At 71.7% G+C, this 55,519-nt stretch carries 55 protein-coding genes (1 of these 55 cut by a window edge); 11 read left to right on the forward strand and 44 right to left on the reverse strand.

Annotated elements, in window-relative coordinates:
* The 8 genes from ACZ46W_RS32625 to ACZ46W_RS32660 form a co-directional block, all read right to left on the reverse strand.
* On the reverse strand, positions 1-341 hold the beginning of the coding sequence (locus ACZ46W_RS32625; RefSeq protein WP_468345506.1) for a phosphopantetheine-binding protein. The gene continues 391 nt to the left of window position 1, outside the view; the window shows 341 of its 732 coding nt (coding positions 1-341); the start codon lies at positions 339-341; its stop codon lies off the left edge, out of view.
* A 44-nt stretch (positions 342-385) separates the two neighbouring features.
* Complete coding sequence (locus ACZ46W_RS32630) at positions 386-1,036, reverse strand: ScbR family autoregulator-binding transcription factor (RefSeq protein ID WP_468345508.1); 651 nt, start codon at positions 1,034-1,036, stop codon at positions 386-388.
* A 14-nt stretch (positions 1,037-1,050) separates the two neighbouring features.
* Complete coding sequence (locus tag ACZ46W_RS32635; protein ID WP_468345510.1) at positions 1,051-1,884, reverse strand: AfsR/SARP family transcriptional regulator; 834 nt, start codon at positions 1,882-1,884, stop codon at positions 1,051-1,053.
* Between the two features lie 234 nt (positions 1,885-2,118).
* The gene (locus ACZ46W_RS32640) at positions 2,119-2,793 is read right to left on the reverse strand and encodes a ScbR family autoregulator-binding transcription factor (RefSeq protein ID WP_468345512.1); all 675 of its coding nucleotides are present in this window, start codon (positions 2,791-2,793) and stop codon (positions 2,119-2,121) included.
* Positions 2,794-2,874: 81 nt separating this feature from the next.
* Positions 2,875-4,458 (reverse strand): acyl-CoA carboxylase subunit beta, encoded by a 1,584-nt coding sequence (locus ACZ46W_RS32645; RefSeq protein WP_468345613.1) that lies wholly within the window; start codon positions 4,456-4,458, stop codon positions 2,875-2,877.
* A 136-nt stretch (positions 4,459-4,594) separates the two neighbouring features.
* Positions 4,595-4,789, reverse strand: a complete 195-nt coding sequence (locus ACZ46W_RS32650) for an acyl-CoA carboxylase subunit epsilon (protein WP_468345514.1) — start codon at positions 4,787-4,789, stop codon at positions 4,595-4,597.
* 206 nt (positions 4,790-4,995) lie between these two features.
* Positions 4,996-6,228 (reverse strand): cytochrome P450 family protein, encoded by a 1,233-nt coding sequence (locus tag ACZ46W_RS32655; protein WP_468345516.1) that lies wholly within the window; start codon positions 6,226-6,228, stop codon positions 4,996-4,998.
* Between the two features lie 113 nt (positions 6,229-6,341).
* The gene (locus ACZ46W_RS32660) at positions 6,342-7,034 is read right to left on the reverse strand and encodes a ScbR family autoregulator-binding transcription factor (protein ID WP_468345518.1); all 693 of its coding nucleotides are present in this window, start codon (positions 7,032-7,034) and stop codon (positions 6,342-6,344) included.
* Positions 7,035-7,509: 475 nt separating this feature from the next.
* On the opposite strand from ACZ46W_RS32660, the gene ACZ46W_RS32665 reads away from it, so the two are divergent.
* Positions 7,510-9,387, forward strand: coding sequence for an acyl-CoA dehydrogenase (locus ACZ46W_RS32665; protein WP_468345520.1), 1,878 nt, complete (start codon positions 7,510-7,512; stop codon positions 9,385-9,387).
* 61 nt (positions 9,388-9,448) lie between these two features.
* Here the strand turns inward: ACZ46W_RS32665 and ACZ46W_RS32670 are convergent, their stop codons facing one another.
* The 5 genes from ACZ46W_RS32670 to fabG form a co-directional block, all read right to left on the reverse strand.
* The gene (locus ACZ46W_RS32670; RefSeq protein ID WP_366132394.1) at positions 9,449-9,850 is read right to left on the reverse strand and encodes a DUF6009 family protein; all 402 of its coding nucleotides are present in this window, start codon (positions 9,848-9,850) and stop codon (positions 9,449-9,451) included.
* Positions 9,847-11,397 carry a DNA primase family protein gene (locus ACZ46W_RS32675; protein ID WP_468345522.1) on the reverse strand — a complete coding sequence of 517 codons (1,551 nt, stop codon included), beginning with the start codon at positions 11,395-11,397 and terminating at the stop codon, positions 9,847-9,849. Before ACZ46W_RS32675 ends, ACZ46W_RS32670 begins: the two co-directional genes overlap by 4 nt.
* The gene (locus ACZ46W_RS32680) at positions 11,394-12,506 is read right to left on the reverse strand and encodes a bifunctional DNA primase/polymerase (protein WP_468345524.1); all 1,113 of its coding nucleotides are present in this window, start codon (positions 12,504-12,506) and stop codon (positions 11,394-11,396) included. Before ACZ46W_RS32680 ends, ACZ46W_RS32675 begins: the two co-directional genes overlap by 4 nt.
* Positions 12,507-13,175: 669 nt before the next feature.
* The gene (locus ACZ46W_RS32685) at positions 13,176-14,132 is read right to left on the reverse strand and encodes an aromatase/cyclase (protein ID WP_468345526.1); all 957 of its coding nucleotides are present in this window, start codon (positions 14,130-14,132) and stop codon (positions 13,176-13,178) included.
* 50 nt (positions 14,133-14,182) lie between these two features.
* Positions 14,183-14,968, reverse strand: a complete 786-nt coding sequence (fabG, locus tag ACZ46W_RS32690; protein WP_366132255.1) for a 3-oxoacyl-ACP reductase FabG — start codon at positions 14,966-14,968, stop codon at positions 14,183-14,185.
* 243 nt (positions 14,969-15,211) lie between these two features.
* On the opposite strand from fabG, the gene ACZ46W_RS32695 reads away from it, so the two are divergent.
* The 3 genes from ACZ46W_RS32695 (at position 15,212) to ACZ46W_RS32705 (ending at position 17,632) form a co-directional block, all read left to right on the forward strand.
* Positions 15,212-15,670, forward strand: coding sequence for a nuclear transport factor 2 family protein (locus tag ACZ46W_RS32695; protein ID WP_468345529.1), 459 nt, complete (start codon positions 15,212-15,214; stop codon positions 15,668-15,670).
* Positions 15,671-15,792: 122 nt separating this feature from the next.
* Entirely contained in the window at positions 15,793-16,869 is a 1,077-nt protein-coding gene (locus ACZ46W_RS32700) for a serine hydrolase domain-containing protein (RefSeq protein WP_366132257.1), read from the forward strand.
* Between the two features lie 7 nt (positions 16,870-16,876).
* Positions 16,877-17,632, forward strand: coding sequence for an SDR family NAD(P)-dependent oxidoreductase (locus ACZ46W_RS32705; RefSeq protein WP_468345531.1), 756 nt, complete (start codon positions 16,877-16,879; stop codon positions 17,630-17,632).
* A 78-nt stretch (positions 17,633-17,710) separates the two neighbouring features.
* Here ACZ46W_RS32705 and ACZ46W_RS32710 read toward each other — a convergent pair whose 3' ends face one another.
* The gene (locus ACZ46W_RS32710; protein WP_468345533.1) at positions 17,711-18,577 is read right to left on the reverse strand and encodes a class I SAM-dependent methyltransferase; all 867 of its coding nucleotides are present in this window, start codon (positions 18,575-18,577) and stop codon (positions 17,711-17,713) included.
* Between the two features lie 187 nt (positions 18,578-18,764).
* Here ACZ46W_RS32710 and ACZ46W_RS32715 point away from each other — a divergent pair, with 187 nt between their 5' ends.
* The 3 genes from ACZ46W_RS32715 to ACZ46W_RS32725 are packed head-to-tail and all read left to right on the forward strand — an operon-like array spanning position 18,765 to position 20,966.
* Positions 18,765-19,199, forward strand: coding sequence for an ester cyclase (locus ACZ46W_RS32715; protein ID WP_366132260.1), 435 nt, complete (start codon positions 18,765-18,767; stop codon positions 19,197-19,199).
* Complete coding sequence (locus ACZ46W_RS32720; protein WP_468345536.1) at positions 19,169-20,044, forward strand: SDR family oxidoreductase; 876 nt, start codon at positions 19,169-19,171, stop codon at positions 20,042-20,044. The genes ACZ46W_RS32715 and ACZ46W_RS32720 overlap by 31 nt, the downstream gene beginning before the upstream one ends.
* 19 nt (positions 20,045-20,063) lie before the next feature.
* Positions 20,064-20,966 carry an NmrA/HSCARG family protein gene (locus ACZ46W_RS32725; protein WP_468345538.1) on the forward strand — a complete coding sequence of 301 codons (903 nt, stop codon included), beginning with the start codon at positions 20,064-20,066 and terminating at the stop codon, positions 20,964-20,966.
* A gap of 75 nt (positions 20,967-21,041) precedes the next feature.
* On the opposite strand, the gene ACZ46W_RS32730 is transcribed toward ACZ46W_RS32725, so the two are convergent.
* Positions 21,042-21,860 (reverse strand): SDR family oxidoreductase, encoded by an 819-nt coding sequence (locus ACZ46W_RS32730; RefSeq protein ID WP_468345540.1) that lies wholly within the window; start codon positions 21,858-21,860, stop codon positions 21,042-21,044.
* Positions 21,861-21,946: 86 nt separating this feature from the next.
* On the opposite strand from ACZ46W_RS32730, the gene ACZ46W_RS32735 reads away from it, so the two are divergent.
* Positions 21,947-22,549: a TetR/AcrR family transcriptional regulator gene (locus tag ACZ46W_RS32735; protein ID WP_468345541.1), complete on the forward strand. Its 603-nt coding sequence runs from the start codon at positions 21,947-21,949 to the stop codon at positions 22,547-22,549.
* Positions 22,550-22,655: 106 nt separating this feature from the next.
* Here ACZ46W_RS32735 and ACZ46W_RS32740 read toward each other — a convergent pair whose 3' ends face one another.
* The 5 genes from ACZ46W_RS32740 to ACZ46W_RS32760 form a co-directional block, all read right to left on the reverse strand.
* Complete coding sequence (locus ACZ46W_RS32740) at positions 22,656-23,381, reverse strand: dienelactone hydrolase family protein (RefSeq protein WP_468345542.1); 726 nt, start codon at positions 23,379-23,381, stop codon at positions 22,656-22,658.
* 168 nt (positions 23,382-23,549) lie between these two features.
* Positions 23,550-24,470, reverse strand: coding sequence for an MBL fold metallo-hydrolase (locus ACZ46W_RS32745; RefSeq protein ID WP_468345543.1), 921 nt, complete (start codon positions 24,468-24,470; stop codon positions 23,550-23,552).
* Positions 24,467-24,949, reverse strand: a complete 483-nt coding sequence (locus tag ACZ46W_RS32750) for an ester cyclase (RefSeq protein ID WP_468345544.1) — start codon at positions 24,947-24,949, stop codon at positions 24,467-24,469. Before ACZ46W_RS32750 ends, ACZ46W_RS32745 begins: the two co-directional genes overlap by 4 nt.
* A 27-nt stretch (positions 24,950-24,976) precedes the next feature.
* The gene (locus ACZ46W_RS32755) at positions 24,977-26,071 is read right to left on the reverse strand and encodes an alcohol dehydrogenase catalytic domain-containing protein (RefSeq protein WP_468345545.1); all 1,095 of its coding nucleotides are present in this window, start codon (positions 26,069-26,071) and stop codon (positions 24,977-24,979) included.
* Positions 26,068-26,928, reverse strand: a complete 861-nt coding sequence (locus ACZ46W_RS32760) for an NAD(P)H-binding protein (protein ID WP_468345546.1) — start codon at positions 26,926-26,928, stop codon at positions 26,068-26,070. Before ACZ46W_RS32760 ends, ACZ46W_RS32755 begins: the two co-directional genes overlap by 4 nt.
* Positions 26,929-27,092: 164 nt before the next feature.
* Here ACZ46W_RS32760 and ACZ46W_RS32765 point away from each other — a divergent pair, with 164 nt between their 5' ends.
* Positions 27,093-27,686, forward strand: coding sequence for a DUF2269 domain-containing protein (locus ACZ46W_RS32765; RefSeq protein ID WP_468345547.1), 594 nt, complete (start codon positions 27,093-27,095; stop codon positions 27,684-27,686).
* A 164-nt stretch (positions 27,687-27,850) separates the two neighbouring features.
* Here ACZ46W_RS32765 and ACZ46W_RS32770 read toward each other — a convergent pair whose 3' ends face one another.
* The 13 genes from ACZ46W_RS32770 to ACZ46W_RS32830 all read right to left on the reverse strand — a co-directional run bounded on the left by ACZ46W_RS32770 (position 27,851) and on the right by ACZ46W_RS32830 (position 42,290).
* The gene (locus ACZ46W_RS32770; protein ID WP_468345548.1) at positions 27,851-28,561 is read right to left on the reverse strand and encodes a beta/alpha barrel domain-containing protein; all 711 of its coding nucleotides are present in this window, start codon (positions 28,559-28,561) and stop codon (positions 27,851-27,853) included.
* Entirely contained in the window at positions 28,558-29,229 is a 672-nt protein-coding gene (locus tag ACZ46W_RS32775) for a phosphoribosylanthranilate isomerase (protein ID WP_468345549.1), read from the reverse strand. The genes ACZ46W_RS32770 and ACZ46W_RS32775 overlap by 4 nt, the downstream gene beginning before the upstream one ends.
* Entirely contained in the window at positions 29,229-29,894 is a 666-nt protein-coding gene (locus ACZ46W_RS32780) for a transglutaminase-like domain-containing protein (RefSeq protein WP_468345550.1), read from the reverse strand. The genes ACZ46W_RS32775 and ACZ46W_RS32780 overlap by 1 nt, the downstream gene beginning before the upstream one ends.
* 31 nt (positions 29,895-29,925) lie before the next feature.
* Positions 29,926-31,065, reverse strand: a complete 1,140-nt coding sequence (locus ACZ46W_RS32785; RefSeq protein WP_468345552.1) for an acyl-CoA dehydrogenase family protein — start codon at positions 31,063-31,065, stop codon at positions 29,926-29,928.
* A complete protein-coding gene (locus ACZ46W_RS32790) occupies positions 31,065-31,439 on the reverse strand; it encodes an ectoine synthase (RefSeq protein ID WP_468345554.1) in 375 nt (124 codons plus the stop codon). The genes ACZ46W_RS32785 and ACZ46W_RS32790 overlap by 1 nt, the downstream gene beginning before the upstream one ends.
* Positions 31,436-32,698, reverse strand: coding sequence for a tryptophan synthase subunit alpha (gene trpA / locus ACZ46W_RS32795; protein WP_468345556.1), 1,263 nt, complete (start codon positions 32,696-32,698; stop codon positions 31,436-31,438). The genes ACZ46W_RS32790 and trpA overlap by 4 nt, the downstream gene beginning before the upstream one ends.
* The gene (locus ACZ46W_RS32800) at positions 32,691-33,734 is read right to left on the reverse strand and encodes an anthranilate phosphoribosyltransferase (protein ID WP_468345558.1); all 1,044 of its coding nucleotides are present in this window, start codon (positions 33,732-33,734) and stop codon (positions 32,691-32,693) included. The genes trpA and ACZ46W_RS32800 overlap by 8 nt, the downstream gene beginning before the upstream one ends.
* A gap of 2 nt (positions 33,735-33,736) precedes the next feature.
* A complete protein-coding gene (locus ACZ46W_RS32805; protein WP_366132280.1) occupies positions 33,737-34,000 on the reverse strand; it encodes an acyl carrier protein in 264 nt (87 codons plus the stop codon).
* Position 34,001: 1 nt separating this feature from the next.
* On the reverse strand, positions 34,002-35,492 hold the full coding sequence (locus tag ACZ46W_RS32810; protein ID WP_468345560.1) for an AMP-binding protein: 1,491 nt from the start codon (positions 35,490-35,492) through the stop codon (positions 34,002-34,004).
* 659 nt (positions 35,493-36,151) lie between these two features.
* Positions 36,152-37,456, reverse strand: a complete 1,305-nt coding sequence (locus ACZ46W_RS32815) for an SWIM zinc finger family protein (RefSeq protein ID WP_468345562.1) — start codon at positions 37,454-37,456, stop codon at positions 36,152-36,154.
* A complete protein-coding gene (locus ACZ46W_RS32820; protein WP_468345564.1) occupies positions 37,456-40,410 on the reverse strand; it encodes a DEAD/DEAH box helicase in 2,955 nt (984 codons plus the stop codon). The genes ACZ46W_RS32815 and ACZ46W_RS32820 overlap by 1 nt, the downstream gene beginning before the upstream one ends.
* Positions 40,411-40,452: 42 nt before the next feature.
* Entirely contained in the window at positions 40,453-41,277 is an 825-nt protein-coding gene (locus ACZ46W_RS32825; RefSeq protein WP_468345566.1) for an ABC transporter permease, read from the reverse strand.
* Positions 41,274-42,290 (reverse strand): ATP-binding cassette domain-containing protein, encoded by a 1,017-nt coding sequence (locus tag ACZ46W_RS32830; protein ID WP_468345568.1) that lies wholly within the window; start codon positions 42,288-42,290, stop codon positions 41,274-41,276. The genes ACZ46W_RS32825 and ACZ46W_RS32830 overlap by 4 nt, the downstream gene beginning before the upstream one ends.
* 146 nt (positions 42,291-42,436) lie before the next feature.
* Between ACZ46W_RS32830 and ACZ46W_RS32835 the strand changes: the two genes are divergently transcribed.
* The gene (locus ACZ46W_RS32835) at positions 42,437-42,742 is read left to right on the forward strand and encodes an antibiotic biosynthesis monooxygenase family protein (RefSeq protein WP_468345570.1); all 306 of its coding nucleotides are present in this window, start codon (positions 42,437-42,439) and stop codon (positions 42,740-42,742) included.
* Positions 42,743-42,812: 70 nt separating this feature from the next.
* On the opposite strand, the gene ACZ46W_RS32840 is transcribed toward ACZ46W_RS32835, so the two are convergent.
* The 6 genes from ACZ46W_RS32840 to ACZ46W_RS32865 all read right to left on the reverse strand — a co-directional run bounded on the left by ACZ46W_RS32840 (position 42,813) and on the right by ACZ46W_RS32865 (position 50,141).
* Positions 42,813-44,450, reverse strand: a complete 1,638-nt coding sequence (locus ACZ46W_RS32840) for an FAD-binding oxidoreductase (RefSeq protein ID WP_468345572.1) — start codon at positions 44,448-44,450, stop codon at positions 42,813-42,815.
* Between the two features lie 11 nt (positions 44,451-44,461).
* Positions 44,462-44,725, reverse strand: a complete 264-nt coding sequence (locus ACZ46W_RS32845; protein WP_468345574.1) for an acyl carrier protein — start codon at positions 44,723-44,725, stop codon at positions 44,462-44,464.
* A gap of 276 nt (positions 44,726-45,001) precedes the next feature.
* The gene (locus tag ACZ46W_RS32850) at positions 45,002-46,252 is read right to left on the reverse strand and encodes a ketosynthase chain-length factor (protein WP_468345576.1); all 1,251 of its coding nucleotides are present in this window, start codon (positions 46,250-46,252) and stop codon (positions 45,002-45,004) included.
* On the reverse strand, positions 46,249-47,514 hold the full coding sequence (locus ACZ46W_RS32855) for a beta-ketoacyl-[acyl-carrier-protein] synthase family protein (protein ID WP_468345578.1): 1,266 nt from the start codon (positions 47,512-47,514) through the stop codon (positions 46,249-46,251). The genes ACZ46W_RS32850 and ACZ46W_RS32855 overlap by 4 nt, the downstream gene beginning before the upstream one ends.
* A 156-nt stretch (positions 47,515-47,670) precedes the next feature.
* Entirely contained in the window at positions 47,671-48,894 is a 1,224-nt protein-coding gene (locus ACZ46W_RS32860; RefSeq protein WP_468345580.1) for a ParB/RepB/Spo0J family partition protein, read from the reverse strand.
* Positions 48,891-50,141 carry a ParA family protein gene (locus ACZ46W_RS32865; RefSeq protein ID WP_468345582.1) on the reverse strand — a complete coding sequence of 417 codons (1,251 nt, stop codon included), beginning with the start codon at positions 50,139-50,141 and terminating at the stop codon, positions 48,891-48,893. Before ACZ46W_RS32865 ends, ACZ46W_RS32860 begins: the two co-directional genes overlap by 4 nt.
* A 283-nt stretch (positions 50,142-50,424) precedes the next feature.
* Here ACZ46W_RS32865 and tpg point away from each other — a divergent pair, with 283 nt between their 5' ends.
* On the forward strand, positions 50,425-50,979 hold the full coding sequence (gene tpg, locus ACZ46W_RS32870; protein WP_468345584.1) for a telomere-protecting terminal protein Tpg: 555 nt from the start codon (positions 50,425-50,427) through the stop codon (positions 50,977-50,979).
* 105 nt (positions 50,980-51,084) lie between these two features.
* Here tpg and ACZ46W_RS32875 read toward each other — a convergent pair whose 3' ends face one another.
* The 5 genes from ACZ46W_RS32875 to ACZ46W_RS32895 all read right to left on the reverse strand — a co-directional run bounded on the left by ACZ46W_RS32875 (position 51,085) and on the right by ACZ46W_RS32895 (position 55,407).
* The gene (locus tag ACZ46W_RS32875) at positions 51,085-51,477 is read right to left on the reverse strand and encodes a helix-turn-helix domain-containing protein (RefSeq protein ID WP_366132293.1); all 393 of its coding nucleotides are present in this window, start codon (positions 51,475-51,477) and stop codon (positions 51,085-51,087) included.
* Positions 51,478-51,497: 20 nt separating this feature from the next.
* Positions 51,498-52,007 (reverse strand): replication/maintenance protein RepL, encoded by a 510-nt coding sequence (locus ACZ46W_RS32880; RefSeq protein ID WP_468345586.1) that lies wholly within the window; start codon positions 52,005-52,007, stop codon positions 51,498-51,500.
* Between the two features lie 691 nt (positions 52,008-52,698).
* Positions 52,699-53,325, reverse strand: a complete 627-nt coding sequence (locus tag ACZ46W_RS32885; protein ID WP_468345588.1) for a hypothetical protein — start codon at positions 53,323-53,325, stop codon at positions 52,699-52,701.
* Positions 53,326-54,598: 1,273 nt separating this feature from the next.
* Positions 54,599-54,886: a hypothetical protein gene (locus tag ACZ46W_RS32890; protein WP_468345590.1), complete on the reverse strand. Its 288-nt coding sequence runs from the start codon at positions 54,884-54,886 to the stop codon at positions 54,599-54,601.
* A 143-nt stretch (positions 54,887-55,029) separates the two neighbouring features.
* Entirely contained in the window at positions 55,030-55,407 is a 378-nt protein-coding gene (locus ACZ46W_RS32895) for a peptidase inhibitor family I36 protein (RefSeq protein WP_468345591.1), read from the reverse strand.
* Positions 55,408-55,519 lie beyond the last annotated feature (112 nt).

Consider the following 55,519-nt stretch of genomic DNA (forward strand, 5'->3'; position numbering starts at 1 on the left):
ACCGGCGCGGGCTCCGCGGCGGGCGCGGGCACAGACACAGGTGCCGGTCCGGCGCCCCGGCCCTCCAGTTGGCCCGCCACGTGCCGGGCGAAGGCCATCGGCGTCGGGTGGTCGAGCAGGGCGGCGGCCTTGACCGCCGTACCGTACCGGTCGTTCAGCGTGGCCACGAACTCCACCGTCAGCAGCGAGTCGAGACCCAGCGAGCGGAACGTCTGCTCGGGGTCGATCTTCTCGGGCTTCAGCCGCAGGACCCCGGCCAGCACCACCACGAGTTCGGTCACCACGTCGGGCGGCGGCGCGGCGGGTGCGGACCTGAGAGGAGTGTGACGTTCAAGGGACATGGGTGGGCTCCAAGGTGTGAGGAAGGACCGCTGCGCGCGGCGGGTCAGGCCGCCTGTTCCCCGGAGGTCCCGCCGGCGACGGCGGGCGGGCGGGTGCGGTAGCGCGCCACGTCGTCCGGCGGTACGAGCGCCGACAGCAGCGGCTGCCACAACGCCACAACGGTGCGGCTCAGTTCGGGGTACGCCATGCCGGTGCCGGCCAGGACCCCGATGCCGCACACGGTCGCCGACAGCAGTGCCTCCGGTCCGTCGGCCCCCGCGCGGTCGCGCAGGGCACCGGCCGCGCGAGCCTGCCCGAGGAGCCGCAGCACCTCGGTGATCCACGCCTGGTGGAAGTCGGTGACCGGTGGCTGCCGTCCGGTGCACTCGTTGGTGATACGGAAACTGGCCCGGATGACCGGGTCGTCGTAGAGGGTCCGGGCCAGCCAGTGCGTCATGTCGATGAGCACCTGCACCGGCGGGACGCCCGCCTCCCAGTGGCGCCGGACGAAGTCGTGCAGCAGGGCGCGGCCCCGCTCCTGCACGGCGTCGGCCAGCCCGTCCTTGGAGGCGAAGTGGAAGTACAGCGCCCCCTTCGTCATGCCCGCGGCGCCGGCGATCTGCCCCAGCGTCGCGTTGGCGTAGCCCTTGCGGTTGAACATCTCCGCGCCCGCGTGGACCAGTCTCTGGCGGGTCCGCTGCGATCTGGCCTGCATCTCGGCTCCCCTCCTCAGCCGACGCGGCTGAGGCGCTCGCCGCCCCCGGCGGCGACCTGGTCGAAGGCGGGCTCCGGACCGGCCATCAGGATCGACCGCTGGAGGCGCCGCAGCCCGGCGGAGGGTTCGAGCCCCAGTTCCCGCACCAGCGCGGTGCGCAGCCGCTGGTAGACGTCGAGCGCCTCGCTGCGCCGGCCGGAGCGGTGCAGCGCCAGCATGAGCTGGCCGTGCAGGTTCTCGTGGGTGCGGTAGCGGCTGACCAGCATGGTGAGTTCGCCCAGCAGCTCGCGGTGCCGGCCGAGCCGGAGGTCGGCCTCGATGCGCTGGTCGAGCGCGCACAGCCGGGTCTCCTCCAGGCGCCGGGTCTCCATCTCCAACTGCGACCCGGTCTGTACGTCGGCGAGGGCGGACCCGGTCCACAGCGCGAGCGCGTCGCGCAACTGCCGTGCCGCGCCCGGGAAGTCACCGGCGTCCATCGCCCGGTAGCCCGTCCCCGCCAGCCGCTCGAACTCCCGTACGTCGCTGGTGCCGCCCCCCGTGTTGAGGAGGTACCCCCCGGGCGTGGTGACGAGCACGTCCTTGGCGGTGCGCGGCTCGGCGCCCTCCGGGTCCTTCTCCAGCGCCGTGGCGATCAGGTCCCTGAGCTGGAGTACGTAGGTCTGGAGCGTGGTCCGCGCGCTGCGCGGCGGCCGGTCCCCCCACAGTTCCTCGATCAGCATGCCCACGGGCACGACCTGGTCGGCGTGCAGGGCCAGCAGAGCCAGGACCTGCCGCGGCTTGGGTGCCGTCGGCGTCACCGAGACCCCGTTCTCACGGACGGCCAATGCGCCCAGTACGTCGATATCCACGCCGTCTCCCCTGTTCGTGCATGAATCGTGGTCAGGTCGAGTAAAAAACAGGGCGGACGGTTTGTCAATATGAAACCGTCCGCGCTGTTTTCTCTTCAACGTTCCGTCCGTTCGATCCACGCCCTGACCTCGCATTTCTGCCAGGAGGCGCACAGCGAGACCCTCCGCGCCCAAGGCTCGGAGGGGTCCTTCAGCAGCGAAGGCAGGAAGGACGGCGGCAACGAAACAGCATGATCAGTCGGTTGCAGCGACCGTCCCCACGACGCCATCGTCGTCACCGGGCCTCCCCGCCGGACCGCCGACCGGGGACGACGTGACCGGCAACAGGCCGCAGCGGCCCGCGAGTCCGGGCAGGACCAGGTCCCAGAACCCCGCGATCTTCTCCTCGGTCAGCCACTCGCGGTTCTCGGCGCCGAGCACCTCGAAGCCCACCGTCGCCGCCACGATGGCGGCCGCGGCCCCGTCCGGTGACACCCCGTCCGCCAGGCCGCCTTCCTGCTCGGCCCGCCGCAGCGTCTCCTCGATCCACCGCTGCCACTCCCGCCTGAGCTGGGGCTCCTCCCCACGCGCCAGGTCCCCGCCCAGCTCGAAACCGGCCCGGACGACGATGTCGTCGGACAGCCGGTTCATCAGCTCGTGCGTCGTGTCCACGAGCATCTGGAGGGCACTCCCGCCGCCCTCCAGCACGCCCTTGGTGATACGGGCGACCGTCTCCGCCGCCTCGTCCTCCACGGCCCGGGCGAGCGCCTTCTTGTTCTCGAAGTGGAAGTGCAGCGCGCCGTTGCTGACCCCGGCCCGCCGGCTGATCGTCGCGAGTGAAGCAGGCGCGAAACCCTCTTGGGCGAACACCTCGGCGGCGGCACGGATCAACGACTGACGTGTGCGGGCCGCACGCTCCTGCTTGACCATCAATTGTCTCCTGGCTGCGGGACACGGCTGCACGTTCCCCCGTACGGGGCCGGTCCCGCCGAGCCCCGTCGTACTCGTGGGTTACTGGGGCGGGTTGCCGTGCTTGCGGGACGGCAGGTCGGCGTGCTTCGTGCGGAGCATCGCCAGCGAGGCGATGAGCACCGAGCGGGTCTCGGAGGGGTCGATGACGTCGTCGACCAGGCCGCGCTCGGCGGCGTAGTACGGGTGCATCAGCTCGGCCTTGTACTCCTTGACCATGCGGGCGCGCATGGCTTCGGGGTCCTCGGCGTCGGCGATCTGGCGGCGGAAGATGACGTTGGCGGCGCCCTCGGCGCCCATCACGGCGATCTCGTTCGTCGGCCAGGCGTAGGTGAGGTCGGCGCCGATGGACTGGGAGTCCATGACGATGTACGCGCCGCCGTACGCCTTGCGGAGGATCAGCGAGATGCGCGGCACGGTGGCGTTGCAGTACGCGTACAGCAGCTTGGCGCCGTGGCGGATGATGCCGCCGTGCTCCTGGTCCACGCCGGGCAGGAAGCCGGGGACGTCCAGCAGGGTGATGATCGGGATGTTGAAGGCGTCGCACATCTGGACGAACCGGGCGGCCTTCTCACTCGCCTCGATGTCCAGCACACCCGCCAGCGTCTGCGGCTGGTTGGCCACGATGCCGACGACCTGGCCGTCCAGGCGGGCGAGGGCGCAGATGATGTTGCGCGCCCACCGCTCGTGGATCTCCAGGTAGTCGCCGTCGTCGACGAGCTCCTCGATCACCTTCGCCATGTCGTAGGGCCGGTTGCCATCGGCGGGCACGAGGTCGATCAGGGCGTCGCAGCGCCGGTCCACGGCGTCCTGGCCACGCGCCACCGGAGGGTTCTCGCGGTTGTTCTGCGGCAGCATCGACAGCAGGTAGCGGACCTCCGCGATGCAGGTCTCCTCGTCGTCGTAGGCGAAGTGCGCCACGCCCGAGGTCTCGGCGTGCACGTCCGCGCCACCGAGCCCGTTCTGGGTGATCTCCTCACCGGTGACCGCCTTGACGACGTCCGGGCCGGTGATGAACATCTGCGAGGTGTCACGGACCATGAAGACGAAGTCCGTCAGCGCCGGGCTGTAGGCCGCACCACCCGCACACGGACCGAGCATCACACTGATCTGCGGGATCACACCCGAAGCACGCGTATTGCGCTGGAAGATGCCGCCGTACCCGGCAAGCGCCGAGACACCCTCCTGGATACGGGCGCCGGCGCCGTCGTTCAGGGACACCAGCGGCGCACCCGCCGCGATGGCCATGTCCATGATCTTGTGGATCTTCGTGGCGTGGGCCTCACCCAGCGCGCCACCGAAGATCCGGAAGTCGTGCGCGTAGACGAAGACCGTGCGGCCCTCGACCGTCCCCCACCCCGTGATCACACCATCGGTGTAAGGCTTCTTGTTCTCCAGCCCGAAGCCGGTCGCCCGGTGCCGCCGCAACTGCTCGACCTCACGGAACGACTCCGGATCCAAGAGCAGCTCGATCCGCTCACGAGCAGTCAGCTTGCCCTTCGCATGCTGCGCCTCGGTCGCCCGCTCACTCGGGCCACGCAGGGCCTCCTCACGCAGAGCGTGCAGCTCGGCCACACGCCCACGGGCATCCGCCGACCTGACCGCATCTTCCGCAGCGGCATTCATCATGATCGTCACGACACTCCGTTCCGTCCGTCAGCGCAGCGCGGCGGACCACAGATCGCAGAATAACAAACCGCGCGTGCGGTTTTCGCATAAACGCCGGGACTATCTGATGTCGCCCGCACGCATCCTTCGGCGGTCAGCGCCAGCTATGCGGCGGCAGGTACTCCGCGTGCCGCCACCGGGCGGGCTTCCGCTGCGCATCCGGCCGCGTCCGCTCCTCACGGTCGCCGAGCAGCGACACCAGCGTGAGAGTGACTGCGGCCAGTTCCTCGTCGGTCGGCTGTCCACGCTCCACGCGCAGCACGGCCCCCGCGTCCTTCACACCGCTCACAGCTCCTCCTCGGTCCTCCGCCCACCGTCGGTCACGGCACTCAAGGAGTGCTCGGACTGCGCTCGACGATCGGGAGAAGCGCCACGCAAGGGAAACCGGGGGCACAGGAGGCAGACGCGCAGGTAGCAGACGCACGGAGAACACGAGAGCTCCGCACCCCTGCCCGGGGGTGCGGAGCTCTCGTGAGCGATCCGTCGGCAGCAGCCTCAGCCGTCGGCCCGCCTCAGTACCACGGGGAGCGACGTGTAACCGTTGACGATGAAGGACGGCACCGGCTCCAAGTCCTCCACGGGAACCGCCAGTTCCATGCCGGGGAAGCGGTCGAAGAGCGCCGACAGCGCCACCGTGGCCTCCATCCTGGCGAGCGGGGCTCCCAGGCAGTAGTGGACACCGTGCCCGAAGCCCAGGTTCTCGCGGCGGTCGGTGCGCAGCAGGTCGAACACGTCGGCGTCATCCCCGTACTGCTCCGGGTCGAGGCCCGGTGCGCCGAAGGAGACGAGGATGGGGTCGCCCTTCTCGATCAGGACACCGTCCAGGTCGATGTCGTCCAAGGCGTAACGGAGAGGAAGGTAGGCGGCCGGGTTGCGGGTCCGCATGGTCTCGGCGACGACGTCCTCCCAGTCCGCACGGCCGGAGCGGACGTGCTCGAGCTGCTCGGGGTGGGAGAGCAGCGCGGCGACGGCGTTGCCGATGAGGTTGACGGTCGACTCCATTCCCGCGGCGATCATGAGGTTCAGGGTGCCCACCAGTTCCTCTTCGGTGAGCCCCTTCCCCTCGTCCTGGGCCGCGATCAGGGCGGACGTCAGGTCGTCGCCGGGCTGCTCCCGCTTGAGCGCCACCAGTTCGCCCAGCATCTGGAAGACCTTCATCTGGGACGCCGTGGTCTCCTCGGGGGTCGCCACGGTGTTGAAGGTGGTGTCCACCTCGGCGCACAGGGTGTCCGTGTCGCTCTCCGGGACCCCGAACAGCGCGCATATCACCCTCATCGGCAGCAGCTTGGCGAACGAGGCCCGCAGGTCGACCTGTTCCCCCGCGGGCCGGGAGGCGAGGTCGCCGAGCAGTTCGCCGACGACCTCCGCGATCCGGGGCCGCAGATTCTCGGTGCGCCGCATGGTGAACCCGCCCGCCACCAGGCGGCGGAGTCTCGCGTGCCGCTCACCGTAGGCGAACAGCATGTTCTGCGCCGCCACCCAGTAGTAGAGCGGCCACTCCTCGGTGATGCGCCCCTCCACGAAGGCGGGCCAGTGCCGGGCGTCCTTGGACACCCTCGGGTCGGCGACCAACTGCTTGACGTACCGGTGGGCGGTGACCGCCCAGACCATCACGCCGCCCGGCAGCTCCACCTGCACTGCGGGACCCTGCTCGCGGAGCATGGCGGCCTCGCCGGCCAGGTCCCTTCCCATGGCGTCCAGCGCGTACGGGCAAGCAGTCGTTTTCATCCGTGCACTCCGATCGGTTCGTCGTGAGAAGTCACGTTCCAATGCATTTGCGCACGAGGGGACTGTCGTGTGTCGTCCCCTTCCCCCCGTGATGGACCGCTTGTACGCGGTCGTCAGTTGTCCACGCCGGCCGCCTCCAGGGCCTCGTGCTCCCGGCGCTGGGCCATGGCCGCCTCGTACACCCGCGCCGCCCTGTCCGGTGAGAAGTCCAGCCGGACGAGCACCCCGGGCACCGCGATGGCGGTCATCAGGTTCCGGTGGAGATCCGCCACGCGTTCCGTGATGTCCGCGTGTTTGGTCAGGATGTTCGACAGGATCTGGATGCCGGTGAAACCGCCCACGAACATCTTGGCGACGGCGTCCACCTCAACGTGCGGAAGGAGTTCCCCGTCCGCCTTCGCCTTGCCGAAGAGGGTCACGCCGTGGTCGATCCACGCCTGCATCGGGACGCGCCGGTCGAGCCCGTCCGTCGGTGAGCCCTGGTCGACGGTGAGCCGGATACTGCCCCGCACCAGGGAATCGCCCCTGTTGAGCAGATACGCCAGCAACAAGGACTCATCAACCACCTGCTGCAGGGTCAGGTCACCCTTCCGGACCTCCGGGACCGCCCTGAGCTGGCTCGCCAGTACCTCCTGCGCCAGCTCTTCCTTGGAGGTGAAGTGGAAGTAGAGGGCGCCCTTCGTGACGCCGGACCTCTTCAGGATCTCCGAAATGGTCGCGGCTTCGTACCCGACCTCGTCGAATACTTCGGCGGATGCAGCGACGATCGCGTGTCGAGTCCGAATGGCTCGCTCCTGCCGCGCCATGGTGACCTCCATACGGCTATCGGCCGGTGGCTGAAACTAAACCGGCGGGTACGTATCTTAGCGGCGGAGACCTCCATGGTTCGCTCAAGAGCGCCGTTGTCATGTGCCAGGCGCACCATGCCCCCGAGGGGCCGCATATGGACAAGCCCAAGAATAAAACCTTCCGGCCGGTTTTGCAATGGATCAACTGTAGCCACCCGGTAAGCGGAATGAGCGCTCTCAATTAGGGCCAAGCCAGGCGAATGACGACTCGCCGTCCTCACCCCATGCGTGACACAGGTCACTCGACCACCGCGGCTAATCCTTGAAACAAAACCGGTGGGTACGTATCTTTAGGGCCCTGCGCTTCGTGTTTTTTCGGACCGGCGTACGCGGAGAGGCCATGACCCTGCTGACATGCCATGAGCAAGCCCCCCAGCGCGCGGGGGTCCTAGACCACCCGGACATCGCTCTCCCGAAGGGGAGACCCACAGATGTGTCCTCCTTCGGCCTCGGCCCCGGGAAACCGGCGGACACCGCCCGCCCGACGGCCGGCTCTCCGGACACGACCTCGGGCGACCTGACCTACCTGCTCTTCGACCGCGGTGAGCGCGACCGCATCCACAGCACCTGGCGCGCGCTCATCTCCACCGATGACTTCCGCTACCGGCCCGGCCTGACGCCCGCACAGCGCACCGCGCTCTCGTACAACCGGCTGCGCCAGGTCAACAGCGCCATCGACCACGCCGTCGACCTGGCCCGCGACCCACATCTGCTGGCGAGCCTGCACGAGTGGACCGGGGTCGTCGACGGCGCTCTGGGCACTCTGGCGGGCATCCACTACAACCTGTTTCTCGGCAGTCTCATGGACCACGACGGTGCCGAGGGCCGCGACCTGTCCGAGTTTTCCTCGATGCGGCGCACAGGAACGTTTCTCTGCACGGAGCTGGACCACGGCAACGACGCCTCTTCTCTGCGGACCACCGCCACGTTCGACCGCGAGACCGGTGAGTTCGTCCTGCACACGCCGACCCCGGGCGCCCAGAAGTTCATGCCCAACACCAGCCTGACCGGCGGACCGAAGAGCGCCCTGGTGGCCGCCCGGCTCCTGGTGGACGGGGAGGACCAGGGCATCTTCCTCTTCCTCACCCCCCTCAGCGGCGCGGCCGGCCTGTTGCCCGGCATCCGGGTCCGCTGCCTTCCGTCGCGTACCGGCAGCCCTGTCGACCACTGCCTCACCTCGTTCGACCAGGTGCGGCTGCCACGCGAAGCGCTGCTGGAGGCCGAGCACGGGCGCATGGACCACGAGGGAGCGCTCTCCAGCTCACTGGGCAGCCGGCGCAAGCGGTTCCTGCACTCCATAGGCCGCGTCACCGCCGGGAAGCTGTGCATGAGCGCCGCCGGCATCGGCGTCACCAGGGCCGCCCTGGCCATCTCCGTACGCCATGCCCACCACCGCCACATCAGCGGACCGAAGGCGGGCGAGCGCGTACCGCTGACCGCGCACCGGAGCCACTACAGCCGCCTGCTCCAAGGCCTCGCGACCGCGTACGCCATGACGTTCCTCCACCGCGGCGTGGTCTCCCGCTGGGCGCGGCGCGACCACGGCGACCGCGACGCCCTGGAGCGTCTGGTCGCCATCACCAAGGGCTGGATCACCTGGCAGGCCCGCGCGATCACCATCGAGTGCCGTGAACGGTGCGGCGCCCAGGGGCTGTTCTCCGTCAACGCGCTCGCCGACTTCCCGCTCAACCTGGAGGGCGCCATCACCGCGGAGGGCGACAACCTCGTCATCTGGCTCAAGGCCGCCGGCGAGATGCTCTTCCAGCACCGCACGGAGGGGCGCAGGCCGCCCGGACAGGACCAGCGGCAGGACCGGGGCGATCGGTCACTGACCGATCTGCGCTTCCTGCGCGAGCTGCTCGCCGAGGCGGAGGCCCTATGGCAGACCCGGGCCCGGGCGGAGCTGCGCCAGGCCCCCGCCGGCAACTCCCTGGGCCGGTGGAACGCGGCGTCGTCCTCCGCTCTGAAGATGGTCTCCATCCACGCCCCGCTCCAGGCCGCCGACGCGTTCTTCGACGCGATCGACCAGGCGGTGGACCCGACCGCGCGGGCTCTGCTGGAGCAGCTCTGCCAACTGTTCCTGCTGCACCAGGTGGGGGAGCACACCGGCGACCTGCTCGCCGACGGTCACATGACGGCCGACCAGGTACGCGCGCTGCCCGCGGCCGTCGACGCCGTCACCACGGAGCTCGCTCCGCACATGATGACCCTGGTCGACGCGTTCGACCTGCCGGCCGAATATCTCGCTTCGGTACCGGTGGCCAACAGCTCCTACGTCGACGACTTCGACCGCCTCGTCGACGGCGACTGACCAAGGAGCGAGGAGAAGGCACGGGGGGAACCCGGCCCCGCCAGGCCGGGATTCCTGTTGCTCACAGCGGCAGGGTTATGCCCAGTTCACGCATCGCCGACGATGGAGGACCGCCCTCGGAGCGGGCCGTCTTGCGGCCCTTGCTGCCCGGCGCGAGCGTGCGCGGGTCCACCGCCTCGGCGGGGGCTCCGGTGGCGTACAGACCGTCGGGTTCGCTGTCGCGGTCGTGCGGAAGCAGCCAGAAGACCCGGCGACGGAACGTGCCGGACGAACGCGACGGCTTGGCGCCCGGACCCAGCAGCGCGTACCCGACCATGCGGCCGTCGCGGTGGTAGGCGGGCTTCCCCCGACGGGTCGGCAGCCGGTCGAGGCTCTGTCGTACGTAGTCGAGGTCGGCGATGTCCTCAAGCCAGATGAGGTCGACCTCGTGGATGATCTCGTCCTCTGCGATGAGGGCGCTCATGCCGTCTCCTGGTCAGCGAGCAGTCCGATGCCCGGGTAGTACTTCCGCTGGTTGGACAGGATCATCTCCTTCGGCGACGCCAGCCCCACCGCTTCGCGGACCCTGGCCGCGAAGGCACGGGACGAGATGGGCGGTGCCCCCTCATTGTGACACCAGCTCTTGTACGCCGCGTAGAGCGCTGCCTGTTCCGCGCGCAGCTCCGGGTCGATTCGGCAGGATTCGCTGATGAACCGCCCGGTGTGGTCCTCGGTCTCGGCGTACGCGGTGGTGGCGATCCGGACCCGCTCGGGGCCTGTGAGGTCCTTCTCGCCGGCCAGGTAGCGGCGGGCCCCCTCTATGAGCCAGTTGAGGATCCCCGGGCCCTCCTCGGTCACCAGGATGTCCGCCAGGTTGTCGATCTTGCGGTCGTCGGAGACGACCCGCTCGAACGGGATCAGCCGCATACGGCGCCAGAACGCGAAGCCGCCCGTGCCGACCTCCGGGCGGTGGTTGCCCAGCAGCCACAGCTTGTGCGTCGGCTCGAAGCTGAAGAAGTCCTGCCGCATCCGGCGCGCCTTGATGCGGTCGCCACCGGTCAGGAGCTTGACGCGGGCCTCGTCGAACTTGTCCCCCGGCTTCACCTCGCTGCACACGATGACCCGGCGGCCGTGCAGTTCGGCCAGGTCGGTGGGGTGGCCCTCGTAGGGGCGGGCCATCAGGAACCCGGGCGGGGCCGCGTCGGCGTAGTCGCCGAGCAGCTTCATCAGGACGTCCAGCAGGACCGACTTGCCGTTCTTGCCGGAGCCGAACAGGAACGGCATGACCTGCCCGCCGACGTCTCCCGTGATCGAGTAGCCCAGCAGCAGGTGCAGGAAGTCGACCATCTCCGCGCCGTCGGCGTCCTCGCCGAAGGTGTCGGTGAGGAACCGGTGCCAGCGCGGCGTGGGCATGGGCTGCGGGGCCGCGCTGGTGGAGCGGGAGTGGAAGTCCTTGTTGGGGTCGGGCGTGCGGATCAGCCCGGTGCGCAGGTCGACGATGCCGGCGGGGGTGCACAGGGCGTACGGGTCGGCGTCCAGGCGGGCGGCGTTGAGCACCATGCCGGGGGCGGCCTTGGCCTGGGTGAGCATCGCGTTCATGCCGCTGGTGCTCAGGGCGCGGCGGCGGTGCTGCTGGAGCGCCGAGCTGGTGAACACGCCGCGCGGGTCGGTGGAGGCGATGCTCTCGGCCAGGTCTCCGGCGGCCCAGATGACGGTGTCGTCCTCGTCGATCTGCCAGCGGGTGCTGTCCCAGCGGTACCAGCCGAGGCCGGGAACGTGCCGGTAGTCGTTGGCGTACAGCTTCACGAACAGCTTGGCGTTGCCGCGGTCGGTGAGGGTGTCGGGCAGCAGACCCGCGGCGGTCGCCTCACCGGCGGCACCTTCGCCGCCGGGGGACGTCTCGCCGGGCGGGGGCGGGGGACCGACGCCGGACTCGCCGCCCTGGGCGGGCAGCGGGGCGGGGACCTGGGCGAGGATCTGCGCGGCGACCGCCTGGGCGTCGAAGAGTGCGTTGTCGTTGCGGGAGGTCATGCGCGGCCCCCCGGGGAGAGCGGCCGCAGCGAACCGGCGTTCAGGCCGCTGCGGATGATGGCGCTGTAGCGGCGTTCCTGTCCGGGGCGGGCCTGCTCGGCGGCTTCCCTCAGGGCCTGTTCGGCGTCGTCGGCGGTCAGGTGCCCGGCAGCGACCAGCCCTCCGGCCGTGTAGGCGGCGCGGTTGAGCTTCGCGGAGAAGGCCGCGCCCTCGGGGACGGCCGCGCAGGCCGCCACCTCGCTCAGGACGGTGGCCAGGGCCCTGCCCGCCGCGTTACGGCCTCCGCCGGCCGCGATGACCGCCTGGCGGGCCCTGGGCGGCACGGGACGCGGGGCGGGCACGTGGGCGGGCGGGAGGTGCCCGGTACGGTCCAGTTCGTGCGCCAGCCAGTTGGGCAGGGGCGCGGGCTCGCGTGCCGGGCCGACGGGCGTGTAGGTGCCGGCCGCGGTGGTGGTGCCCGGGGCGACGATGTACCCGCCGTGGGCGCGGACGTCGACCTGCCAGGCCAGGGCGCGGCCGCTGCCCGATCCGGTGGAGCACTGCCAGCGGTGGCTGCTGTGGGCGCGGTACCACACGTGGAGGCCTCCGGAGGGCGTGCGCACACGCAGGGTGGTGTCGTCGTCCGCCGGGCTGGTGGCGCCCCGCAGGGCGGCCAGCACGCCGAGCATGTGGAAGCCGTTGGCCAGTCCGACCAGGTTCACGCCGCCGGGGATGGGGATGCCGGGCAGCAGCCGGTCGCGGTCGGGCAACTGCTGCTCGTGCGCGTCGATGTCGATGACGACCAGGTTGGCCGGGCCGCAGGCGACCCCGACCCCGAGGCCCGGGCTGCGGGCCCACCACTGCTCGATACGGGCGAAGTCCAGAGTGGCCGCGTGAAATCCGTGGCACCAGCGACCAGCCTGGAGGCAGGCGCATCCCTGGTGGGTGTGGCCGGGCTGACGGCACGCCTCGCAGTTGGCCGCGGGCGTCTTGCGTCCCGGGGCCAGCGGGTGGACCGGCCAGCCACGGCTGGCACACCACCTGGCGATGGCCAGGTTCTGCGGAGCGACCGCGGGCGAGGAGTCGGACTGCCCTGAGTCGCTGCGCGAAACCCACAGCTCATGAGCCATGCGCATCCCCCATCAGCGACCGAAGCGACTCAACGACGAACATAGATTAGCGAAGCTGTGGTGACCCAGGGGTCTCTGGGGAAGAAACACCCCGTCGTGTCGGGGTGGGAACCGCCAGCGACTGAAGCAACGAACCACCAGCGACTGGAGTTCCTTCGGTAGCTCCATCAGTCGCTCCAAGAAACAGCACGTCAGGTGCCCTGCGCAAACCAAAACAGCGACTGAAGCGACTCAAGGCCTCTATATATGACGCGCACGCGCATACACGCGCACGCGCGAATGTCTTGATATACCCGGACCTTCGGTCGCTTCAGTCGCTGATCAGCCAACCAACCGCCTCTGACCTGGGCTTTTTCTTGAGACCCACGAGCGACCGAGAATCGCTTCGGTCGCTCTTCTTCAGTCGCTGCGCCTCGCGGGGCGCTTCCGGGCCCAGCGACCGAGCAGCGACCGACGCTCTCCGGGCCGGGTCAGCGACCGAAGCGACTCAAGCGACCGTGGAGCGGATGTGCAGTGCGTCTGCACCCCGCCACTGGGGAACGCCGACAGGAGTCCCGAGTTCAGTCGCTTGGGTCGCTTCGGTCGCTCGTCGTTGACGGGTACGACAAAGGCCCCAGGGGGCGTGTGCCTCCTGGGGCCCTTGTGGGTGAACCTCGCCGAGCGGTCAGGTCACCGGGTGACGGCGGCCGACTCGGCGTGCTGCTTGGCGAGGTTGAGGGTGGCGGTGGAGTTGCGGCCGAGTGCTTGGCGTATGTAGCGGCGGGTGTGTTCGAGGGTGGCGTCGTGGCCGAGGATGCGGGTGATGTTGTCTTCGCGGATGACGACGCTGTGCTGGCTGGTGACGGTGACGCCGGTTTCGTCGGGGGTGACGGTCCATTCGCCGGTGTGGGCGTCCATGAGTGCGGGGGTGGTGGTCTGTTTGTAGACGATGCGGCCGGCGTGGGGGAAGCAGACGCGGATGGATTCGGTGGTGTGGGTGCTGCCGTCGGCGGTGGTGGTGTCCATGGCCATGACCTGGACGCCCGGGGTGTCCTCGGTGAGGTCCAGGCGGGAGACGTGGGGGACGAGTTCGGGCCAGTCGCCGACGCGGTAGAGGAAGTCGTACACCAGCTCGGCGGGGCCATTGACCCGCACACTGTCCTCGAAGGACAGCACCAGCTCATCCAACCGACCCCACCGCTCCGCCAGGCCCTTGAGACGGCCGAGCTCCGCCCGGCTGTTGGTGTCCGTGGCCCGGTTGACCCACTCGACGTCCTCGGGGCGGTCGTCCGCCACCGTGAAGTCGTGGAGCAGCGTCAGCCGCGAGGAGCCCTCCCCCAGGTCCTCGACGATCCAGGTGCCGCCCATCCCGGTGAGCGGGGCGGCCGGGATCTCCTGGCGGAACTCGATGCGCCGCGCGGCCGGGTCCAGCGTGCGGCGCGACGTCCAGGACTTGACCGCGCCGTTGGCGGTCGCCCACATCCGCAGCCGCTCGCTGGTCCCGTCGAACTCCAGCCGCTCCACGTGCACGTTCGGCGGGAAGAACAGCGGCCACCGCTCCGTGTCCGCGATGAACCCGTAGACGACCGCCGCCGGTGCGGCGATCTCCACGTCGTGCGATGTGCGGTGAACCCGTTCAGCCGACACCTTCACTACCCTTCTCTCTTGGTCGAAGCTCGAAGCCCTGGGGCCGAGGCTCAGAAATTGCCGAGGCCGCCGCAGACGTTGAGCGCCTGCGCGGTGATCGAGGCGGCCGTCTCGGTGGCCAGGTAGCCGACCAGCCCGGCGACCTCCTCCGGGGTCGAGTAGCGGCCGAGCGGGATCTTCGCCTCGAACTGTTCCTGCACGTACTCCTGCGTGGTGTCCCACGCGGCGGCGTAGCCCTGGCGCACGCGCTCGGCCATGGGCGTCTCGACGTAGCCGGGGCAGACGGCGTTGACCGTGATGCCGGAGGGGGCCAGTTCCTTGCCGAGCGCCTTGGTGAAGCCGACGACGCCGTGCTTGGAGGCGCTGTAGGGGGCGCCCAGCAGGACGCCCTGCTTGCCGGCGGTCGAGGCGATGTTGATGATCCGGCCGTAGGGCGCGTCGCTCATGCCGCCCTTCTTCAGCACCTCGCGGGTGAGCCGGAACACGCTGTTGAGGTTGGTGTCGATGACGTCGTACCAGAGCTCGTCGGAGATGTCGGCCGTAGGACCGCCACCGCTGCGCCCGGCGTTGTTCACCAGGATGCCGATCGGGCCGTACGCCTCGACGGCGGCGGCGACGAGCTTCGTCACCGACTCGGGGGACCGGACGTCGGCCGCGATGCCGTCGGCGTCGATGCCCTCCTCGCGGAGGTCCTCCACGGTCTGCTTGACCTGCTGCTCGGTCCTCGCGCACAGGAAGACCTGGTGGCCTCGGCGGCCCAGTTCGCGGGCCACGGCCAGGCCGATACCACTCGTTCCGCCGGTGATCAGCGCGACGGGCTTCGTCGTTGTCGTCATCGGTTTCCTTCCAGGAGCGCCTTGGTGACTCCGACCGTGTCCCGTGGCGCTTGAGGTCCGGCGGAAGGGCGCTCAACCCCGCCGGCCCGCCGACGGGCCCGGGGTTATCACGGCGTGATAACCCGGAGGGCCGTACCGGGCGCCGGGATTGAGCGCCGGGATTGGGGCTTGAGGGATCTTCCAACCGCGTGCGACCGGCCCCGCCCAGGCTGGCGGGCGGCCGAATCGACCGAAGGAGACGTCATGACGCTCGCACCCGAGCTCGCCCAGAGCCCCGCCCCCGGCGCCTGGTCCGCTTCCCTGCACGCGGAGGTCCAGCAGTTCTACGCGCACCAGATGCAGTTGCTCGACCTCGGCGAGGCCGAGCAGTGGGCGCGGACCTTCACCGAGGACGCGACCTTCGCCGTGCCGACCCTGCCCGAGCCGGTGCGCGGCCACGCCGGGCTGATCGCGGCGACGAGCCGGGCCGCGGCCGAGCTCGCCGCGGCGGGCCAGCGCCACCGCCACTTCATCGGCATGCTCGACGTCCGCCCCCGGCCCGACGGCGCGGTGGACGTCCGCTCCTACGCGATCGTGTACGCCTCGCAGATCGGCGGCGAGTCCCGGGTGCACCGCGTGTGCGTCTGCGAGGACGTCCTGGTGCGCGACGGCGGCGAGCTGCGGGTCTCCGCCCGCACGGTCACCCGCGACGACCTCGCCTGAGCGCGAGCGCCCCGCCTGAGCGGCGCTCCACCGGCGCCCGGCCGCCTCTCCACCTCGGCCGGTCAGCCTCTGCCAGAGAAACGACTGCCACACCGACTGCCACCCGATGGGGGTTTCCCGACATGACGCAGACGACGATCGCCCGGCCGGAGGTCTCGGCCCTTCAGCAGGCCGTCCAGGGCGCCGCTGACCGGCTCGTCGAAGCCGGAGCCGCAGGCGTGCAGTTCCGGGTCGCCCGGGGGGACGAGTCCTTCGTGGTGACGTCCGGCATCGCGGAGCTGGGCACCGATCGTCCCGTTCCCGCCGACGGCCGCTTCCGCATCTCCTGCATCACCAAGCCGTTCGTGGCCGTCGTGGTGCTCCAGCTCGTCGCCGAGGGCAAGATCGACCTCGACCGCAGCGTCGAGAGCTACCTGCCGGGTCTGCTGCCGTACGGTGAGAAGATCACCATCCGCAACCTGATGCAGCACACCAGCGGCCTGTACAACTACATGGACTCGTTCCAGAAGCCGGGCGACCGCTTCCTGCGCGACCGCTACAAGCACTACGAGCCCGAGGACCTGATCGCCATCGCGGCCGCCAAGCCGCTGGAGTTCGAGCCGGGCACCAAGTTCGCGTACTGCAACACCAACTACTTCATCGTCGGCCTGCTCATCAAGAAGGTGACCGGCCGCTCGTACCGCGACGAGATCCGCGAGCGGGTCCTGGAGCCGCTCGGGCTGAACGAGACCGTGCTGCCGGGCGACGACCCGAACATCCCCGAGCCGCACGCGCGCGGCTACATGCAGATCGGCGGCGAGCCGGTGGACGTCACGCTGATGAACCCCTCCGAGGCCGGCTGCGCGGGCGAGATCATCTCCACCACCGCGGACCTCGACCGCTTCTTCTCCGCGCTGTTCAGCGGCAAGCTCCTGAACGAGCCGGAGTTCACCGAGATGACCACCCCGCTGCCGCCCGAGATGATCGAGAACCTGCCGATGGGCATCGGCTACGGCCTGGGCATCATGAAGCTCGAGAACGACAACGACCTCGACCTGTGGGGCCACGGCGCCGGCATCCCGGGCTACGCCACCTTCGCGGCCACCACCCGCGACCTGAGCGCCCGCGTGCAGCTCTCGTTCACCATCGGCGACAAGGACTTCGGGCCGGACGCCGAGCAGGCCGTCATCCGTGGCGTCAACATCGCCCTGTGCTCGTGAGGTCACGGTGACAACTTCTGTCGAAAAGGCCGTCATCGTCACCGGTGGCGGTACGGGAATCGGAGCAGCGACGGCCCGGGCATTCGCGGAAAGCGGCGCCCATGTGCTCATCGTCGGCCGCAGTGAATCGACGCTCAAGGAAACCGCGGACGGTCATGACCGTATTCGCGTCCTGGCGGCGGACATTCACGACCACGACGCACCGGAACTCATCGTCGAAACCGCGCTGCGGGAATTCGGGCGGATCGACGTCCTGGTGAACAATGCGGCCGTCACCGGATTCGCCTCCCTCGACGGCCTGGACCGCGACTCTGTGCGCGCCCAGCTCGGCACCAATCTGATCGCCCCGGTGTTCCTGACCCAGCGGGCGCTGGACGCCCTGGAGGCGACCGGCGGAGTGGTCGTCAACGTCAGTTCGGCGGGCTCGCTGGGCCGCCGGGCGTGGCCGGAGAACTCCGTCTACGGCATGGCCAAGGTCGCCCTGGACTTCCTCACCCGTACCTGGGCGGTGGAGCTCGCCCCGCGCGGCATCCGCTCGGTCGGCATCGCGCCGGGCATCGTCGACACGGGCGTCGGCGTGCGCGCCGGGATGCCCCCGGAGGCGTACGAGGCGTTCCTCGGCGAGATGGCCAAGAGGGTCCCCTCGGGCAGGGTCGGCCGGCCCGAGGACATCGCCTGGTGGATCGTCCAGCTCACGCGGCCTGAGGCCGCCTACGCCAACGGCACGGTCCTGGCGGTGGACGGCGCGCTGTCCGTGACGTGACGCGAGGTCACCTCGACGCGAGATCCATGGAGAAGGCCCCCGGGAACCCCGGGGGCCTTCTCCATGGACGTACGTACGTCAGCGGGCGACCGTGGCCGTAACGTAGCGGACCGGGACGTCGATGTGGACCAGGCCGTCCTCGCCGCGCAGCGCGTCGAGCGCCGTGATGAGCCGGGCGCGCAGGGCGGCCGCCTCGTCGGCCGGCAGGTGCTGCCACAGCAGGCGCATGCCCTGGGTGTGCGACCAGTCGACCCACGCCTCGCCGGAGCGGGCCGTCATGTCCACCGACTCGTCGGCGATCCGCACGTCGTCGAACCCGGCCGTGCGCAGCGCGGCCGTCAGGTCCGCCGGGTCCTCCAGCCAGGAGTGGAGCTGCCGCTGGAGCTGCTCGGGGTGCCAGGCGGCCGGCAGGTGGCTCAGCAGGGACATCGGGATCAGGTCGGTGAACAGCGGCGGCAGGAACGGGAAGGTGTCCCGGGTGAACACCGGGCTGGTGAAGGCGATCCGGCCGCCGTCGCGCAGCAGCCCGGCGTAGCGGGCGAGCGCGGCCCGGGCGTCGGGCAGGAAGATGACGCTGTAGCTGCCGAGCACCAGGTCGAAGGAGCGGGCGGGCAGGTCGGGGTGCTCGCCGTCCATCACCCGCAGTTCGACGTTGCCGATGCCCTGCCGTGCCGCCTCGCGGCCGGCCTCCTCGATCATGGCCTCGGCGATGTCGATGCCGAGCGCGCCGCCCTGGGGGCCCACCAGCCGCGCGGCCGGCAGCAGGGTGGCGCCCAGGCCGCAGCCGACGTCCAGGAGCCGCTGCCCGGGGCGCGGGTCGGCGAATTCCACCAGCCGCTCGCCCATCGGCGTGAAGAATTCCACCCCGAGCCGGTCATAGGTCGCCGCGGCCCCGTTGAAGGCGGCGGTGACTTTCGTCTTGTAGGTCGCTGTGTCCGTGTCCATGTGCCACATGCTGGGGCCCCCGCCACGCGCGGAGCTGGAGGATTCATCGAGGATCGGTGGACGGCGGCCGCACAAATGCCTGGAGAACAAAAGGAGTCGGGAATTCTTCCCTTGCCCGGCCCCGGTGTCCGCACACAGAATACGGCCAGTAGCCGCCGCCCTTGGAGGCCGCCGTGGAGGGAATTCGATGAGTAGCCAAATAGCTGCTGTGCGCCGCATGATCGAGGCGTACAACACCGGTAAAACCGAGGATGTCGCGGAATACATCCACCCGGAATACCTCAACCCGGCGACGATGGAGCACATGGACCTGCGCGGTCCTGACTCCTTCGCGATGGCCGTCAAGTGGCTGCGCATGACCTTCTCCGAGGAGGCGCACCTGGAGGAGGTGCTGCTGGAGGAGCGCGGCGACTGGGTCCGCGCGAACCTCGTCCTGTACGGCCGGCACATCGGGGACCTGGTCGGCATGGCGCCGACCGGCCGCCGCTTCTCCGGTGAGCAGATCCACCTCATCCGGTTCGTCGACGGCAAGATCCGCGACCACCGCGACTGGCCGGACTACCAGGGCACGTACCGTCAGCTCGGCTCGCCGTGGCCGGAGCCGCAGGGCTGGAGGGCCTGACCATGATTCTCGTCACCGGAGCCACGGGCAAGGTCGGCCGCGAGGCCGTCGAGCAGCTCACCGCCCAGGGCCGGCAGGTCAGGGCGCTCAGCAGGAAGCCCGAGGAGGCGAACCTGCCCGAGGGCGTCGAGGTCGTGGCCGGCAGCCCGGCCGACCCGGCGTCGCTGGCCGCCGCGTTCGCCGGCGTCACCTCGGCGCTGGTGGTGCTCTCCGGCGATGTCGCCGGGGAGGCCCGCAACATCGCCAAGGCCGCCGCCGCGACGGCGGGCGTCGAGCACATCGTGTTCCTGTCCTCGGCGAGCGTCCTGCACCCGCTGCCGCACGGCATCGCCGACGAGCACCGGGCCGCCGAGGAGGCGATCACCGAGTCCGGCGTCGCCACCACGTTCCTGCGCCCCGGCCCGTTCCACGCCAACACCTCGTGGTGGATCAAGACCGTCCGCGAGAGCGACTCCGTGCGCTGCTGGATCGGCAACAACCCCGGCGCGCCGATCGACGAGTACGACATCGCCTCCGCCGCCGTCGCCGCGCTCACCCAGGACGGCCACCGCGGCAAGGCGTACGTCCTGACCGGCGGCGAGGTCCTCACCTCCGAGGAGCAGGCCCGCATCCTGAGCGACGTCCTGGGCCGGCGCTTGAGCTTCTCCGTGGCGCCGCAGGAGGAGGTCGTCGAGGTCTTCGCCGGCATCACCGGCGACCGCCCGGCGGCCGTGACCAACGTGGCCGCGCTGCACAGCCCGCAGGTGCCGTGGGCCACGCCCACGACGGCCGTGAAGGACCTGACCGGCCGCGACCCCCGTCCGTACCGTGCCTGGGCGGCCGCCAACGCCGCGCTGTTCGGCTGAGGAAAGGCGCAGAGCAGACATGGCGAACGACATGACGAACGACACGACGGCGACCGGGGCGAACGGCCCCGTCCTGGTGATCGGTGCCACCGGCCTCCAGGGCGGCGCCACCGCGCGGGAACTGGTGCGGCGCGGCCGGGACACGGCGGCGCTGGTGCGCGACCCGGAGTCCGACGCGGCCCGCGCGCTCGCCGCGACCGGTGTCCGGCTGGTCACCGGCGACCTGGACGACGAGGCGTCGCTGCGCGCGGCCATGGAGGGCGTGCACGGGGTCTTCTCGGTGCAGAACTTCATGACGCCCAAGGGCCTGGGCGGCGAGGTCCGCCAGGGCCGCGCGGTGGCCCGGGCGGCGAAGGCCACCGGGGTCGCGCACGTGGTGTACAGCTCGGTGGGCGGCGCCGAACGCCACAGCGGCGTGCCGCACTTCGACTCCAAGCGGCACATCGAGCGGTACCTGGAGGAGCTGGGCGTGCCGACGACGGTGCTGCGCCCGACGTTCTTCATGGACAACTTCGCCGCGCACGGCCCGCAGAACGTCGACGGCACGCTGGTGGTGCAGTTGGCGCTCAAGCCGGACACCCGGGTGCAGTTCATCGCCGTGGACGACATCGGCTTCTTCGCCGCCGAGGCCTTCGACCGCCCGCAGGAGTACCTGGGCCGGGCCGTGGAGCTGGCGGGCGACGAGCTGACGGCCACCGGGATCGCCGAGGCGTTCGCCGCCCGCAGCGGCCTGCCGGCCCGCTTCGAGGAGCTGCCGCTCGACGCGGTGGCGGCCAACCCGTACATCCCGAACGCCCCGGAGATCGCCCTGATGTTCGAGTGGTTCCAGGAGCACGGCTACCGCGCGGACATCCCCGCGCTGCGCGCCGCGCACCCGGGGCTCCAGACGTTCGCGACGTACCTGAAGGGCATCGACGTCTGACGCGTACGCACTCCTCCACCGGGTCGGCGGCTCTCCCCTGCCGGGGAAGGGCCGCCGACGCCTTCCGTCGCGGTGTCAGCGGAAGGCGTCGGTGTTGCGGGCGGCCCAGTCCGTGAAGGGCCGGGGCGCGCGGCCCAGGACCCGTTCGACGTCGGGGCTCACCCGGCGCTCGGCCGGCAGCGGGTCTCCGAGGATGGCGAGGGTGCCCTCCACCACCGGTTCGGGCATGAACGCGAGCATCTGCTCGCGCGCCTCCTGGCGGGTCTGCTCGACGAATCGGACCGGCTCGCCGAGGGCGGCGCCGATGGCCGCGGCGCGCTCGCGCGGGGTGACCGGGGCGGGGCCGGTGAGCTCGTACACGGCGCCGGCGTGGCCGGGTCCGCGCAGTGCGGCGGCGGCCACCTCGGCGACGTCCGCCGGGTCGACCACCGGCAGGCCCACGTCGCCGAACGGGGCGGCGGCCAGCCGTTCGGCGCGGATCGACCCGGCCCAGGCCAGGGCGTTGGAGTCCAGTCCGCCGCAGCGCAGCACGGTGCCTTCGAGGCCGGAGCCGCGCAGCGCGGCCTCGAAGGCGGCGGGGTGGCGGTAGGCCTCTGGACGAGTGGCGACGCCGAGGGAGGAGACCAGGACGACCCGGCGGACGCCGCCGGCCTTCGCGGCGTCGAGGACGCCCTGCGGGTCGTCGCCCGCCACCAGCAGGAACAGCGCGTCGGCACCGTCGAGCGCGGGGCGCAGCCCGTCGGGGTCGGCGAGGTCGGCCCGTACATGGCGTACGCCGGCGGGCAGTTCACCTGCCTCGCCGCGCGAGACCGCGGTCACCGCCTCGCCGGCCCCGGCGAGGATGCGGACCAGCTCACGGCCGACGTTCCCGGTGGCTCCCGTCACTGCGATCATGGGGAGGCTCCTTTGTTAGTTAGTTGACTAACTTACTTGGAAGAGGACCGTAGCACGGGACCGGAGGGAGATCTACAGTTGGTCAGGTGACTGACTCACCGAAGCCCAGGGCGCGGGCAGCCGACAAGCGCCGCCGCCTCACCACCGCGGCGGCACGGGTCCTGCACGAACAGGGCGTCGAACGCACCACCCTCGCCGACATCGCACGCGCGGCCGACGTCCCCGTCGGGAACGTCTACTACTACTTCAAGACCAAGGACGACCTGGTCCGGGCCGCGTTGTCCGAGCACAGCGCGCACCTGGACGAACTCACCGGCGCGCTGGACCGGTTGCCCGACCCGCGCGAGCGCCTCAAGGGCCTGATCGAGGCCTGGGTCGGCCGGCGCGACACCGCCGCCCGCTACGGGTGCCCCACCGGCACCCTCGCCGTCGAGCTCGACAAGCGCGCCGACGGCCTCCTCGACGCGGAGGCGGGCGTCGTGATCCGGCGGCTGCTGGACTGGGCCGGCCACCAGTTCCGCGCCCTGGGCCTGCCCGACCCGGACGACCTCGCCGTCACCCTCGTCTCCGCCTACCAGGGCATGTCGCTGCTGGCCAACGCCTTGCGCGACCCCGACATCATGACCCGCGAAGGCGCCCGCCTCCTGTGCTGGCTCGACTCCCTGGAGGCCCCGGCCCGCAGCGCCTGACCCGCGCCGTCCTGCTCGGGGCCACGATCCTGTACCGGCCTCGGAGGACATCGGTACAACGGTTGGCGCTGAGACCGACAGGAGTGAGTGTCAGGAGCCGATCGGATCAATCCGTGACGGGCAGGCACTCGGCGAGCAGGGCGACGATGTCCCGCCAGGCTCGCTGTGCGTGCCGTGGGTGGTAGCCGACGCCGGGAGGCGTGCTGTGGTCGACCGGTGGGTGGTGGAAGGCGTGAAGGGCTCCTCCGTAGACCACGAGGCGCCAGTCGACGCCCGCGGCCTCCATCTCTGCGGTGAACGCCTCCCGTTGCGCGGGCGGCATGATCGGGTCTTCCGACCCGACCCCGGCCCATACCGGGCAGCGAATGCGTGCCGCCTCGCCCGGCCGGCCCGTGGTCAGCGCGTTGACCGTCCCAATCGCGCGCAGGTCGACGCCATCGCGACCGAGTTCCAGTGCGACCGCGCCCCCGGTGCCGTAGCCGATGGCGGCGGTCCGGTCGGGGTCGGCCCGTGGTTCGGCACGCAACACATTCAGCGCGGCGTGACCGATTCCTCGCATGCGGTCGGGATCGGCGAGCAGCGGCATGCAACGGGCCAGCATCTCCTCCGGGTCGTCCAAATAGCGTCCGCCGTGGAGGTCGAAGGCCAGCGCCACGTACCCCAGCTCGGCCAGAGCCTCGGCCCGCCGGCGCTCGACATCGCTGAGCCCCATCCCCTCGGGTCCGATCAGGACCGCGGGCCGGCGCTCGGCACCGGCCGGGAGCGCGAGGTGTCCGATCATCGTCAGGTTGTCGGCCGGGTATTCGACCGTACGGGTGGTGACCGTCGTCATGCGACTCGACGGTAATGACCGTTGCGCCCGCTCGAGGGGGTGTTCACCGATGGCAGACAGCAGTCCGTCCCGACTGCGTCACCCCGCGACACCGTGCGAGACGTTCCGCCCGGGGAACCGCGCGGGCACCCGGCCCCGGTGTGGTGAGGCCGGGCGTCCCGCGCGATGTCACGCGCGGCAGGTGGGCAGCCCGCCGTGGTACTCCGTCATCTCCCGGAACAGGGCCGGGATGTCCAGCGCCTCCCCCGGCGCCGCGCCGCGCTCCTCCGCGTACGCCCGGTGCAGGTTGGGCACCAGCCGTTCGGCGTCCAGCAGCCCCGCGAAGGGGCCGGGGCCGGTGGCGCGGGCCAGCTCCAGCGGGCTCGCCCCGTCCGCGACGCCCTGCCGGGCGAGACCGCGCAGCCAGCGGAAGTACGCCTCGTTCGCGTCGAGCACCTCCGGGCCGCCGACCGGCCCGTGGCCGGGCACGACCACCAGCGGGTCCAGCCGGCGCATCCGCTCCAGGGCGTCCAGGGAGCCGCTGACGGACCCCATCACGCAGAACGGCGTCACGCCCGACATCACCAGGTCGCCGGTGAACAGCACCCGCTGCTCGGGCACCCACACCACCGTGTCGTTGGTGGTGTGCGCGGCCGGGCCCAGGTGCAGCAGCTCCACCCGCACCCCGCCGGCGTGCAGGGTGAGCGCGTCGCGGAAGGTGACCTCGGGCAGGGCGAGTTCGATGTCGCCCCAGCACACGTCCGGCCACAGGGAGGTCAGGTGCAGCCCGGCGGCCGCCATGTCGGAGCGCGTCCGCTCGTGCGCGACGACCAGGGCCTCGGGGAAGAGGTGGTTGCCGAACGTGTGGTCGCCGTGGAAGTGCGTGTTGACCAGCGTGCGCGGCGGCGCGCCCGCGACGCGCAGCACCTCCTCGCGAAGCCGCCGCGCCCGGGCCTCGGTCGCCGCCGTGTCGACGAGCACGGCACGGCCGTCGTCGCCGGCGACCAGGCCCGCGTTGTTCAGGCACCAGCCGCCGTCGGGCTGCACGAAGGCGTACACCCCGTCGGCGACCTCGGTCAGCTCCCCCGCGAGGGCGACGGCGGTGCTCACAGCACGTCCGAGGGGACGAAGCCCAGCTCCTTGAGCATCGGCAGGTAGTTGAACACGTCGTAGTGCTCGATGATCTGGCCGGCGTCGTTGAAGCGCAGCTCCTCCAGCATGAACCAGGTGACCTTCTTCCCGGTCGGGGCCTTGCCCATGAACTCGCCCAGGTGGGTCGCCGTCACGGTGATCCGCAGGATCACCCGGTCGCCCTCGGAGACGGCGCTCTTGACGTCCAGGTGCAGGTCGGGGAAGGCGGCGAGGCCGCCCCGCATCGCGCCGATCATCTGCTGGGTGTCGACGGGACGGTCCTCGGAGAAGTGCCGGATGTCCGGCGCCCAGTGCTTGAGGATGCCGTCCAGCTCCCAGCGGTTCCAGGCGGCGGCGCAGTCCAGCGCGATCTGCTTGTTGCGCTCCTGGACGGTCTGGACGGTCTGGTCGGCGGACTGGTCGGACTGGACGGACGGCTCGGTCAGCGTCGTGGACATGGTGGGTTCCTTTGCGGTGGTGGGAGGTCAGGGAAGGAGTACGTGCTTGCCGACGGAGCGCCCGTCCAGCAGCTCCCGCAGCGCGGCGGCGGCCCCGCCGAGCGGGTGGCGGCCCGCGATCTCCGGCTTCAGCACGCCCTCGGCCAGCAGCCCGTACAGGGCGCCCAGAGCGGTGTTGAAGGCCTCGCCCGGCTTGACGTAGTACATCGTCATCCGCCGCCCGCCCGTCAGCCCCAGCAGGCGCGCCACGAACCGCCGGCCCGTGCGCAGCAGCGCCGGGACGTGCGGCCGGAACCACTGCCCCGGCCGGTAGCCGGCCACGGAGGAGTCGAACGACACCAGCGTGCCGCCCTTGGCCAGCATCTCCCAGCCCGCGTCCAGGCCCCGGCCGCCGATGTGGTCGAAGACGGCGGCCACGCCCTGCGGCGCCAGCACGCGCACCGCCGCCGGCAGGTCGGGGGTGCGGTAGTCGAGCGGCTCCGCACCCAGCGCCCGTACGGCGTCGTGCTTGGCGGGCGACGCCGTGCCGATGACCCTCAGGCCCCGGTGGACGGCGAGCTGGGTCAGCAGCGTGCCCACGCCGCCGCTGGCGCCGTGCACCAGCACGGTGTCGCCGGGGGCCAGGCCGGTCAGCCGGTCCAGCATCTGATACGCGGTCACCCCGTTGGTGACCAGCGCCACCGCCTCGGCGGCGTCCAGGTCCTCGGGCACCGGGGCCAGGTCCTTGGCGGCCGTCTCCACGTACTCCTGCCAGGCGCCGTAGCGGGGCATGGCCGCCACCCGGTCGCCGGCGCGCCACCCGGTGACGCCCTCCCCGACCTCGGTGATCCGGCCCACCAGGTCGTACCCGGGCACGAAGGGGAACCGGGGCGGGAAGGGGTGCAGGTGCTGGAGCATCTGGACCTCGGCGAACGACACGCCCGCCGCCTCGACGCGCACCACGACCTTGCCGCGGCCCGGCGAAGGGACCGCCTCGCGTGCGGTGACGAGCCGCTCCTCGGGCTCGCCGCTGCCCGTCATGCGGACCGCCGCGCCATCGAGAGCGGCACCGGTCCCGGCGGCGGCACCGGTCCCGGCGGCCCCGGGGCCGCCTCCGGGACGGATGCCGGCGTCGGCGGTCATGCGGCCAGCTCCTCGGACACGGGGGCGAAGTCGGCGGCGTGGTCGGCCGCCCACTGGGCGAACGTCCGGGCCGGCACGCCGGTGACGCGCTCGACGGTGTCCACGACGGCGGGCGGGTTGACCACCGCGTCGGCCAGGTAGCCCAGCACCATCTCCACCACCGGCGCCGGCATGGCCTGGCCCATCAGCTCACGGGCCTGGTCGGGGGTGATCTCCTCGAAGCGGATCTCCCGCCCCAGCGCACCGGAGATGGCCCGCACCTGGTCGGCCTGGGTGATCGCCTCCGGCCCGGTCAGTACGTACGCCTCGCCCGCGTGCCCGTCCTGGAGCAGCGCGGTCACCGCGACGGCGGCGACGTCCGCCTCGTGGATCAGGACGCGCGGGGCGTTGCCGTACGGGGCGCGCACCACGCCCTCGGCGCGGATCGAGTGGCCCCACTTCCACAGGACGTTGGTGGCGAACTCGTCGGGACGCACGAACGTCCAGTCGATGCCGGACTCCTCCACGGCCCGCTCCACGGCACGGTGGTACTCACCGCTGTGGTTGTCGCCCGACTCGTCCAGGACGGAGGACGAGGACAGCACGACGATACGGCTCACCCCGGCCTCCTTGGCGGCCGCGACGACCTCGCGGGCCGTCTCCGGGACCGGGAAGAGGTAGAGGCGCTCCACCCCGCGCAGCGCGGCGCGCAGCGAGTCGGGGCGGGTGAGGTCGCCCTCGTGGACGTCCACGCCCTCCGGCAGCCCGGCGGTGGCCGGATTCCTGGTCAGCGCCCGCACCGTGGCGCCCGCGGCCACGAGCCGCTCGACCACATGACGGCCGACCGATCCTGTTGCACCTGTCACCAGAACTGTCACGCCTGCTCCACGAGTTCGTTGGCCAGTAAGTGCTGCCCAGCGTCGGGAACCCCGCTGGAGGATGCCCGGAGAGGCGGTCGACCGCCTCGACCCCGCCTCAAGCGGAAGGGGGAACCATCGGATCGGCTACCACTCCCCATAGGACACGAAGGCGAGGCAGCGTTTTGTCCGCTCCCACCACCGCGCCCGGAAAAACCACGCCCAAGGACGACCGCAAGAAGAGCAAGAAGAAGAGATTCGAACTGAGCCGCCGGGGCCGCAAGCTGACCCTGGCCATCCACGTCGTCACGTCCGTCGGCTGGGTCGGCCTGTCACTGTCCATGGCCGTCCTGGCCCTCATGGGCTACACCACCGACGACGCGGCGGTCGCCAAGGGCGTGTACTACGCGATGTACGTGTTCGACGACACCAGCGTCACGGTGTTCAGCATCGCCGCGTCGATCTCCGGCATCGTGCTGTCCTGCGGCACGGCCTGGGGTCTGCTGCTGCACTGGTGGATCGTCGCCAAGTGGGTCATCACCCTCTTCATGACGATCTTCGCGTGGTTCGTCATCCACCCGATCGTCATGAAGGCCACCGAGAACACGGCGGAGGCCGGCGGCGCTCCCCCGCGCCCGGGCTGGCCCGCCGACTTCCTGGTGTGGAGCGTGCCCGCGCTGTTCGTGCTGCTGACGGCCGCCGCGGTCATCTCGGTCTACAAGCCCTGGGGCCGCACCGCTCGGGGCCGCCGCGCCACCGTCCGCCCGCGCCGCGCCTGATCCGACCCCCGGTAAGCCCCGCAAGCCCCCGGCCCGCCCGTCAAGGCGGGCCGGACGGCGTTCAGCAGCGCGTACAGAGGCGCGTTGAGGGCGGCGCTCAGGGGACGTTCCAAAAGGCGCTCTGGAGGCGTCCCAAAGGGCACGCAGGGGGCGCTCAGGGGCGCTCAGGGGGCGTCCAGGGCGCCTGCCGGGGTACGACGGGCGGCGTCCAGGGCCGCGCACCAGTGCGCCGGGTGCGGGGCGCGCAGCAGGCCCGTACCGATGAGCAGGCCGTGGAAGCCCGCCTCCAGGAGCCGGGCCGCGTCGGCGGGATCGGTGATGCCGCTGGCGCTGACCGCGCAGCGGGTGCCGGTGGCCCGCACGGCCGGCAGCAGCGCCGCGCTGCGGTCGAGGTCACCGGGCAGCCGTTCACGGGTGGCGATGTCCTTGTTGTTGACGGCGACCACGCACTGCGCCGCCCTCGGCACCGCCGCCGCCTCGGCCGCGTCGGCGACCTCCACGAACGGGGTCAGCCCGAGGTCCAGGGCGTGGTCCACCAGCCGCGCCAGTACCCCGGCGGGCAGTAGTCGCACGGTCAGCAGCACGGCGGAGGCGCCCAGTTCGCGGCTCCGTTCGAGCTGGCGCCGGCTGGTGAGGAAGTCCTTGCGCAGCAGCGGCAGCCGGGTGAGCGCGGCGACCTCGCGCAGCAGTTCCTCGCTGCCGCCGAACCACCGGCCGGTGACCACCGAGACGCACGGCGCCCCGGCCTCCTCGTACGCGGCGACGACCTCGGGCACCGTACGTGGCCACATCAGGTCGGTGCCGTCCGCGTCCCGCCGCTTGACCTCCATGATCACGGGGCGTGGCGCCGACAGCAGCGCGTCGGTGAACGTCATGACGCCTCCCTCCAGGCGCGGGTGACCGCCGCCGCGTGCGCCGGGGCGAGCAGCCCGTCCTCGCCACGGGCGGCGGAGTCCACGTCGATGCCGAGGAACCGGGGGTGGGCGACGGCCCCGCCGAACCGGTCCCGGTTGCCCGCCCCCAGCCCGCCCGCGAGCAGGAACGGCCGTTCCATGCGGTCGGCCAGCCCCGTCACCGTGGCGTCGTCCAGGCTCACCGCCGTACTGCCCACCCGCCCGCCGGCGCCGACCGCGTCGAGCAGGAAGACGTCCGTGCCGGCCCGCTCGTACGCGCCGATCAGCCGTGCCTCCACGCACGAATCACCCTCGACGTGCAGCACCTTGACGATGCGGACGCCGTCGGGGACCAGCGCCCGCAGGGCGCGGACCATGCCGGGCGGCTGGTAGCCGTGGAGCTGGATCCAGGACGGGCCCTGGCCGCCCGTGAGGCGAGCCAGCGCCTCGGCGTCGGCGCCGAAGGTGACCAGTACCGCCTCCAGGCGCCCGGTGGCCCGCGCCTCGGCCGACAGCTCGGCCAACCGCCCGGCGGACAGGTCCGCCCGGCCCCCGGGCACCCCGTGCCACAGCCCGACCAGGTCCGCCCCGGCGTCGGCGACGCCCCGCACCTCGGCGGCGGTCGTCGCACCGCAGATCTTGACCAGCACTACGCCGCCTCACCGACGAGGGAACCCTCCGCGAACCGGTCCCCCTCGCCCTCGAACAGCCTCGGGTGCGCGGCGCGCAGGTCGCCGATCACCCACTCGTAGGGCAGGTCGTCGAACTCGCCGTGCGTCCGCAGGAACTCCATCTGCCGCCGCCCCTTCAGGTCGAAGGGATGGTGCAGGCTGTCGGCGGTGCCGTCGAAGTCCAGCGGCGCCATCCGGTACAGCTTGCACAGCGTCTTGTTGAAGACCGGCGTCGCCTTCACCCAGCGGCCCTCCAGCCGCACTGAGGTCAGCCCGTGCTGGTGGAACACGTCCCCTCCGAGCAGCTCCTTCAGCCGCTCGGAGGCGAGGTGGTTGCGCACGTCGGTCAGGACCAGGCGCGCCGGGATGCCGAGCGAGCGCAGCCCGGCCGCGTACAGCACCGACTTGTGCAGGCACATGCCGGAGCCGGTGCGCACCACCTGGCTGGCGCGCAGCCCCTCGCGGGACAGGTCGGCGCCGTACACCTCGTAGCGGATGCCGTCGCGCACGGCGTAGTACAGGGCCACGGCCCGCTCGGTGGGGGTGGTGGCGCCCACCGGCAGCGCGCGACGGACGAAGTCGCGCACCTCGGGGCTGTCGTGGTCGATGAACTCGGTCGCTTCCAGGGCGGGCTGGAGGGTCATGGTGGAGTGTTCCGCTTCCGTCGTAGGTTGATCACAGGCCGAGCATCGAGGCGATGCGGTTGCGCTGGATCTCGGACGTGCCGGAGTAGATGGTCCCGGCGACCGAGTTGCGCAGCTCCTTCTCGATGCCGTACTCGGCCATGTAGCCGTTGCCTCCGAAGATCTGGACGGCGGCGAGCGCGGAGGCGACGTTGGCCTCGCTGGTGACGAGCTTGGCGATGGCGATGTCCCGGGTGACGTTCTCCCCCGCAGCCATCTTGCGGGCGGCGGAGTACAGCCAGTGCCGGGCCGTCTCCACCCCGATCTCCATGTCCACGATTCTGTGGGACACGGCCTGGTACGAGCCGATCGGCTGCCCGAACTGGGTGCGGGTGCGCGCGTACTCGGCGCAGCGCTCCACCCGGTCGCGCATCTCCCCCGCGTTGATGACGAAGGAGCACAGGATCTCCCAGCGCATCACGTGGTCCAGGACGAGGAAGCCGCCGCCGGGCCGGCCCACGACCCGGGAGGCGGGCACGCGGCAGTCGTCGAAGAACAGCTCGCACAGCGGCGAGGTGCGCAGCCCCATCTTGGCGACCGGCCGCCCGACGGTCAGGCCGGGCGTGTCGCGGTCGACGAGGAACGCGGTGATGCTCAGCGGGCCGGGACGGTCGCTGGTACGGGCGTAGACGGTGACCACGTCGGCGACCGGCCCGTTGCTGACGAAGGCCTTGCTGCCGTTCAGGACGAAGTCGTCGCCGTCGCGCACGGCGCGGGTACGCATCGCCAGCGCGTCCGAGCCGCTGTCGGGCTCGCTGATGGCATGGGCGCCGATCAGGTCGCCCGAGCACAGCCCCGGCAGGTAGCGCTCCTTCAGCTCGGCCGAGCCGAACCGGTGCACGGGGACGCCGGTGCTGACCAGGTGGCTGCACACGGAGAAGTTCAGCCCCGCGTCGCGGCAGCCCTGGCCCAGCCCCTCCAGGACGTACATGGTGGTCAGCAGGTCCTGTCCGAGCCCGCCCCAACGCTCCTCGAAGGGCAGGCCCAGGATGCCGGAGGCGCGCAGCAGGTCCCACTGTTCGCGGGGGAAGGCGGCCTCGGCGTCACGCTCGACGTGTCCTGCGCTGAGCTTGTCCAGCAGCGGCGCCAGACCGTCGCGCAACCGCTGCTGGTCGTCGGTCCACGTGATCATCAGTACTGGGAGAACTCGGCCGAGTCGAGGTTGTGGACCTCGTCGCCGCGCAGCGCCGGGGTGAACATGCACACCAGGCGCAGGTCCTCGTCCGGGGCGGCGATCAGCCAGTGCGCGTCGTGCTTGTCGAGGGCGTAGAGGGTGCCGGGGGTGATGGGGTGGGAGGTGCCGGCCATGTCGACGATCTCGCCGCTGCCCTCGATGCAGTAGCAGGCCTCCAGGTGGCGGCGGTACTCCAGCCGCGACTTGGTGCCGGCCCGCACGATCGTGTCGGTGACGGTGTAGCCGAGGCCGTCGGACTCGGTGAGGAACCTGCGGCTGAGGCCGTTGCCCCAGTCGACGCAGCGGACGCTGTCGAGCTTGCGGACGATCATGAGGGGGTCCCTTCGTTCGTACGGTGGGGGGCGGTGGGGCGGCGCAGCTCCGCGACGAAGGAGGCGAACTCCTCCACCGGGTCGCGCCGCTGGTCCAGGGCCTGTTCGAGGCGGGCCACGCCGGCGCTGCCGACGACCGCCGCGTCCGCGCCGAGCGCCTCCAGGGCGGCGATGTCGGCCCCGGTACGGACGCCGAAGCCGACGGCGACCGGGGCGCGGGTGGCGGCGCGCAGCCCTCCGAGGGCCGCGGCGAGCCGCTCCCGGTCGGGTGCGGCGGTGGTGCCGCTGCGGCCGTAGTGGGCGACCAGGTACAGGTACGCGGAGGCGTGGCGGGCCGCCTCGGCCGCGGTCGCGGCGTCCGAGACGGCGTAGCAGGTGGTGACCAGGGGCAGCCCGGCCCGGTGCGCGGCCTCGTAGTGGGCGGTACGCAGCCGGGGCGGCAGCCCGTGCAGCAGCAGCCCGTCGCAGCCGGCGTCGGCGACGGAGCGGGCGAAGTCGCCCAGGTCCGTGCCCTTGACGGTGTGGCTCCAGTCGGCGAGCAGCGCGATCCGAAGCCGCCGCAGCGTGGGCCGTACGGCGGCCACCGCGTCCAGGACCGCGGCCAGGGTGACCCCGCCGGCCAGCGCCCGGTCGGCGGACCGGCGGATCACGGGGCCGTCGGTGACGGAGTCGGGGAACGGAACGGCCAGTTCGAGGCAGTCGACGTCGCTGTCGTCCAGCATCGCGGCCAGCTCCGGCAGCGCGCCGAGCGGCGGATCGCCCGCGTTCACGAACACGGCGAGCCCGGGCCTGCCGGGCCGCCGCCGCGCGAAGAAGCCATCCCCGGCGCCGGTGTCCGCCCCGGTGCCGTCCGCGTCGCCGGTGCCGCCCGCGTTGCCGGTGCCGCCCGCGTTGCCGGTGCCGTCCGCGTTGCCGGTGCCGCCCGCCCCGGAGGCCGCCCGCACAGCGGCCCCCGAGGCGGCACGGGCGGCCCCCGCGCCCGATGCACCGGACGCGCCCGCCGCACCGGACGTACCGGAGTCACCGGCACCCGACGCACCCGACGCACCGGACGCACCCGCCGCACCGGCGGCGCCCGACGCGGCCGTACCCGGCCCGCCCGACCCGCCCGTACCGCCCGCCCCCGCCGCCCCGTTCCGGCAGGACGCCAGGGACAGGGCCGCCACGCCCGGGACGGCGGCCGGGGCGAGGCCCGACAGAGGTGGTGGGCCGGGCACGCAGCCCGACACGGGGGCGACGGTGAGGAGACGTTCAGGCATGGGCCGCCTCCAGCGTCCGCAGCCGGTCGACCAGTTCGAGGGCCGAGCCGTCGTGCAGCGTGGCGTGCGCGGCGCGCAGCGCCTGGTGCCAGTCACCGGTCAGCCGGCCGGCGACCGCGAGGGCGGCGGCGTTGAGGCAGACCGTCTGCGTCGCCGCCGGGCCGCCGCGCCCGGCCAGTACGTTCCGGAACAGCTCGGCGGCGCCCCGCGCCCCGCCCTCGGCCTGCGCCAGGTCCGCCAGGCGGCCGGCGCCCAGGCCGAGCGCGGCGGGCGTGAGCGTGAACTCGTCCTCGCCGCCGTCCTCGTACGCCCGCACCCGGTTGGCGGTGAAGGCGAGGAGCTCGTCGGCGCCGGCGTCGTTGCCGGCCAGCCACACCGTGCGGCCGGTGGCGCGGGAGGTGTGCCCGGCGGCGTACCGCAGGGCTTCCAGCGCCTCGGGGCGGGACACCCCGGTCACCTGGGCGCGCACCGGCATGTCGGCCAGGAAGGGGCCGAGGGTGTTGACGAAGGAGCCCAGCAGGCGCATGTCCAGCGGGGCGACGGCCCGCGCGAGCAGCGCGATCTCCGCCGGGTACACGAAGTACCCGGCGAAGGCGATGCCGCACCGCTGGAGCACCTCCTGGGTCTGTTCGTACGACGTCGTCGGCGCGATGCCCAGCCGCTCCAGCAGGTCCAGGGAGCCGCAGGAGCTGGTGTAGGCCCGCGAACCGGTCTTGACGACCCGCACGCCCATGGCCGCGGCCACGAACGCGGCGGCCGTGGAGATGTTGAAGGTGCGCGGCCCGCCCCCGGTGCCGACGATGTTGACGGCATCCCCGAACGCGTCCGCCGGGCGGGCGGGACGGCGCTCGGCCAGCGAGTCCAGCAACGCGCACAGGGTGACCCGGTCGGGCATCCGGGTGGACAGGGAGGCCAGCAGAGCCGTGGCTTCGCCCCTGCGCAAGTCCCCCGCGTGGAGCCGGTCCCAGAACGACCGCCACACCGGCAGCTCCACCGGACGGTCCCGGCCGATGAGCGAGACGACGGCTTCGTGCATGGCTACGCGGCCCCCGCGTGCTCGCGCGGCGCGTCCGCGAGGAACGCGGCGATGGCCGCGACGGAGGTGAAGGACTCCGGGTCGAGGTCGACGGCGTCGGTGTCGACCCCGTAACGGTCCTCCAGCCAGGCGATCACCTTGAGCAGCCCGAGGCTGTCGATGATGCCGTTCTCCATGAGGTCGTGGTCGTCGGCCAGCTCGTGGGCGGCCACGTCCGGCAGGAACTCCTCGACGATGAACTCCCTGACGGCCTGGGCGTACTGCATGTCAGTTCTCCTTGGTGAAGTGGGCCGAAGCGACCCGGTCGCGGTCGACCTTGCCGGTGGAGGTCCGGGGCAGCGCGTCGTCGGTGATGCGCAGCACCGAGGGGACCGCCGCCCGGGGCAGCCGGCGGGCGAGGTGCCCGCGCAGCGTCAGGCTGTTGAGGCCCGAGTCCGGTGAGCGCCGCACGACCGCGTGCAGCAGGCGCCCCGCGATCGGGTCGGGCAGGGCCAGGACGGCCGCCTCGGTCACATCGCGGTGGCCGAGCAGGACGTGCTCCACCTCCTGGGCGTTGACCCGCACCCCGCGCACCTTGACCTGGTGGTCGGCGCGGCCCTCCAGGGTCAGCGAGCCGTCCGGGTGCCGGCGCACCAGGTCGCCGCTGCGGAAGTAGCGCCGGCCGTCGTCGCGCACGGGATGCGGTACGAAGACCTCCCTGCCGGCCGCGGCGCCAAGGTAGCCGCGCGTCTGGAACGGTGTGGAGACGAGCAGTTCGCCCGTGCCGGGCCCCTCCAGCACCGCGCCCTCGGCCGTGACGACGAGCGCCTCGACGCCGGGCAGCGGGACGCCGATGGGCAGTGGCGGCGGGGCGGGGTCGCGGGTGTCGACCTCGTGGACGTAGCTGTCGTTGGTCTCGGTGCACCCGTAGATGTTGTGGAGCCGGGCCCCTGGCAGCAGGGCGGGCAGCCGGTCGAGCAGCGGCCCGGGGATGGCGTCGCCGGTGAACATGGCGTGCCGCACGGCAGGCAGGGCGGCCGTCCCGGTGGCGTCCGCCGCGTCGGCGAGGAGCCGGAAGAACATGGGTACGGCCTGGACGACGTGCACCTCGTGCCGCTGGAGGAGGCCGAGCAGGCGCGCCCCGTCCAGGGCGTGGTCGGGGTCGACGAGGACGACACGGCCGCCGTGGGCGAGGGTGGTCCAGACGTCGAGCAGGCACAGGTCGAAGTTGAGCGGCGCGTAGTTGAGGACGGTGGTGCCCGGTCCGATGCCGAAGGCGCCGGCGGCCCAGTCGGTGAAGGCGTCGATGGCCTCCGCGTCCAGCGGGACGATCTTCGGCAGCCCGGTGGAACCGGACGTGGTCAGCAGCAGGGCCGGCCGGCCGGTGGGCGGCGCGGGGGGCGAGGGCGCGCCGGCCTCCGCGCCGGTGTCGTCGCACGGCCGCAGCACGTCCCGTACGCCGGCCTGCTCGTGCAGCTCGTCCAGGGCGTCCGGCCCGAGGGTCGCGGCGGGCAACAGCACCGGCCGCCGCTCCAGCAGGCAGGCCAGGACCAGGGCGATGGTGGCGGGCGACTTCACGGCGGGCACCGATACCGGCTCGTCGCCCGGCAGTGCCGCGATGCGGGCCCGCTCCCGCGCCGTGCGGTCCAGCAGTGACCCGTAACTGATCTCCTCGTCCCGCCACACCAGAGCCGTCGCACGCGGCGCCCGCCGCGCCTGCCCGACGACGCCGTCGAGCAGACCCCGACGGCCCTCCGCCGCGCCCACGCCTCCGCTCACGGCCCCTCCCCCAGCTCGCCCTGCGCTCCTGTGGGTACCGATGGTGGTTTCGCCGTCTGGAGGATCGATGGAGCCCCGCTGAACTCCCCCACCCCCCAAAGCTGCCCCGCCGGGCGTTCCACGCCCATGCTCCCCAGGCGTCCCCGCCCCGCCGGGGGCCACCGGGCCCCCGCCCCGCAGGCACCCCTGCCCCCGCCGGGCGCCCCCCACAGGTGTCCCACGCCCATGCTCCGCAGGCGTCCCCGCCCCGCGGGGGCCACCCGGCCCCTGCCCCGCAGGCGTCCCCGCCCCGCTGCCGAAGCCGCGCTGTCCCTCCGCCGAGGCCCCCCGGCCCACGCCCTGCGGGCGTACCCCGCTCCCGCCGGGGGCCTCCGCCCTGCCGATCCCCCGCCCCGCACCCCCGCCGAGGGCCATCCCACACCGCTGCCGGGCCACCCCGCCCTGCCGCCGATCCCCCGCCCCGGCGGCCCCATCGGAGCCCCCCACCGGAGCCCCCCGCCGGCCACCCCGGCAGCCCCCCCCCGCGAGCACGGCCCTCGGCAACACGCCCCCCCCCGCGAGCACGCGCCCCCGTAGCACGCGCCCCCGCACACGCCCGAGGGGGCCGCGTCACCGGCCTGGTGGCGCGGCCCCCTCGGGCCGTAGGACTCGTGCGGCGATCAGCCGGCGGTCAACTCCACGAGCACGTCCGCCGGGTCGCTGTGCGGCGCCCCGGCGGGCCACCACGCGCCGGACTCCTGGCGGTAGGGGTACCACCGCCCGTCGCGGCCCAGGCGCAGTTGGATGCCCTGTCCGGCGAGGGTCCAGTGGTTGTCCCGGACTTCCAGCTCCGGCAGCTCGTCCGCCTCCCAGCCCGCCGACAGCGCCGCCCGGGCCCGGGCGGTCTCCTGGGCGGACGGCGACCAGGTGCGCTCCAGCACCTCCAGCGCGGCCGCCCCGCCGGTGCGCCAGGCGGCGGCCGCGCGGTCCAGCTCCTCCGGCGGCCTGCCGCAGCTCTCGCGCAGCCGCGCCGGCACCCTCGGGTCCGGGTGCGTGGCGGCGATCCGCACGGTGTCCTGCCACAGGTCCAGCGGCGGCGCGGGCTCGGCGGTCAGCCCGAGGGCGTACGCGAGCAGTCCGCGCGCCCGCACGGCCGCGTCGGCGACCAACTGCTCCAGCGGGTCGGCCTCGATGCCGGTGACCGGCTCGTCGGTGCGGGCCGGCGCGGCGGGCAGCGACGGCGGGGCGGGCAGCGGGGACGAGCCACGGGCCCACGCCGCGACCGGGTCGAGGCCCGGCGGCGGACCGGCCTCCTCCTGCTCGCCGCCCTCGCCCTCGTACCCCTCCGCGTCCTCTTCCCCGCCCTCCTCGTCTTCCTCGTCCTCGTCGAAGCCCGTCATCGCCCGCAGCAGCAGCTCCGACTTGAGCTCCTCCACGGCCTCCTCGGCGTCCCTGCCCCGCACCAGCGGCAGCAGCCACGGCTCCGTCTCCAGCAGCCACGACACCTGGTAGCACAGCGCCGTGGCGTGCGGGCACGGGTGCTCCAGGGCGTCGCAGTCGCAGTCCGCGTCCAGGTCGCCGTAGCCGGGCAGCATCCGCACCCGGGCGTCCTCCACCGCCTCCAGGAGGTCCTCGGGCAGCTCACCCGCGAGGAGTTCCTCCGTCACGGCCGGCCGTTCGGCGGCCTTCTCCCAGAGCACCTCCCACTCCCCCGCGTCCAGCTCCGCGAGCGTGACCACGGTCGTGTACGCGGCCTCGCCCCCGTACACCTCCGCCGAGATCCGCCCCGGGCTGACGGTGATCGGGCCGATCCGCCCGGTGCGCGCGAAGGCCCGGCCCTTCTTCAGGGACTCCTCCTCCGGCCAGGTGTCCTCCACGGCCTCGGTCCACGCCTTCGCCCAGAACGACTGGCCGCGGGCGCGCCCGCCCTTGCGCGCCGCGAAGGCGGGAAAGCCCCGTGCACCGCTCTCCTGTGCCTCGCCCATCACTCGCTCCTCAGCTCGACCAGGTTGGCCAGCTCGTCGTTCGTCAGCTCCGTCAACGCCTGCTCGCCCGTGCCCAGCACCGCGTCCGCCAGCTCCTTCTTGGACTCCAGCAGCGCGGCGATCCGGTCCTCGACGGTGCCCTCGGCGATCAGCCGGTGGACCTGGACCGGCTTGGTCTGGCCGATACGGTACGCACGGTCCGTGGCCTGGGCCTCCACCGCCGGGTTCCACCAGCGGTCGTAGTGCACGACGTGATCGGCCCGGGTGAGGTTCAGCCCGGTGCCCGCCGCCTTCAACGACAGCAGGAACACCGGCACTTCGCCGTCCTGGAAGCGCTGCACCAGCTCCTCGCGCTTCGGCACGGGCGTGCCGCCGTGCAGGAGCTGCGCGGGTACGCCCCGCTGCGCCAGGTGCCGCTCCAGCAGTTTCGCCATGGCGACGTACTGGGTGAACACGAGCGCGGCGCCGCCCTCGGCGGTGATCGTGTCGAGGAGTTCGTCGAGCAGCTCCAGCTTCCCGGAGCGCCCGGTGAGGGGGGCCGCGTCCTCCTCCTTGAGGAACTGGGCGGGGTGGTTGCAGATCTGCTTCAGCCCGGTGAGCAGCTTCAGGACCAGACCACTGCGCGCGATGCCCTCACTGCCGCGGATCTGCGCCATCACCTCCCGTACCTGCGTGCGGTACAGGGCCGACTGTTCGGCGCTGAGCGAGACCGGGCGGTCCGTCTCGGTCTTGGGCGGCAGCTCCGGGGCGATGCCCGGGTCGGACTTGCGGCGGCGCAGCAGGAACGGGCGTACGAGACCGGCCAGGCGCTGGGCCGTGGCCCGCTCCCCCGCCCCCTCGGCACGCTCGGCCTCGATCGGCGCCATCCAGCGCCGGCGGAACTCGCCGTACCCGCCCAGCAGTCCGGGCGTCGTCCAGTCGAGGACGGCCCACAGCTCGGAGAGGCTGTTCTCCACGGGCGTGCCGGTGAGCGCGACCTTCGCGTCGGCGGGGATGAGCCGCAGCGCCTTCGCGGTGCCCGAGTGGGGGTTCTTGACGTGCTGGGCCTCGTCGGCGACGACCATGCTCCAGCGGTGCCCGGCCAGCCGCTCGGCATCCAGCCGCATGGTGCCGTACGTCGTCAGGACGAACCCGTCGTCGGCGCCGTCCAGGGTGCGCCCGGTGCCGTGGAAGCGGCGCACGGCGGTGCCGGGCGCGAACCGGCCCACCTCCCGCTGCCAGTTGCCCAGCAGCGAGGCCGGGCAGACGACGAGCGTCGGGCCGGCGCTGTCCTCGTGCTCCTGGCGCAGCAGGTGCAGCGAGATGAGCTGGAGGGTCTTGCCCAGGCCCATGTCGTCGGCGAGGCAGCCGCCCAGGCCCAGCGAGGTCATCCGGTCCAGCCAGCGCAGGCCGCGGAGCTGGTAGTCGCGGAGGGTGGCGGTGAGCGCGGCGGGCTGCTGGACGGGTTCGCTGCCGCCGTCCGGGTCGGACAGCCGGGCGCGCAGCGCCAGCAGCCAGGCGGTGGGCGCGACCGGCACCTGCTCGGTGCCTATCCGCGCGTACCCGCTCAGGGCGACGGCGAGGGCCTCGATCGCGGTGAGGGAACCCACCTCCCGCTCGCGCGCCTTGCGGGCGAGGTCCGCGCCGACGAGGGTCCACTTCCCTCGCAGCCGCACGACGGGCCGGCCCGTGCCGACGGCCGCCATCTCCTCGTCGGTGAGCGGGTCGCCGTCGAGGTCGAGCTGCCAGCGCAGGTCGACCGTGCCGTCGCCGCCGAAGAAGGAGCGCAGGTCGGTGGGTGGTGGCAGGTCGGCGCCGACGACGGCGCGGGCGGTCAGCGACCGGTGGGCGTCCTCGGGCCACAGGACGTCGATGCCGTGGGCGCGCAGTCGGCCGGCCCCGTCGCCCAGCAGGTCGGTGACGTCCCGGTCGGACAGGTCCATGGCGCGCGGTACGGGCAGCAGCCGCTCCAGCGGTGACCACACGCCCGCGGCGCGGCGCACGGCGAGCACGGTGTCGGCCTGGGCGCGCGGGCCCAGCGCGTGGTCGGCGCTCTCGAACAGCTCGCCCGCGTCGAGCGCGAGGGTCGGGTCGGCGAGGCTGTGGGCGCGCGGCACGAGCCGCAGGGCGGGCGGTTCCGCTCCCCCGCCGTCCGCGAGCTCGATCCGCAGCGAGACCCGTACCCCGGAGTCGAGCCCCGCCGAGATCTCCTCGGCCCACGCCCGCAGTTGCGGCACGTGCTGCGGCTCCACGGCCGCGAACGCCGCCCGGCCGGTCGCCGCGTGAGCCGCCGGGGTGCGCGGCAGCGTGTCGGCGACGGCGTCCAGGAACGCCCGTACCAGACCTTCCGGTTCGGCCAGGCGCACGTGCGCGCCGCCCGTGCCCGGCAGGGCGGCGGCGTACGCCTCGGGCGGCGCGGCGGCCGCCAGTTCCCGTACGCGTCGCACGTCGTCCAGGTCCAGCGGGCCGGTGCGCCAGGCGTCGTAGCCACCCGGGGTGACGCCCGGCAGCAGCCGCTCCCGGGCCGCCAGGTGCAGGGCGATCGCGGCCGCCCGGCCCCAGAAGGCGGCGGCCGGATGCACCCCGGCGCCCGCCTCCGCGCCCGCCTCCAGGCCTGCCCCGGGCTGCGCGCCCGCCTCCGCGCCTGCCCCGGGCTGCGCGCCCGCCTCCAGGCCTGCCCCGGGCTGCGCGCCCGCCTCCGCCGTCTCCCCCGGCCTGGCCGCGCGGGCCAGCACCGGCAGGGCGTCGGCGACCGACAGGCGCACGACCGGAACGGTGCGCGTCACGGGCGCCCCGTCCTCGACGGTGACGACGTCCGCCTCGCCGGCCTCCCCGCCCCCGTCCCGGCCCACCGGCGGCGGGCCGCCCTGCGCGTCCCAGAACACCACCCTGCCGGCGCGGGGCGGGTCGGCCGCCTCGAACAGCACCGCGCACCGCGTGAGCTCACCGGCACGCACGCCCGTCATCACTGCCATGTCCCTCTGGATTCCTCTCCGTCCGTCCGGCGTGGCCGGTTTTCAGCGGCCGAGCCGCTGGTAGCGTCGCACGGACAGCGGGAAGAAGATCGCAAAAATGATCAACGGCCACACAACGGCCATGACTATGGCCTGATCCGTCGCCCATGTCCCGGTGTCCCACCCGGGGTTGCCGAACAGCTTCCGAGCCGCCGTCACCGTCGCCGACAGCGGATTCCACTCGGAGACCGCGGCGAGCCAGCCCGGCATGGTGTCCGGCGAGACGAACGCGTTCGACAGGAACCCGAGCGGCCACACCAGGGTCTGCACGGCGGTCACGGCGGCCGTGTCCGTGAAGACGAGACCCAGGTAGATGCCCACCCACAGCAGCGCGAAGCGCAGCAGCAGGAGCAGGCCGACGGCCGCGAGTGCCTGGCCCACCCCGTTGTCGGCCCGCCAGCCGACCGCCAGGCCGCACAGGATCATCACGGTCAGGCCGAGGACCGAGTTGAGCATGTCGGCGATGCTGCGCCCGGTCACCACCGCCCCGGAGGACGTGGGCATCGCGCGGAACCGGTCGGTGACACCCTTGGCCGCGTCGCTGATCACGGCCAGCATCGTCACCTCGATGCCGAAGACCATCGTCATGGCGAACATGCCGGGCACCAGGAACTCGCGGTAGTTGCCCCCGCCGGGCACCTGCATCGCGCCGCCGAACAGGTACCCGAACATCAGCACCATCATGATCGGGAAGAGCAGGCCGATGACGACCGGGGCGGGATTACGGGCCCAGTGGGCCAGGGAACGGCCGGTCAGGACCCAGGAGTCGGACAGGGCCCAGCGGGGACCACCTGTCCCGGCCGTGGGCTGCGGGGCTGCGGTGGTCACACCGTCACCTCTTCCTTCTCCTCGTCGCGGACGGCGTCAGCGCCCGCATCAGCGTTCTTCTCCGTACCGGTCAGGTGCAGGAACACCTCGTCCAGGGTCGGCCGGCGCAGCGCGATGTCCTCGGCCACCACCCCCGCGTCACCGAGTGCGCGCACCGTCTCGGTCAGCGCGATCACCCGGTCCTGGACCGGGGCGCCCACGCGCCGGTTCTCGGTGTCGGTGTCGGTGTCCCGGCCGGTGATCCGCGCCAGCACCTCGGCCGCGGCCGCCAGGTCACCGGCGTTGCGGACCGTGACGTCGATCCGGTCGCCCCCGATCGCCGACTTCAGCTCGTCGGGCGTACCCTCGGCGATCACCCGCCCGCCCGCGCCGCCCGGCGACGCGATGACCGAGATCCGGTCGGCGAGCTGGTCCGCCTCATCCAGGTACTGCGTGGTCAGCAGCACCGTGGTGCCGTCGTCGACGAGTGAACGCACCGCCGCCCACACCTCGTTGCGGCTGCGCGGGTCCAGCCCGGTCGTCGGCTCGTCGAGGAAGAGCACCCGCGGCGCGAGGATCAGGCTGGCCGCGAGGTCCAGGCGCCGCCGCATACCGCCCGAGTAGTCCTTGACCTGCTTGGTGCCGGTGTCGGCGAGCCCGAACTGCTCCAGCAGCGCGTCCGCGCGCTCCCCCGCCGCCCGCTTCCCCAGGTGGTACAGCCGGCCGAACATCACCAGGTTCTGCCGGCCGCTGAGCACCTCGTCGACCGCCGCGTACTGCCCGAGCAGCCCGATCCGGGCCCGCACCTTCGCGCTGTCGCGGACGACGTCGAAGCCCGCGACCTCGGCGCGGCCCTCGTCCAGCCTGGCCAGCGTGGACAGGATGCGTACCGCGGTGGTCTTGCCGGCACCGTTGTGCCCGAGCAGCCCGTGGACGGTGCCCTCCGGCACCCGCAGGCCGAACCCGTTCAGGGCCGGGGCTTCGCCGTACCGCTTGCACAGGTTCTCGGCGAGGATCGCGTATTCGGATCCCATGGATGTCCTTCCCCAGGGGTGGATGACAGTGGATGACGTGTGCTGAGCAGTGTGGGGGCCGCCGCTCGGCCCGCCTTCGAGTCCCGCTCGACCCACGGACGGAACCGTCGGGACGTCCAAGCACGCCCACCGGCCCGGAGGAGCACGTGGTCACCTTCATCAACCGCTTCACGGTCACTGGCCCCGCCGAGGAGTTCGAGCGGCTCTTCGACGACACCTCGGCCTTCTTCCGCGACCGTCCCGGTTTCCTCAGCCACCGGCTGCTGCGCCACACCGAGCAGCCCGGCAGTTACGTCAACGTCGCCGAGTGGGCGGACGCCGAGTCCTTCCGCGCGGCCGTCACCCACCCCGACTTCGCCCCGCACGCCGCCGCCCTGCGCACGCTGAGCACCAGCGAGCCGAACCTGTACGCGTCGGTGATGGAACGCACGGCCACCACCGGGAACGACTGAGCGCCCACCGCACACGAGAGCGGGCGGCCCCTCCGCACAGGGGGCCGCCCGCTCTTGTGTGTACGGGGTCTCAGCGCGCCTTCACCGACAGCGGGTGGTGGAAGACGTTCCTCGGGTCCCACACGGCCTTGACCGCCTGAAGCCGCCGGTAGTTGGCCCCGTAGTACAGCGTGTGCCAGGGCACCCCGGAGGTGTTCCACTTCGGGTCGGCCATGTCGATGTCGGGGAAGTTGATGAAGCAGCCGTCGCTGCGCTCCCCCGGCGCCGGCACGCCGCCGGTGTCCCGGTAGACACCCGCGTACAGCCGGCGCAGCCAGTCCACGTTCGCCGCGTCGTGCTCCGGGTTCTGCCAGGTGTTCATGAACAGCGCCTTCATCACCGAGTCGCGCTGCGCGGACGCCGTCGCCGCCGGATGGACGGTGTTGACCTTCCCGCCGTACGACTGGATCGACACCGAGCTGGTGTCGTTGCTGTGCTCGGTGCTGCCCAGGAAGTCGTACAGCACGTCGATCTGCTCGTCGGTGAACGACCGCCGCAGGTACGACGACTTGATCTTCTGGCGGCCGGTCTCCGCGTCCTGCGCGGTGGCCAGCGCCTCCACCGACTTCATCCACGGCAACGTCTCCGTCGGCGCGGTGTACGCCTCGACGCCCACCCCGGCGCCGATGGCGTCGAGGTGGTCCTTCAGCAGCGCCTCCGCGTTGGGCAGCGTCGCGTCCAGGTGCGTGAACGCGATGGCGCTCAGGCCCTGGTCGTTCTGCGCCTGGCGGCCCAGCAGGACCAGCCCGCTGAACAGCCCGGTGTACGGGGAGCGCGGGCCGCTGTTGCGCTCGTGCCAGCGCCCGTGGTTGCCGACCAGGGTGCGGAACGCGGCCTTGGTCATGCCCTCGCGCGGGAACATCACACTGGCGGCGAGCACGCTGCCCGGCGGGCGCGGCAGCGCCGTGGCCGGGTCACCGCCCCGGGCGGACGGGGAACGGAACCAGTAGCGCGTGACGACACCGAAGTTGCCGCCGCCCGCACCGGTGTGGGCCCACCACAGCTCCCGGTTCGGATCGCGGGCGTCCCGGGTGGCGATGACCGCACGGGCTCGCCCGGAGGCGTCCACGACGACCACCTCGACCGCGTGGAGGTGGTCGCTGGAGATGCCGTGGCGCCGGGAGAGGGCACCGTAACCGCCACCCTGCACATGGCCGCCCGCGGCGACGCTCGCACTGGCGCCGCCCGGAATGGTCACGCCCCAGCCGTAGTACAGCGTCCGGTAGACGTCCGCCAGCCGGGCACCCGCGCCCACCTCGAACGCCCCGCGCGCCGCGTCCCAGCGCACGGTGTCCATCCCGGCGAGGTCGATGACCTGCCGGACGGACGCGTCACCCACGAAGTTCTCGTAACAGTGCCCGCCGCTGCGCACCGCGATGCGCTTGCCGTCCCGGACGGCCTCCCGCACGGCACGCACCACCTGCTCGGTCGTGGTCGCCAGACAGAAGGACTCCGGACGCGCGGAGAACCTCTTGTTGGTGCCGCGCACGGCGAGGTCCTCGTAGCGGGGGTCCGACGGGCCGACCACGACCGGGCCCGGCCCGGCCGTCGTGGCCGTGGGCGCCGTGGCGTTCGCGACGGCGCTTCCGGCGGCGGTCCCGGCGACACCGGCGGCCGCCGCAGCGGCGACGGTCCCGGCGACGAACCGCCTGCGGTTCGGAGCAGTCATCACTCCCCCGCTCAGACGGCGGCGCGCTCGGACAGCGCCCGGTTGACCAGTTCCAGGTACGCACGCGGGGTGTCGGCCTCGTCGATGGCCTCCTCGTCCAGGACCAGGTCGAAGTCCCGCTCGATGCGCCCGGTGGTCTGGAGCACCGCCAGCGAGTCATAACCGAGGTCGACGAACGGGACGTCCAGGATGTCCCCGTCCAGGTCCACGCCCTCGTCCTGGCCGGCGCAGTCGCGCAACAGGGCGGTCAGATCGGTGAGTTCCAGCCGGTTCACGGCATACCTCTTTCTTCGGTACGGACTTCTCTACGGCCGTCGGGGTTATCACGCCGTGATAACCGGGCGGTGCGGTACGGAGGGGCCGGGGGCTATCACGCCGTGATAGCCCGGAGGCGCGGGGACGGCAGGCCGGGGGCTATCACGCCGTGATAACCCGCCGCCCCGGACGGTCGGCCCGGGGGCTATCACGCCGTGATAACCGGACCGTGCGATGAGGCGGCCGACCCGAGCGCCGGCGCCGGGTTATCACGGCGTGATAACCCGGCCGTGTGCTCAGGCGGCTGCGCGGACCACCGCGGCGGAGTTGAAACCGCCCCGCCCACGCGCCAGCACCAGCGCGGTCCGCACCTCGACGTCACGGCGCGGCGCACCGGTCACCAGGTCCAGGGGGCAGTCGTCCGCCGGGCGCACGGTGCCGGTGGTGGGCGGGACCACCTGGTCCCGCACCGAGAACAGGGCCGCCGCCAGGTCCAGCGAGGAGCCGCCGGCGGCGAGGCGGCCGGTCATGGTCTTGGGCGCGGTCACCGGTACGCCGCGCTCCCCGAACAGCTCGGCCAGCACCCGCGCCTCCTCGCGGTCCGCCGCCCGTTCACCGGCGGCGTCGGCGAAGACCACGTCGACCTGGTCGGGGCGTACCCCGGCGTCGGCCAGGGCGAGCTCGGCGGCGGCGCCGAGCCGTGACCCTCCCCCGCTCGCCGGGGCCGGGTCGAAGGTGGACGCGTACCCGGCGACCGTCCCGTACACCTTGGCGTCCCGGGCGCGCGCGGCACCCGCGTCCTCCAGCACCAGCAGGGCACCGCCCTCGCCGGGCACGTACCCGTTGGCGTCGGCGGAGAACGGCAGGAAGGCGCGGCCGGGGTCGTCGCTGAGGCTGATGCGCCCCTCCGCGAGGTGCGCGGTCCACCCCCACGGGCACAGCGCGGAGTCGACCGCGCCGGTGATCACGAGCGAGGAGCCCTTGCGGAGCTGGCGGCGGGCCTGCCCGACGGCGTCGAGCCCGCCCGCCTGCTCGGTCACCAGCACACCGCTGGCCCCGCGCAGCCCGTGCCGGATGGAGATCTGGCCGGTGTTCACCGCGTAGAACCAGGCGAAGGACTGGTACGCGCTGACGTGCTGGCTGCCCTTGCTCCACAGGGCCTGCAACTCGCGCTGCCCGAACTCGAAGCCGCCCGCGGAAGACGCGGTGACCACACCCGCCGCGTACTCGGGCAGCTCGGCCGGGTCGACACCCGCGTCGTCCAGCGCCTCCTTGGCGGCCACCAGCGACAGCCGGGTCACCTGGTCGGTCTGGGACAGCAGCCGGCTCGGCACGTGGTCCTCGGCGACGAAGCCGGGCACCTCGCCCGCCAGCCGCGCCGGGTAGCCGGAGGCGTCGAACCGGGTGAGGGCCCGGATGCCGCTCTCACCGCGCAGCACCGCCGCCCACCAGGCCTCGGCACCGAGCCCGTTGGGGGCGGCGACACCGATACCGGTGACCACGGCGACGCCGGTACGGACCGGCGCGGGGGACGTAGTGGTCGTCATGCGCTCACTCCCAGGTGCGGGCGGGTCAGGACCATGGCGCTCTGGAAACCGCCGAAGCCGCTGCCCACGGTGAGGACCGTGTCGGTCACCTGCTCACGGGCGACGAGCGGGGTGTAGTCCAGGTCGCAAGCGGGGTCGGGTTCGTGGAGGTTGGCCGTGGGCGGCACCGTGTTGTGCTCGATGGCCAGGGCGCTGGCCGCCACCTCCAGGGAGCCGATGGCGCCGAGCGAGTGCCCGATCATCGACTTGATGGAGCTGACGGGCACCTCGTGGGCGCGGGCGCCCAGGCTGCGCTTGAACGCGGTCGTCTCGTGCCGGTCGTTCTGCTTGGTGCCCGAGCCGTGGGCGTTGATGTAGTCGACGTCGCCGGGGTTGAGCCGGGCCTCGTCCAGGGCGGCGGTGATGGCCTCGGCCATCTCCGTCCCGTCCGACCGCAGACCGGTCATGTGATACGCGTTGCTGCGGCTGGCGAAGCCGGCGATCTCGGCGTACACATGCGCACCGCGCCTGCGGGCGTGCTCCAGCTCCTCGATGACCAGGACGGCCGAACCCTCACCGAGCACGAAGCCGTTGCGCGTCCGGTCGAAGGGCCGCGAGGCCGTCTCCGGCTCGTCGTTACGGGGGCTGGTGGCCTTGATGGCGTCGAAGCAGGCGACGGTGATGGGGGAGATCGGCGCCTCCGTGGCACCGGTGACCATGACGTCGGCGCTGCCCTCGCGGATCAGCTCCACCGCGTGCCCGACGGAGTCCAGGCCCGAGGTGCAGCCCGTCGAGACCAGCGACACCGGCCCCTGCGCCCCGACGGTGTGGGCGACCTCGGCCGCCAGCGAGCTGGGCACGAAGTAGTCGAAGAGATGGCCGACGGCCCTCGTGTGGTCGACGAGCCAGTGCGCACCGTTCTCGCTGACCGCCGCGTACTCCACGTCCAGCCCGGTGGTGCAGCCGACGGCGCTGCCGAGCGTGACCCCCGTACGCAACGGGTCGAGCTCCCCGTCCAGCCCGCTGTCCGCCAGCGCCTCCCGCGCACTGACCACCGCGAACTGCGCCGCCCGGTCAAGCCGCGCGGCCTCGGCCCGGCTGAACCCGTGCGCCTCGGGATCGAAGTCCACCTCGGCGGCGATACGCGAACGGAACTGGGCCGGGTCGAACAGGGTGATGCCTCGGGTCGCCGTGCGGCCTGCGGTGAGCACCGACCAGAACTCCTTGGTACCCACCCCGCCCGGGGCGACCACTCCGATACCGGTGATCACAACCCGTCTCATCGGCTGTCCCTCACAGTTGTCCTCCAGGTGTCACGACCACCTCAGCTACCGTCCGAGCGTCGCCGATGGACCTGGAGAATGGCTTGAACATGCCTCCCACAGCGGATCGCCCCGCACAGGCAACCTGTGCGGGGCGATCCGCTGTGGAACCCACGGTCAGGACATCGAGGAGGCCGACCGCACGGCCTCCCGCGCCGAGAGCAGCCGCCGCAGCAGCTTCTCCCGCTCCTGGGGCAGCATCTTCTCCATAACGAGATCGGCGACCTTGTCCCCGTCGTGCCAGGGCATCTTGATCCCGGCGAGCTTGGGCGGACTGGGCGCCTCACGGGGCGCGGGCACGTCGTCCACGGTGCTCGGGTTATCACGCCGTGATACCTCAGAGGCGACCCCGGGGTTATCACGCCGTGATAGGTGGCCGCCCCCCTCGGAGCCATCACGCCCTGAGAGCCCATCCCCCATGCCGGGGCTATCACGCCGTGATAGGTGACCACCCCCCTCGGAGCCATCACGCCCTGAGAGCCCATCCCCCACGCCGGGGTTATCACGCCGTGATAGCCCATCCCCAGTCTCCGGGTTATCACGCCGTGATAGGTCGTCTCCCTGGCCGGACTGGCCGGACGTCCCCTCGGGGTTATCACGGCGTGATAGCTCCGCTCCCCCACCCCGCTTGCGCTCACTCGCGGCGGCGGCACGCGCGTCGGCCTCCCGTACCTGCTCGGCGGGGGAGAGCTTGGACAGATTGCGCACGTGCTCGATCTTGCGGTGGCCGGCCACGAGGTCGGCCTGCAACTGCGGGTCGAGGTCGAGGATGGACAGCTTCGACGAGATGGTGGACTGGGCGATGCCCAGCCTCTTGGCGGCCTTGTTCTGCGACCCGTAGAACTCGACGAGCTTGCGCAACGCGTGGGCCTGCTCGAGCGGGTTCATGTCGTCGCGGTGGACGTTGGCGACGAACGCCGCTTCCAGCAGGGACTCGTCCGTCGAGACGAGGTCGTTGTCGACGCTGACCTTGATGGTCCGCGCCTCGGCGAGCCGGGCGGCCGCGAGCCGGCGGTGTCCGTCGACGACGATGTACCGGGCCCCCTCCTCGATCTCGGAGGCACGCTCGGGCCGCTCGCTCAGATAGGCGTCGACGGTCGCGACGGTGATCGCGTTGATGAGCCCGATCTCGCGGATGCTCTCCGCGAGCCCTTCGAGGTCCCGGAGTTCCTCGCGGGGGTTGTCCGGGTTCTGGCTGATGAGGCCGACGGGCAGCTCCGTCGGATCGGGGACGCCGACGGTGGGGGCCGCGGTGGCGGCCCCGATCGCGGCGCGGCGGGCACTGACGGGACGGGCCTGCCCGAAGGAGGCGCCGGGCCCGAGGTTCTTCGCTTTGCTCACTTGCTGATCTCCCTGGCGAGGGCGCGCAAGGCGACGGACTGCTCGCAGCGGGGGGCATAGGCGAGGAGCGGACGCTTCACCCGCACGGCTTCCTTCTGTTCCTTGAGGTCGCCGATGACGCCGACGACACGGGGATCCTTTATGTCCATCCAGGACTGCAACGACGACGTCGCGATGTACCCGCGCCGCGCGTCGTAGTGGTTGACGACGATGCCGAGGTAGTCCAAGTCCAGTGCGAGGTCGCTGCGCATGTCCTCGATCTGCGAGGTGAGCAGATCGTAGGCGTCGGCGCTGCTGTCCTCGGCCTGCACCACGATCAGAACACCGGAGTTGCCCGCGACCTCCTCCGGCCGCCTGCGCCCGTAGTACGAGGCGGCGTCCATGCTCAGGCCGAGGCTGGGCGGGCAGTCGACGAGGACGACGTCGTAGTCGGCCTCAAGGGGAGCGAGCGCACGCTCCAGAGCCGCCTCACGGGCGCGGACGGAAGCCAGCCGTACATCGAGCAGGAACGCGTCCGTGCACGCCGGCAGCAGGTGCAGCCGTCCCCCGAAGCGGTCCTCGTCGATGGCGACGATGACGTCTCGCAACTCCCCCTTCCCGTCACCGGCCATGTGGTTGGTCAGCGAGTCGCCGCCCATGGGCAGCGGCTCGTGGCCGAGCTGCTTGGTGAGGTGCCCCTGGGGGTCGAAGTCGACGAGCAGGACACGCTGGCCGAGCCCAGGAAGGTCTTCCAGGGCCAGCGGATCGTTACCCGCCCCGCCGTCTTCCTCCAGAAGTGCGGCGAAGTGCTTGGACACCCGCACCGGTACGAGCACGGCCGGGTCCTCGGCGAGGGCTTCACCGGCCCCTGCCGTGATGGCGGTCTTGCCGACCCCGCCCTTCTGGTTGCAGACGACGATACGGCGGGTGATCGCCGGCCGCTTGACGGCGGGGGAGGGGTTGCTGTCGAGCCACACCTGAACGGACTGGGCGAGGCCCTGGATGAGGGACACCCCCCGGTCCTTGCAGTCGACGCGGAACCCTGCCCACTGCTCGGGAGGGAGGAAGGTGGCGAAGGACTCGGCGCCGGAGGTGTCGATGGGGGAGAGGTTGGAACCGAGGCCGCGCCAGGTGGTGATGCCGGCGTCCACGGCGTCCTGGATGTCGATGCCGAACTGCGCGGCACGGACTTTCAGCTCCTGACGGAGCCGGGAAGGCAGCTTGGAGACGACCTTCTCCCGGTCGTTCCTGGTGTCTGGTGACGTCATAGAGAGTCACTGTACTAACGTCGGAGATCATCTGAGTGCTCGACACGTTAGTTAGGTGACACAGAAACCCGCCTGGCCTATCACGCCGTGATAACCCACCCACACCCCCCACTCACCCACCCCCACTCACACCCCCACCCACTCACCCACCCACCCCCACCGACTCACCCACCCTCACCCAACCCCCACCCACCCAACCCCCACCACTCACCCACCCTGCTCTCCCTCCCTCCCCACCACCCCGCGATAGGGTCCGGGTGAGACACGCACGGAGGGACACTGGATGGGCATCGTCGGCGACGGCCTGGAAAAGGCCGAGGCGAAGACGGCCACGCGCCCCATCCCCAAAGGGGCCCCCGCGCAGATGCGCTTCCTGGTCAAGCAGTTGAAGAGCACCAGGGCGGTGGCCGACCTCCTCGGCATCTCCCAGCGCACGGTCGAGCGTTACGTGAAGGACCAGATCAAAACGCCCCGTCCCGAGCTGGCCACCCGCCTCGCCCGCGAGGTCCGCAAGCGCTGGCAGCCCCGTGTACGGGAACGGGCCAAGAAGCAGGCGGCCACCACCACCGGCATCGTCGTCGAGACCCGGGCCCGCTTCGGCTTCACCGCCGCCCCGGGCACCACCGACGACGGCCGCATCCGCCTGATCACCCAGCACCTGCCCCCCGAGTACGCCGCCCGCCTCTTCGAAGCGCAAGCCGCCGGCGCCACCGACGCCGAGCTCCAGGCTGTCCTTGCCGAGGGACTTCAGGAGATCTACTTCAAGGACAGCGGCCGCCGCGCCGACGGCCTCCTCGTCGAGTTCACCGACATCGACTATGTGGAACTCGACTTCTAAGTTCCGCTTGCCATCACCGCAAGCAGCGGCATACTGAAGGAACGCTTTTGCGTACAGGTGCAGAAGGCCCCGGCAACCCGCCGGGGCCTTACTGCGTTCTGTCGGCTACGCCACGGCGTGCAACCCGCCCGAGCCGGCCTTCGGGGGCCGCTTCTGGTACTCCGGCACCAGGATCGGCGGAGGCCCACCGGTAGCGAGCTGCTGCGTCATCTCCTTCTGCATCTCCGCCTCCGACGAGTAGCCCGCGATGGCCGGATTGAGCGCGTACCGGTGCCCGCGACCGTTACCGGACCGCAAGACGAGCCCCCGGTCGACGAGGAGGCTCATCGCCCGGCTCATGGAGGCCTGGCCGACCCCGAGGACCTCGTCGATATCGGCCTGGTTCATGTCGACCACACCACCGGGCTCCGATCGCTCGAACATCACGGAGAGCACGTTGATGGCGGTCGGGGTGAGCTCCAGCTTGTGGAGCATGCCCATCAGTCCTGTCGTGGTCATCAGCATGGCAAGTCCCTTTGTCAGCCGATTTCGGTCCTGGAGAACAACGTCAAGGCTTCCCCGAGCTCATCGGGGAAATTGCTCGCGAGCTGCAAGGCGCGCAGCCTGGCCAGGAAGTCTGCCTGCTCGTTGCCGTTGCCGTTGAACGCGACCCGGGGGTTCAGCTCGTACGTGCTGCGCTTCAGCTTACGAATCAGGTTCATCTCACACAGCCGGTCCAGCGGCTGGCCGATGCTCGTCCGCTGTACGCCGAGGTCCTCGGCGATCTCCGCATGGGTGGTCTGGATCTTCCCCTTCCGCTGCCTGCCGATCATGTTCGACAGGATGGCGCCCTGCAACGGGCTGATGATGTGGTGTGTCAGGCAGTACGGCAGCACCCTGCGCAAGAAGTAGTTGCTGACGAGGGAGTACCCCTCCTCGCCGAGGAAGTCGTGCGGCGCCCGCCGGTAGACGACCGCCTTCACCTCATGCACCGGGCCACTGCCGAACTGCTCCGCGATCACCCGCGCGAGGTCGGCGTTGTTGTCCACCCCGGCCGGCTGAAGCACAGGACGCCCGGCCGGTGTTGGCGCTCGACTGTGACGTCGTGCGGACTGGGCTGCTGGTGCCATCTCATGATCCTTTCGCGTACAGGTGCCGAGCACCTTACGGCAAAAGTTGCGTCCATCCGCATGTACGCGCCGGAACTCTTGCGTCCAGTCGCAAGTTTGCGTCGACCCCCACCGACGTCAGTCGCCCCCAACTCAACCACCGAAACATGCGCCCATCCGCAACTTAAGAACGAACCATGCGGCCAGACGCATCTTTCACCCCCCAATGTGGGCGGCCACCGACATTCAGAGCCCCCGAATGTCGGTGGCCACCGACATTTACTTCCGTAAACCCCCAGCTCAGAGCCCCAATTCAGCCGAACCCTCTTAACTACAGAGGGGGCACCGGCCGTCAGCCATCCGCCCCAGGGCACGTGCCCCAACCACCCGGTGGTACCAGGGGCCTTCGCCGGCTGCTGGACCCCGCTGGCCCCGGCACTCGCCGACGCGAATCCCTCTCGTCGTGGCTGACGCTGTGCGCGTCGGCAAGCACCGGGGGATGCGTCCGCGCCTGCACGTGAGTGCTGCTTTCCGTTACATGCGGCCGCACAGGCTTACGCTCATCAGTTCCTGACGGGGCGTACGAGCTGCTGGTCAGCCGGAGTGAAATCCGCTCGCTGGTGATGACGCCTTATGCAGCGTCCCTGTACAGGGTGGCCAAGCTATGCTCTCTGTTGGATTTGGCCTTCTCGATCAGTTCCCCGGCCCGGTCGAGCAGAGACTGTCGTTCCTGGGGTGACAGAGTCCCGTGGCCGTGATCGGCGCGCATCACGCGCCGCAGGGTGGAGCTTGCTGAGCCCATGGCCTCCAGCAAGGGGACGTCATCCGCAACGTAGTCTTCGTCCGGGTCATCGGACCAGTAGCCGCCCGATGGCAGCATGCCGTAGTGCGCGGCATCGACAATGGCCTGATAGAGGTTTTCGCGGCGGGCCTTGGTGACTTCCTCGAAGCGGTCGGAGTCCACGTGCTCCCCTCGGGAGAGAGTGCGTCGTGTCTCTTCCAGCTCACGAAGCCATAAGCCGCTTGCGACCTTCACCTGGTTTGCGGCGATCTGTCGAGCAGTCTTCGCGGTGGTCGTTCTCTCTTGCTCCTGCTCCACCTGCCGGGCTTGTCGCTGTTCCATGTGCCGCTGTTCTTCGGCACGGCGCTGTTCCCGAGAGATCTTCTTGTCAGTGCGCTTCGACAACAGTGTCGCGGTGGCCGTGAGCAGGGCGCCGGCCACCGCACCAACGGCTGCCCATTCTGCAGCGTTCTCCATCGCGTCTCTCCTGACCGGATCGTGAATGCAGGCCTCTACGACCTACCCACGAGGGTGACCTGTCCTTCCCCGCACAGCCGACTTGGCGGACTGTGGCCCTCGACATCTTCCGCCCGATTCGTACTGCCGGACAGAGCAAGTGAAATCGCTCAGAGTCCCCGAAAAGCGACCCATAAAAAGGCGGTGTAGGCGGCCGATCTCCAAGTCGCCGGTATGACGCGATGTCGGGGACCCTGGCAGACCGTCAGAGCGCCACACAGCGAATCTCGCCGGACTCGAAAGCGTGTTGAGGTGCTCCGTATGAGTGACCGGCACAGGTGTCCCCGCGTCGAAGCGCTTCAGGTGGCCTTATGCACAGCGGGGTGGTCGACACAAGCGGCTTGCATGCGGGCAACTCACAGTCGCTGGTCGCCAAACCATCCGACAGGGCATAGTCACATGCTGAACCATTGGCGCGGCGTTGCATGACGGTCCGCCTGGACAGACATCGCTTCTCTCCACGGCCAGACACGCCCGCGCAGCGACCGAAGCGACCGTCCTTGCGACGTCCCCCACGACGCTGGCCGCTGTCGCGGGACCCATAAGAAGTCGGCCAGGCCGATACCGTCAACGCAGCCCTCCAGCGGGCCGATGCGCACGCCGCTGCGCTCGATGACCTCCCGGAGCGGGAGAAGATCCAGACGGTGCGCGGTGCGATCGGTCACCTTGTCCACGTCATGAGGGAGCGGGCCGGGGAGCACTTCGACCGCCTGATGGGCGACGGCCGCGTTGGCGAGTTCTTCCGCAAGGTCTCGATCCGCGCCTGCGAGAAGGTCGCCCAGTGGGCGCAGGCGGCGGCGGGCCGCCTCTGGCGGAGGGGAGAGGAGAAGGACTCCGACGCCCCGGCGGCCGGGGCACTGCGCGACCTGGCGGACGCCGCTACCGCCTACAGCTCACCCGCCGGAGGCCGCAACGGGCCGCCGGCGTCGCGGCGCCACATCCACCACGGTGGACATCCCGGCGATGCGGCAGCTCGGGGAGGCACTGTCCCGTTCCCTTCCCCGGAGCCAAGGACGGGCGCGGTCCGCGCGTCTCCACGGCGGCCGCGCGGGGCAGGTCGACCACTCGGCGCGGGGAGAAGAAGCCGGGCAACTCCACGGAGCAGGCGGGGCATCTGCGTCGCGCCGGCGCCAAGCAACAGCAGAACCGCAAGCCGACGCAGCGCTAACGAGGACGCGATGAAGGGCCAGCCGCCGAAGTCGGCGATCCGGGCCCTCGTCCTGCTGGTCAGCGCCTACGCTGACGGTGCCGTCCCAGCGGTCATCCCCCGTGCTGCTGGGGCGGCGTCAACTCGGTCGGCGTACACCCGGTAGGCCTTCCGTCCCACCGGTGAGGCTCCCTCGGCGGCGAGGACGGCGCACGCCTCCACTGCCGCCTGGTGGACGCTGAGCGGGGCGGCCACCCGCAGCGAGTACCCCTGGCCCCGCCGGATGGTCCGGCCGTCGCGCAGCGCGTCCCGGAGAGCATCGTCGGCCGCGTCCTGCAGACGCTCGGCGAGCAGGCCGGGCACGTCGATCCTCACCACCGGGTCCGCAGCCGCGGAGGCCTCCGGCTCCGGGGTCTCCTCGCCGCTCGGCTCCCGGAGTAGCTCCCCGAGGGGCCTCACCGGCGCGCGGAGCCGCTACGCGGTACGGGCGCGATGCCGGGCCACAGCCCGGCCCGTCATCAGTCGCACTCGCCCCGCCACTTCAGGCTCGTTAGCAGTACGCCCAGGGGGAAGGTGAGCTTGTACTCGCCCGGGCCCGGGTTGTAGTGCAGGCACCGGCTCCAGGTCTTGCCCTCCCACACCCACGTCGCCTCGATGTGGTCGGCACCGGGGTAGGGCATCCCGTTGTTGAACACGGCGCCGACCTGGGCCCCGCCCTGCCAGTTGCCGGTGGTCTTGATGAGCGCCGGCCCGCCGTAGGCGGTGCTGCTCCAGGCGCACACGTACCCCTTCGGGCAGTCGGCCGGATTCGATTCCGCCGAGGCGCTGTGCGTCGTGGACATGGTCACCAGGACCGCGCCCGCCGCCGCGGCCGCGAGCTTTCCGCGCGTCTTCACTCCGCTTCCCCCTGTCGACATCAGATGGTCAGTGCGCTCACCCGTCAGCGGTGAGGCCCCGACAACTCTAGGAAGCCCACCCGGAGAAGAGTCCTGACACCTGTTAGGGGTG

This window comes from Streptomyces sp. NPDC031064 (assembly GCF_055570965.1).

Excerpts from the sequence above, each read along its gene's own strand:
- ACZ46W_RS32820 (WP_468345564.1), bottom strand. The coding sequence starts at position 40,410 with ATGGCAGTGATGACGGGCGTGCGTGCCGGTGAGCTCACGCGGTGCGCG.
- ACZ46W_RS32645 (WP_468345613.1), bottom strand. The coding sequence starts at position 4,458 with ATGAATGCCGCTGCGGAAGATGCGGTCAGGTCGGCGGATGCCCGTGGG.
- ACZ46W_RS32675 (WP_468345522.1), bottom strand. The coding sequence starts at position 11,397 with ATGACCTCCCGCAACGACAACGCACTCTTCGACGCCCAGGCGGTCGCC.
- ACZ46W_RS32805 (WP_366132280.1), bottom strand. The coding sequence starts at position 34,000 with ATGCAGTACGCCCAGGCCGTCAGGGAGTTCATCGTCGAGGAGTTCCTG.
- ACZ46W_RS32855 (WP_468345578.1), bottom strand. The coding sequence starts at position 47,514 with ATGAGACGGGTTGTGATCACCGGTATCGGAGTGGTCGCCCCGGGCGGG.
- ACZ46W_RS32715 (WP_366132260.1), top strand. The coding sequence starts at position 18,765 with ATGAGTAGCCAAATAGCTGCTGTGCGCCGCATGATCGAGGCGTACAAC.
- ACZ46W_RS32885 (WP_468345588.1), bottom strand. The coding sequence starts at position 53,325 with ATGGAGAACGCTGCAGAATGGGCAGCCGTTGGTGCGGTGGCCGGCGCC.
- ACZ46W_RS32660 (WP_468345518.1), bottom strand. The coding sequence starts at position 7,034 with ATGGCGCGGCAGGAGCGAGCCATTCGGACTCGACACGCGATCGTCGCT.
- ACZ46W_RS32695 (WP_468345529.1), top strand. The coding sequence starts at position 15,212 with ATGACGCTCGCACCCGAGCTCGCCCAGAGCCCCGCCCCCGGCGCCTGG.
- tpg (WP_468345584.1), top strand. The coding sequence starts at position 50,425 with ATGGGCATCGTCGGCGACGGCCTGGAAAAGGCCGAGGCGAAGACGGCC.
- ACZ46W_RS32630 (WP_468345508.1), bottom strand. The coding sequence starts at position 1,036 with ATGCAGGCCAGATCGCAGCGGACCCGCCAGAGACTGGTCCACGCGGGC.
- ACZ46W_RS32790 (WP_468345554.1), bottom strand. The coding sequence starts at position 31,439 with ATGATCGTCCGCAAGCTCGACAGCGTCCGCTGCGTCGACTGGGGCAAC.
- ACZ46W_RS32770 (WP_468345548.1), bottom strand. The coding sequence starts at position 28,561 with ATGACGTTCACCGACGCGCTGCTGTCGGCGCCACGCCCCGTGATCATG.
- ACZ46W_RS32815 (WP_468345562.1), bottom strand. The coding sequence starts at position 37,456 with ATGGGCGAGGCACAGGAGAGCGGTGCACGGGGCTTTCCCGCCTTCGCG.
- ACZ46W_RS32875 (WP_366132293.1), bottom strand. The coding sequence starts at position 51,477 with ATGACCACGACAGGACTGATGGGCATGCTCCACAAGCTGGAGCTCACC.
- ACZ46W_RS32785 (WP_468345552.1), bottom strand. The coding sequence starts at position 31,065 with ATGATCACGTGGACCGACGACCAGCAGCGGTTGCGCGACGGTCTGGCG.
- ACZ46W_RS32725 (WP_468345538.1), top strand. The coding sequence starts at position 20,064 with ATGGCGAACGACATGACGAACGACACGACGGCGACCGGGGCGAACGGC.
- ACZ46W_RS32700 (WP_366132257.1), top strand. The coding sequence starts at position 15,793 with ATGACGCAGACGACGATCGCCCGGCCGGAGGTCTCGGCCCTTCAGCAG.
- ACZ46W_RS32750 (WP_468345544.1), bottom strand. The coding sequence starts at position 24,949 with ATGTCCACGACGCTGACCGAGCCGTCCGTCCAGTCCGACCAGTCCGCC.
- ACZ46W_RS32655 (WP_468345516.1), bottom strand. The coding sequence starts at position 6,228 with ATGAAAACGACTGCTTGCCCGTACGCGCTGGACGCCATGGGAAGGGAC.
- ACZ46W_RS32755 (WP_468345545.1), bottom strand. The coding sequence starts at position 26,071 with ATGACCGCCGACGCCGGCATCCGTCCCGGAGGCGGCCCCGGGGCCGCC.
- ACZ46W_RS32865 (WP_468345582.1), bottom strand. The coding sequence starts at position 50,141 with ATGACGTCACCAGACACCAGGAACGACCGGGAGAAGGTCGTCTCCAAG.
- ACZ46W_RS32680 (WP_468345524.1), bottom strand. The coding sequence starts at position 12,506 with ATGGCTCATGAGCTGTGGGTTTCGCGCAGCGACTCAGGGCAGTCCGAC.
- ACZ46W_RS32640 (WP_468345512.1), bottom strand. The coding sequence starts at position 2,793 with ATGGTCAAGCAGGAGCGTGCGGCCCGCACACGTCAGTCGTTGATCCGT.
- ACZ46W_RS32670 (WP_366132394.1), bottom strand. The coding sequence starts at position 9,850 with ATGAGCGCCCTCATCGCAGAGGACGAGATCATCCACGAGGTCGACCTC.
- ACZ46W_RS32830 (WP_468345568.1), bottom strand. The coding sequence starts at position 42,290 with ATGGGATCCGAATACGCGATCCTCGCCGAGAACCTGTGCAAGCGGTAC.
- trpA (WP_468345556.1), bottom strand. The coding sequence starts at position 32,698 with ATGCCTGAACGTCTCCTCACCGTCGCCCCCGTGTCGGGCTGCGTGCCC.
- ACZ46W_RS32730 (WP_468345540.1), bottom strand. The coding sequence starts at position 21,860 with ATGATCGCAGTGACGGGAGCCACCGGGAACGTCGGCCGTGAGCTGGTC.
- ACZ46W_RS32850 (WP_468345576.1), bottom strand. The coding sequence starts at position 46,252 with ATGACGACCACTACGTCCCCCGCGCCGGTCCGTACCGGCGTCGCCGTG.
- ACZ46W_RS32780 (WP_468345550.1), bottom strand. The coding sequence starts at position 29,894 with ATGACCCTCCAGCCCGCCCTGGAAGCGACCGAGTTCATCGACCACGAC.
- ACZ46W_RS32840 (WP_468345572.1), bottom strand. The coding sequence starts at position 44,450 with ATGACTGCTCCGAACCGCAGGCGGTTCGTCGCCGGGACCGTCGCCGCT.
- ACZ46W_RS32800 (WP_468345558.1), bottom strand. The coding sequence starts at position 33,734 with ATGCACGAAGCCGTCGTCTCGCTCATCGGCCGGGACCGTCCGGTGGAG.
- ACZ46W_RS32710 (WP_468345533.1), bottom strand. The coding sequence starts at position 18,577 with ATGGACACGGACACAGCGACCTACAAGACGAAAGTCACCGCCGCCTTC.
- ACZ46W_RS32740 (WP_468345542.1), bottom strand. The coding sequence starts at position 23,381 with ATGACGACGGTCACCACCCGTACGGTCGAATACCCGGCCGACAACCTG.
- fabG (WP_366132255.1), bottom strand. The coding sequence starts at position 14,968 with ATGACGACAACGACGAAGCCCGTCGCGCTGATCACCGGCGGAACGAGT.